Raw genomic sequence first — 57235 nt, 5'->3', positions numbered from 1 at the left:
CGTTCACGCCCGGCTTCGTCGCCGATCAGGCGCTGGCCACCGAGCTCGCCGAGCTCGGTATCATCCTGCTGATGTTCGGCGTCGGCCTGCATTTCTCGCTGAACGACCTGTTGTCGGTGCGCAAGATCGCGGTGCCCGGCGCGGTCGCGCAGATCGCGGTCGCGACACTGATGGGGCTCGGCCTGGCATTGCTGATGGGCTGGACCGTCGGCGCCGGCCTGGTGTTCGGACTGGCATTGTCAGTCGCAAGTACCGTCGTCTTGCTGCGCGCGCTGCAGGAGCGTCGCCTGATGGACACCGAACGCGGCAAGATCGCGGTCGGCTGGCTGATCGTCGAAGACCTCGCCATGGTGCTGGCGCTGGTGCTGTTCCCGGCGGTCGCGAGCTTCCAGGGCGGCGACGGCGCAGCGCTCGTCTCCGACCCGCTCGCCACCCGCTTCGGCCTCGGGTTGACCGGCGTGCTGGTGCTGACGCTGATCAAGATCGCCCTGTTCATCGCGCTGATGCTGGTGGTCGGACGCCGGCTGATCCCGTGGGTGCTGCATTATATCGCGCACACCGGCTCGCGCGAGCTGTTCCGCCTGACCGTGCTCGCGATCGCGCTCTGCATCGCGTTCGGCGCCACCAAGCTGTTCGGGGTGTCGCTGGCGCTCGGCGCCTTCTTCGCCGGGATGATGCTGCGGGAATCGCCGCTCAGCCAGCGCGCCGCCCAGGAAACGCTGCCGCTGCGCGACGCCTTCGCGGTGCTGTTCTTCGTCTCCGTCGGCATGCTGTTCGATCCGCTCAGCGTGGTGCGCGAGCCCTGGCCGTTCGTCGCAACACTGTTCGTCATCGTGGTCGGCAAGTCGCTCGCCGCGCTCATGATCGTCGTGCTGTTCCGCCACCCGATGGCGACCGCGCTGATGATCTCGGCGAGCCTTGCCCAGATCGGCGAATTCTCCTTCATCCTCGCCGAGCTCGGCGTCGCCCTCAACCTGCTGCCGAAAGCGGGCCGCGACCTGATCCTGGCCGGCGCAATCTTCTCGATCATGCTCAACCCGCTGGTGTTCGCGGTGGTCGACTGGCTGACGGCGCGGATCGAGAAGCCGGAGGCCACTTCGCCGACGGCCGCAACCGCCGAGCCGATCCCCGTCACGGACTTGCAGGATCATACCATCCTGGTCGGCTACGGCCGGGTCGGCAGCATCGTCGGCGATGCCCTGCATCAGCGCAACGCGCCGTTCCTCGCGGTCGAGCGTCCGACGACATGGTGGCAAGGCTCAAGCAGCGCGGCATCGAAGCCTGATGGGCAACGCCGCGCGCGCCAGCGTGTTGCGCGCGACCAATCCGTCGGGCGCGCGTTCGCTTGTGATCGCCATCCCCGAAGCGTTCGAGGCCGGACAGATCGTCGAGCAGGCGCGCGCCGCCAATGCAGATATCCAGATCATCGCGCGCGCGCATTCCGATGCCGAGGTCGATCATCTGAAGGGCCTCGGGGCCGACATCGTGATCATGGGCGAGCGCGAGATCGCCCGCGGCATGATCGAGGAGCTCGATCGGCGACACGCAGCCGTGGCCACGCAACATGCGCCGGCCGCCAGGGAAGATTCCGCAGCTTGAGGTGACGGCACGCACGGGCCGGCGCGGTATTCCCGCGCCTCTGCGATCACGCGATAGAAGGAGACAGGATATGGCGTTCAAGAGCCCGCACGTTTCGCTGGTGTCGTTCTCGATCGAGATCGGCAAGGACATAACGACCAGTGTGATGCAGATCGAGACCGATTTGCACCTGAATGCGCGCCATCCGAGCTACGACGCGGCCGCGGCGGAGCGGCTGGTGCGCGATGCGCAGACCTATCTCGCCGGCAATGCCGACCAGATCACGCAGATCCGGCTGGTCTCCACCCGCAGCGGCCAGACCTGAGGAAGTCATCCGCCGAGAAACGCGGGCGCCAGATCTTCCTGCACGATGATGTTGGCGGCTTCCGTCGTCAGCTCGCTGCCGACGAGGTCGAGATTCTTTGCAGCCTCGAACAGCATCGAGCGGACGTCGTCCGGCGTCAGCACGCCCTTTGCGATCAGCTTGCGCACCAGCGCCTGCAGAATGAGAACGTCTATCTCGCCGTGGGCCAGCGGCGTCGGCTTGTCCGTCATGATCGTCTCCCGGGTCTGACGTTCGACTCAGACGAGCTTGTTGTTTGAGCATGATCGTTTCGGAAAACCGCTTCGCACTTTTCCGGATCATGCTCTAGCGCGGCGGTGACGCGATATCCTTGTGCAATTGCTCGAATGCTCGGCGCAGGCCGTGCAGCTGATCGACCAGATGAAGGATGACGTCGATGCCCTCGTCGTTGACGCCGAAGTCGCCCTTCAAATCCCGGATCAGATGCGCGCGCGCCACGTCGGTGTCGGAGAAACTGAGTCGTGAGTCGTCTGCTCCGGAACCAGCCATTGCTGCTCGATCCAGAACTCCAGGGTCTGCACCTCGAGACCCGCATCGATGAGGAATTGCTGCTTGTTCATGACGCACCATCCTCGCGCGGATTGAAGCCCTTGCGATCCCAGCTCGATACGAACGCCTCGAGCGCGGGATCGGGCCCTTTGGGCAGGACCACCTTGAGCTTGACGAGTTCATCGCCGTGGCCGCCGCCGACCTTGGGCGCACCCTTGCCGCGCAACCGCATCGTCGTGCCGGTGTTCGAGCCCTTCGGAACCGTCATGGTAACCGCGCCGGTCGGCGTCGGAACATTGACCTTGCCGCCGAGCACGGCTTCCGAGAGCGAGATCGGCAATTCCAGCGCGATGTCGTCGCCATCACGGGTGAAGCGCGGATCGGGGCGAACGTCGACCTCGATCAGTGCGTCGCCGGGACCGCCCTTGCCGCTGCCGGGCATCCCCTTGCCTCGCAGACGAATGACCTGTCCGTCAATGAGTCCCGCCGGGATCGTCACGTCGAGCGTGCCGCCGTCGGGCAATGTCAGCCGCTTGCTGGCCCCGGTGATCGATTCCGCGAAATCGATCACAAGGCTGTAGTGCAGGTCGCGGCCGCGCCGGTTGGCGCGCGCCTGCTCGGTACGCCGGAGCAATTCTGCGAACGCGTCGTCCTGGTCCATATAGTCGGCATAGCCGGAGCTGTCCGCGTAAGGGTGTCCCTGATCCGCGGTGGCGAAATCCCGGTAGTAGCGATGCTGCGGCCGCTCGGCGCCGCTGGCGTCGATCTCGCCGGCGTCGAAGCGCTTGCGCTTCTCGGCATCGCCGAGCAGATCGTTCGCGGCGGCGACTTCCTTGAACTTGTCCTCGGCCGCCTTGTCGCCCGGATTGAGATCCGGGTGCAGCTTCTTGGCCAGCTTGCGATAGGCCTTCTGGATGTCGGCCGCAGACGCCGTCGGGGCAACGCCAAGGACCTCGTACGGATTTCTCACAACCTGCTCCGCAACACCGTGAGTGCACCTGCAATCATGAGGGCGCAAAAGCCGGCGATTTGCAAGTGCGCAGGCGCGCCGCCCGCGAACAGGCGCCGCGACATGGGCTCAGATCACGGGCGCTACGAGGTATGTCCGGGGTCCAGATATTTCGGCATGTTCTTTTCCTGCTGCGGCGTCATCTTGGCGGTGTCCGGCTTGCCCGGCACCCCCCTCGGCCCGAGCAGGGCCCGCTGCATGTCGTCCTCGCTCAAGCGAGGCTTGCCGTCGTCGAGCTGTCCGTCGCCACCGTGACTCTGTGCCATGACCGACCTCCAGTGATGAGCGATTGTGCGCGGGCAGAAAAGAGTGCGCGCTCCGCCGGTACGGGCCGGCGGAGCGCGAGATCATATCCTAATGTTGCTCCTGCCGCTTCTCCTCTGCGGGATGACCGGCAGGCGCAGCATGCGGCGGCGCCTGAACGTGCGGCGGGGCCTGGACGTGCGGCTCCGGCCGGGCCGCCTGCTGCGGATGCGCTTCGGGACGTGCTGCCGGCTCCGGCCGTGCCTCGGGCCTTGCTGCCTGCTCAGGCCGCGCGACCGGCTTCGCGGCTGGCTCGGGCCGCGGTTCTTCCTTCCGTACTTCCGGTGCGGCAGGCCGCGCCGCTTCCGTTGCAGGCCGCGGTTCGACCTTGGGCGCGGCGGCAGGTGCTGCGCGCTTGTCTTCGACCGCGGGCTTGTTCGCCTCGACGGGTGGATGCGCAGCAACGCCCTTCTCGGGGACCGGAAGCGCGTGCGAGCCGGCAGCCGCCGGTGCAGCAGGATGCGGCTCGACCTTCGTCTCAGGCGTGGGAGCTGCGTGCTTCTCCTCGACCGCAGGCTTGTTCTCCTGAGCGGTCGGATGCGCCGCGGGAACTTCCTTCCCCGGGACCGGGAGCGCATGAGAGGCAGCCGGTGCATTCGCAGTCGCAGGCGCGGGTGCCGCTGGGGTCCCTGGCCGCGCCGGCTCCCCGGCCGCCGGCTTTGCGGCGGTGGCAGGCACGGCCTCGCCGGCCGGACGCGCGCGGACCACGCCCGGTCCCTTCAACTCGCCGGGACGCGCGGTTGCGCCGACCGCCGGCACGCCATTGTTGGCGCGCTTGAACAGGCTCGGATCCTGGCTTGCGGTCTCGACCTGCTTGCGCTGCAACGGCGTCGCCGCGAAATGCTGCTCCTTGGCGACTGCGCGATCCGCAGCAGTCGGCCGCGCCTCGATGCCGCCGGTGCCGCCATTGTAGCTGACGTTGTTGACGGTGGTCTGGTTGATCGTGACGTTCTTCTCGTAGACGTTGTTGATCTGCGCGCCCTGCAGATTGTTCACGGTGCGATTGTAAAAGAAGTTGCCGTGATCCCAGCGGCCGCCTTCATAGCCTGAACCGCCGTAGCCGAAACCGTAATTGATGCCGCCGTAGAAGCCGACGCGATCGCCCCAATAGCCCTGATGGAAAATGAAGCCGCCACCGAATGCGCCCCAGTAGCCGGGAGTCCACAACAGCCCGACGCGCGGCGGCTGCACCCAGGTGCCCGGCACCCAGTAGTAATCGCCGCGATCATCGTCCCACGACCAATTGCCCGGCGACCACATGTAGCCCGGCCCAGGCACCGGCGGCTGATCGTACGTCGGCAACGGCGGCGGCGGAGAGTCGACAGCAGAGACCGGCGCACATGCGGCATCCTGCGCGATTGCCGGCACAGCGGAGACATAGAACAGCGCCGTTGCAATCGCTGCACACGACACGGTCGATAGAAGACGAGTGGTCATTGGGAGCCTCTTCGATGAGCACGTCTGTTGAACGTGAGAACCGGAACAAGAGTTCCGTGCATCGGCAATGCACCGACACACTTCATCGCTAGCGCCTTCACCTTACACCAGCCTGAAACGCAACGACGCAACCGGAAACGCGCTCGCGCCGTCATTCATCGGCGGTTCAGAGTGCACAGTGGTGCAGCATCCATGATTCAATGGAACATTGCGCGATGCACGTCTGCATCATCGCGTGCACTGTACGAGGTGCGAGATGATCGCTACCGAAATCGCGAACATGATTTCGGCTTTCATGCGATTGCAGCGCTCCGGACTTGCCGCATTGCCCGCCTCGCAGAGCACCGCGATCGGCACCATCGGCGCGATACACGTGCATCTTGCCGGCACATCCCGTAGCAGTACCTCCGGATGAGTGCCAACGGCCGCGCTCCGCGATTGACACTCCCCTGAAACGACCACACGATGCGGGCCACGGCAGCATCAGGCCCGCGGTTTTCCGCCGGTGCAAATGCACTGGGCTGCCGCATGATGGATGTCAGCGTTCCGCCATCTGTCGCCGGCGGCAATGCATGGCATACCTGATTTCGACGAGCCTTTGCCGCCCTGAGGTGCCACCATGAATATTGAAAAATATACCGATCGCGTCCGCGGCTTCATTCAGTCGGCACAATCGCTCGCGATGCGCGAGGGACACCAGCAGTTCTCGACGCTCCACATTCTCAAGGTGCTGCTCGACGACCCCGAAGGCCTCGCGGCGGGGCTGATCGACCGGGCCGGCGGCAACTCGCGCGCGATCCTCAAGGCGACCGAGGACGCGCTGGCGAAGGTGCCGAAGGTCAGCGGCGGCGGCTCCGGACAAATCTACCTGGCGCCGGAGACCGCGCGCGCCTTCGCCGCGGCGGAACAGGCCGCCGACAAGGCCGGCGACAGCTTCGTCTCGGTCGAACGCCTGCTGCAGGCGCTCGCCGCCGACAAGGACAGCGACGCCGGCAAATTGCTCGCCAAGGGCGGCGTCAATCCGCAGAATCTGAATGCAGCCATCAACGCGCTGCGCAAGGGCCGCACCGCTGATAGCGCGTCGGCGGAGAATGCCTATGATGCGCTGAAGAAATACGCCCGCGACCTCACCCAGGCGGCGCGCGACGGCAAGCTCGATCCGGTGATCGGCCGCGACGAGGAAATTCGCCGCACCATCCAGGTGCTGTCACGCCGGACCAAGAACAATCCCGTTCTGATCGGCGAACCCGGCGTCGGCAAGACCGCGATCGTCGAGGGGCTGGCGCTGCGCATCGTCAATGGCGACGTGCCGGAAAGCCTGCAGGACAAGGCGCTGCTCGGGCTCGATCTGGGCGCGCTGATTGCCGGGGCGAAGTATCGCGGCGAGTTCGAGGAACGGCTCAAGGCCGTGCTGCAGGAGGTGACATCCGCCGAAGGCGGCATCATCCTGTTCATCGACGAAATGCACACCCTGATCGGAGCCGGCAAGGGCGACGGCGCGATGGACGCCTCGAACCTGCTGAAGCCCGCGCTTGCCCGCGGTGAGCTGCATTGCATCGGCGCCACCACGCTCGACGAATATCGCAAGCATGTCGAGAAGGACCCGGCGCTGGCCCGGCGCTTCCAGCCGGTGTTCGTGTCCGAGCCGACGGTCGAGGACACCATTTCGATCCTGCGCGGCCTCAAGGACAAATACGAGCAGCATCACGGCGTGCGCATCGCGGATTCGGCGCTGGTCGCCGCCGCCACGCTGTCGAACCGCTACATCACCGACCGCTTCCTGCCCGACAAGGCGATCGACTTGATGGATGAGGCCGCAGCCCGGCTGAAGATGCAGGTCGATTCCAAGCCGGAAGAACTCGACTCGCTCGACCGCGAGATCATCCGGCTCAAGATCGAGCAGGAGGCGCTGAAGAAGGAGACCGATCTCGGCTCCAGGAGCCGACTGCAGACCCTCGAGAAGGATCTCGTGGACCTCGAGAAAAAATCGGCGGACATGACGTCGCGATGGCGCTCGGAGAAAAGCAAGCTCTCCGATGCACAGAAGATGAAGGGCGAGCTCGAGCAATTGCGCACCGAGCTCGCCAACGCGCAGCGCAAGGGCGAATTCCAGAAGGCAGGCGAGCTGGCCTATGGCCGTATTCCCGAGTTGGAGAAGAAGCTCGCGGCGGTCGAGGCCAGCGAGACCTCGTCCGCTAGCGAGACCGTGACCGCCGACAACATCGCGCAGGTGGTGTCGCGCTGGACGGGTGTCCCGGTCGACAAGATGCTGGAAGGCGAGAAGGACAAGCTGCTGCGCATGGAGGAGATGCTCGGCAAGCGCGTCGTCGGCCAGGCCGAGGCCGTGCGCGCCGTGTCGACCGCGGTGCGCCGCGCGCGCGCCGGACTGCAGGATCCGAACCGGCCGATCGGCTCGTTCATGTTCCTGGGCCCAACCGGCGTCGGCAAGACCGAGCTCGCAAAGGCGCTCGCCGAATATCTGTTCGACGACGAGACCGCGATGATCCGCCTCGACATGTCTGAATACATGGAGAAGCACTCGGTCTCGCGGCTGATCGGCGCCCCGCCCGGCTATGTCGGTTATGACGAGGGCGGCGCGCTGACCGAAGCGGTGCGGCGGCGGCCCTACCAGGTGGTGCTGTTCGACGAGATCGAGAAGGCGCACCCGGATGTCTTCAACGTGCTGCTGCAAGTGCTCGACGACGGCCGCCTCACCGACGGCCAGGGCCGCACCGTCGATTTCCGCAACACGCTGATCATCATGACCTCGAACATCGGCGCGGAGTATCTCGTCAACCAGCCGGAGGGGCAGAGCACGAGCGCGGTGCGCGAGCAGGTGATGAACATGGTGCGGGCGCATTTCCGCCCCGAATTCCTCAACCGCATCGACGAGATCATCCTGTTCCACCGGCTGCAGAAGAGCGACATGGGACGGATCGTCGAGATCCAGTTCGCGCGGCTGCGCAGGCTGCTCGAGGATCGCAAGATCGATCTCGAGCTCGACCCCAAGGCGCGCGACTGGCTGGCGGAGAAAGGCTGGGATCCGGCCTATGGCGCCCGCCCGCTGAAGCGGGTGATCCAGCGCAGCGTGCAGGATCCGCTCGCCGAGATGATTCTTTCCGGCGACGTACGCGACGGCTCGCAGGTGAAGCTCTCCGCCACCAAGGCCGGCCTCACCTTCAACGGCAAGAAACCGGAGAACGCGGCGGCAGACGAATTCGAGCCGGTGTGAGGCAAGCCCCGGACTGCCAACGACGCGCTGTCATCGCCGCGTCGTCTGCCGGCATCATATGCAAGCTGACCTCAACAAGGGAGAGCGCCATGACGCAGCAGAACATCAAGGACAACATGGAGGTCATCGGCGCCGACGGCGTGCATGTCGGCACTGTCGATCACGTCGAAGGCAACCGTATCAAGCTCAAGAAGAGCGAGAGCGACGGCTTCCACAAGGGCCATCACCACTATATCGAGCTCGGCTTCGTCGCCGGCGTCGAAGGCTCCAAGGTTCGGCTGTCGGCCAACGCCGCCATCGCGGTGACCCTCGAGGAGGAGAAGTCCGGCAAGCCTGTTGGTCCGTCCGCGGAGGCCTAGCAATCCGGGCTCTTGTAAAGGCTCCGATGGCATGCTCCTCTCTGGCTGTCTGGACGCCGATCTGGCGTCCGGCCTGCCTTTTGTCGTCGTGGAAGTGCCGTTAGTTAAGGAGACCTGCGTGCCATCAGCCGTTCCGCAACCCGTCGCTGCGAAGCTGACGCGCGCGGCCATCTTCCTTGCGGTCACTATCAAGCCCGATCCGGAATTCGATGCGGTGGTGCGCTCGCTCTGCGCCGATGTTGCCGCGCTGGTGCGCGCCGTGGGCTTCCGCGATCTCGAGGGACGGCTGTCCTGCGTCATGGGCATCGGCTCTGACGCCTGGGACCGGCTGTTCGGCGCGCCGAAGCCGCAGGGCCTGCATCCATTCCGCGAGATCAACGGCGTCCACCACGCGGTTGCGACACCGGGCGACCTGCTGTTTCACATCCGTGCCGTGCCGATGGACCTGTGCTTCGAGCTGGCGACCCAGATCATGTCACGGCTCGGCGATGCCGTTGCCACCTCGGACGAGGTGCATGGCTTCAAGTATTTCGACGAGCGCGACCTGCTCGGCTTTGTCGACGGCACCGAGAACCCGCAGGATCAGGCGGCGCTGGAGGCCACCATCATCGGTGACGAGGACGCGGCCTTCGCCGGCGGCAGCTATGTGATCGTACAAAAATACCTGCACGACATGAAGAAGTGGAACGAGCTGCCGGTCGAGATGCAGGAGAAGATCATCGGCCGCACCAAGCTGTCCGACATCGAGCTCGACGATGCGGTGAAGCCGAGCTACGCGCACAACGCGCTGACGACGATCGTCGAGAACGGCGAAGAGCTCGATATCGTCCGCGACAACATGCCGTTCGGCAGCGTCAGCAAGGGCGAGTTCGGCACCTATTTCATCGGCTATGCAAAATCCCCGCACCGGATCGAGCAGATGCTGGAGAACATGTTCGTCGGCAAGCCGCCGGGCAATTACGATCGCCTGCTCGACTTCAGCCGCGCGGTGACCGGCACGCTGTTCTTTGTCCCGTCGGCGACCTTCCTGGAGGATGTCACCGCCGAGGCGCCGGCGGCCGCTGAACCGTCCCTCGATGACGCTGGAGCCGACGAGGCGCCTGCACCAAGAATAACGCCGGCCGACGGCTCGCTCGGCATCGGCTCACTGAAAGGAGACGCTGGACATGAATAATCTCCATCGGGGACTGGCCCCCATCTCAGACGCGGCATGGGCCCAGATCGAAGAGGAAGCCTCGCGCACGTTGAAGCGCCATCTGGCGCGCGCCGTGTCGTCGACGTCGACGGTCCGAAGGGAACGGATTTCTCCGCGGTCGGCACCGGCCATCTCAAGAAGATTGCGACGCCCGGCGACGGGGTCGAGGCGACGCAGCGCGAGGTCCGCGCGCTGGTCGAGCTGCGCGTGCCGTTCGAGCTGTCGCGCCAGGCGATCGACGATGTCGAGCGCGGCGCGAATGATTCCGACTGGGATCCGCTCAAGCAAGCCGCGCGGAAGATCGCCTTCGCCGAGGATCGCGCGGTGTTCGATGGCTACGCCGCCGCCGGCATTCAGGGCATCCGCCAGGGCACCAGCAACCGGGTGCTGACGCTGCCGCCGAGCATCAAGAATTACCCTGCCGTGGTCGCGCAGGCGGTGAGCCAGTTGCGGCTCGCCGGCGTCAACGGCCCCTACACGCTGCTGCTCGGCACCGAGCCCTATACCGCGATCGGCGGCGCGACCGACGATGGATATCCAGTGCTGCAACACATCCAGCGCCTGATCGACGGCAAGATCATCTGGGCGCCTGCCATCCAGGGCGGCGTGCTGCTGACCACCCGCGGCGGCGATTTCCAGCTCTCGATCGGCCAGGACCTGTCGATCGGCTATCTCAGCCACTCTGCGACCTCGGTCCAGCTGTATTTCCAGGAGACCATCACGTTCCTGATGCTGACGAGCGAAGCGTCGGTCGTGCTGGCGCCGGAGGCGAAGAAACGCGCTTAGCCTTGCCGGCGTTCACTCTTCCGGGAAGCTTCGGCCGTTGCCGGAGCTCGCGTTGAACTGCAACGGAGAGGAGGCGCGCAATGGACTACGATCTCTACATCAACCCCAAGAAGGCGTCGGTTGGCCTCTATGTTCGCAAGGGCGCCGGCCTTCCCGACCTCGCCGATGCCAAGGACTGGGTGTTCGACGGCACCTTCGGTCAAGCCAATCTGCCGGCGCAACTCGTGAAGGAGATCGAGGCCAACGGCCACGCCTTTCGCAACATGGATTGAGCACAGCCGGCGGCGCTCCGTTCCGACGCGTTTTCTTCACGCGCAACGGCATCCACTTCGCTCGAGAACGCGCTATTTCTCGCCGGTCTTCACCGGGGCGGTCTCGGGCATCAGGCTCATCGCCGTGATGCCGACCGCGGCCGCGAGCAAGAGATACCAGGACGGCGCCAACGGATCGCCGGTCACGTGCAGCAACCACGTGACCACGAGCTGCGCGGTGCCGCCGAACGTCGCGATCGCGACCGCGTAAATCGTGGCGAACACGCCGCCGCGAATGTTCTGCGGCAACGCCTCGGTGAAGGCGGCATAGAATGCCGTGAACGGCAGCGATCCGATGAACGACAGGATGCCGAAGCCGAACAGCAGCGACCACGCGCCGGGATCCCGGACGATCCACAGGAACGCCGGATAGGTCAGCACCAGCACGACCAGTTGCGGCCAGACCATGACCGGCTTGCGTCCGAGCCGGTCGGCGAGCCAGCCGCCCAGCACCGCGCCGATGATCTGAAGCCCGTTACTGACAAGCGATACGGTGAACGCCAGCGACGGAGGCACATGCAGCGTGTTCTTGGCATAGGTCGTCATGTATTGCGTCACATAGGTCGAGATCGTGCCGCTGGCCAGGATCATCACCGCCAGCACGATCACGCGAAGATGCCGGCGCGCCAGCGCGACATGGCTCGAGCTTTCGACCTGACGGTCGACGTGTTCGCCATGCGAGACCGTTTCGGGCAACGTCCGGCGCATCCAGATGCCGAACGGCAGGCAAACCGCCCCGAGCAGGAACGCGACGCGCCAGCCATAGGCCTGCAGCATGTCGGGCGCCATCGTGCTGCTCAGGATGACGCCGACCAGCGCGCCGACCGTCGCCGCAATCTCCTGGCTCGCAGGCTGCCATGCCACCACTAGGCCGCGATTCCTCGGTGCCGCGATCTCGATGAGATAGGCTGTGGTCGGTCCGACCTCGCCGCCGAGCGCGAAGCCTTGCACCATCCGCGCCAGAATCACGATGATCGGAGCCACGACGCCGATGGCGGCATAGGACGGCGTCAGCGCGATGGTCAGGATCGCACCGCCCATCAGGGCGAAGCTCAGCAACATCGCCGGCCGCCGGCCGACGCGGTCGGAGAAGATGCCGAGCACGACGCCGCCAATGGGGCGCGTCAGGAAGCCGGCGCCGAAAGTCGCGAGCGACAGCATCAGGCTGCCATACTCGCTTTGCGCGGGAAAAAAGGTGTGACCGATCTCGGTCGCAAAGAAGCTGTAGGTGATGAAGTCGTAGAACTCCAGCATGTTGCCGATGGTCGCGGCAAGGGCTGCGCGCGTGACATCGAACTCTTCCTTGCTCGCAATGTCCGGCAACGCTCTCGGTTCCTTGTTCACCTGTGCGGAGGGAGTATTATTCCTCCGATCATGTTAGGCAAGGCAAGGCCTCGGCAGAGCATGGCGCGCAACGCGATCTGCATGCGACGCGAGCAGCAAGGACCTATCGGACCGGTGGAATGATCGCGCGGAGGATATCCGTGTTCCAGCGTTGCCGGGCGCCGTCGAACGCCGCGAAATCGTGATCGAACTGCCAATAGGCCCACGCCCAGCCGAAGCTCTCGGCGCGTCTCGCCATGAACGACAAGTACTTCGCCCGGCTCTCCGCCGGCGCACGCTCATAGACGCCGAACTCGCCGAGATAGATCGGGCGCTGCTCTCGCTGCGCCCAGGAGCGGATCTTGTCGAAATCGGCGGCGGCCCTGGCTTCGTCCTCCGCAGAGCCCCAGTTCAACGGACCGATCTTCGAGAAGGTCGCCGACCATGGCGCGCCTTGGTGGGTGAACTGCAGCGGCAGGTAATAGTGGAACGTGACGATCAGGTTCCTGTCATCGGCCGGCAACGCCAGCGCGTCGATCGGCAGTTCCTCGGTGTTCAGGACGGCGACCACGACACTGCGCCTCGGATTGGTGCCCCTGACGATGGCCAGGCATTCGCCAAGCAGCACATTCCACTCGGCCGACGTCATGTTCCCGCCGGGCTCGTTCAGGATCTCGAACACCAGCGCCGGATATTTGCCCGCGTAGCGCGAGGCGATCTGGCGCCAGAACGCCTTAAGCTTCGCGGTGCATTCCGGCACGTCGCGCTGGCACAGCTCGGTGTCGTGCTCGTCGAGGATCGGGATCAGCCTGTGCGCCAGCACCTGCTCGATCACGGCATCGAGGCGCCGCAACACGGCTTCATCCAGCATGTTGCCGGAATCCATGTGCCTGAAGCCGAAGAAATTGATCCGGACGTGCGCGAAGCCGGCCTTGCGGATGGCCGCGAGGTTTTCCGGACGAAAGGGCGCGTTCTGGTAACCTTCCCAGATGCCGTCATAGCCGAGAATATTGATGCCCCGCCCCAGCGCCGCGACGTCCGGCGACGCCGCCTGCCCGGCCGCCCCCGCCGGCGACATCAGCGCGGCGGACAGTGCGGCCGCCAGCAGCAGGTCGATGACGCCTTGCAGACGCAATCGAACCGCCCTCATGGCTGCTCCAATCCGCGCAGCTGCGCGCGCGACGATGGCAACGACCGGCAAACGGCGAAGAAGAAGGCGATCAACAGCACTGATGTGAACATCGTCGAGCGAAGGAACACCGTCTCGGTAAAGTTGGTCTGGCAATTCAGGAAGACGAACCCGATGATCAGCGCACAATGCAGACGGTCGATCGCGCGTCCTGCGATCAGGCAGAGCACCTTGTAGGAGAACAGAAACACGCTTGCCGTGAACAGGAAATAGCCCACGAACCCGGTCTCGACGAGAATGGCGATATAGCCGTTATGGTAGTTGTCGAGCACCCAGCCGCGGTTCTGGTTGAAATAGTCGTAGATCTCCGGCCTGGTCCAGAACCCGTTGATGCCAAATCCGACCAGCGGCGCATCGTCGAAATGGCTGATGGCATACTGCCAGATGAAGGTCCGCTCGGTGAAGTTGATCGTCGTGTCGAGGACATGGATCGCATCATAGCCGGTGGTGTAGAAGTACAGCATCAGCAATGCGGCCACGACGCACATCGCGCATGGCAGCATCGCGTAGACCTGCATGCACCTCACCGACCAAAGGGACGTCAGCAGCAGCGCACATGCGACCAGCGACAAGGCGCCGGCGCGCGCGACTCCGAAAGGACGACGCAGGTCGAAGCCAGCGCGAAGGTCACGAGAAACGGCAGCCATCCCTGTCCGGTTATCTTTCGATAACAGGCAAAGAACATCAGATAGGCTCCGGCGAAGCCCAGCGTCTGCTTGGATTCGAAGACGCCCTGCCATTGCCCATTGTGCATCCAGGTCTGGTCGACGCCGATGTCCGGCAGGACCACCGCACAGAACGCCGAGCCCGCGATCAGCACGAACAGGCCGCGGGTGGCCGATTTCACGATATCGTCGAGGTCGACGCGGGTGACCATACAGAACGCACCGAGCGTCGTGATCGCGAGCGCGGCGGCTTTCATCAGGGCGGAGACGCCCAGATCGGTCCAGAACACCGAAATCGTGGCGAACGCATAGAATGCGACGATCACCAGCGTGTCGAGATTGAAGGCGAGCCGCAGGCGGGGACGGATGAACAGGCTCGCATAGATCAGCACGCTCCACATCATGAGGGCTACGGCCTGCTGCATCAACGTCACCCCGGTTGGAAGCAGCGCGGGGTGGAACGTTCCCATCGACATGATCACGTTGATGGTGATCGACCAACTGACGACGGTTCGTGCGAAGTTCTCCGCTTCAATGCCCGGCACCTGCCAGACCGAGCTATCGACCGCTCGTCCGTCCATGTCAGTTGTACTCCGCTCATTGAAGAGCTCGCCGCTCCGGTGGATCGGAGCGGCACATTGCACTCGGTAGAAATTCAGTCTCCGGTCGACGAGGACCGGGTCCGGTTGAACAGAAGATAGAGAGCGTGCGGATTGGTGGTGAGATAGCGCCAGAACAGCCGGCGCGGCTCGAGCCAGAGACGCCAAGCCCATTCGAGGCCGACGATCTGCATCCATCTCGGCGCGCGCGGCCGCGACCCGGACAGGAAGTTGAACAAGCCGCCCGAGGTCTTGATGACGCCGACATTGCCAAGCCGCGACATGAATTCATCGACGAAGGCCTGCTCGTAGGGCACGCCGAGCGCGACCCAGAGAAAGTCCGGCGCCAGCGCGTTGATCTCGTCCACCTTGGCCCGCAGCGCATCGCCGCGCAGATAGCCGTGCGAATAGCCGACGATCTTGAGGGCCGGATAGGCCCGGCGGACATTGGCGATCGCCGCCTTGTTCTCGACTTCGTTGGCTCCGAGCAGATAGAAGGTCAGCCCGAGTTCTTCCGCCTTGCGCGCGACGTCGTGGAACAAGTCGGTGGTCGCGACGCGCTCGGGAAGCGGGTTCGGCGACCGGAGCTTCGACACCATGACCAGCGGCTGGCCGTCGGCATTGATCAGGTCGGCGGCACGAAACAGCCGATCGGTCATCGGCTCGGTGGAGCAGCGCGACAGCACTTCGCCGTTGGCGGATGTCAGATACAGCGGCCGGCTGACCCGCCGGTTGGGATACACCGCCTCGACCATGAACTCCGCAGTTTGCTCGCGATCGAGCACGGCGAGGCGCAGTCCGCCGACGGTGGCCCGGGCAACGCCGGCGGTCGCGGCCCTGCCGACCGGATTGGTGCGACGCTCCAGCATGCCGTTCGGCATCGATCCGGCCGGTACATCCGCCGGGGAAACCGATTGCTCATCGCCCGAAGTGTCGCAAATCCGGACAGGCGAAGCAGCGATGTCCGAATTGGGACGCCGAGACAGCTCGCGATCGGCGCGCGCAGGCGAAACTGCATCGGAAATGCGGGCGTTTTGGCTCTGACTCAACATCTCAGCAAGGGCTCCAGTGCTTTCATGCCCTTAACTGCAATATCCGGTCCAGACCACGCGCGATGTCTCGTCATAGTCTCGATGAACCCAGACCGTAAAGAGATGGTTAACGATATCAGCCGCACACGGCAGGGTGTCCTGCGCCGACCGCCGGATCGCTGGCCGCATCAGCCGTGGCGATGCTCGGCCAGCAACAACAGGCAAGGTTCGCTGCACGACATTAATACAAATTCTATTCTACCGGTGCGCGCTGTCATCGGCCTTTGCTATAAGGACATGATGCCGGCTCGATCGGCGCTTTGAGAACCCGTTTGTTTTTGGTTTCACATGAATAAGAATGATGACGCCTTCGATGTCAGCATCGACGACGCATTCGACTTCCTGTCAGAAGAATACGCGACATTGTTTGAAGGCTCGGACGCAACCGCCTTCCAGCATCCGCTATGGCTCGACAGCTTGTATCGCAAGCTCGCTCCCGCCGCGGCAGCGAAGCCGCTGGTCATCGTCGTCCGCTCGCGCGCAACCGGCGCGCTGGCCGCGGTGCTCCCGATGCTGCGCGTGCGACGCGGGCCGATGCGTACGATCGAATTCGCCGACCTTCGCGTGTCCGACTATCTGGCGCCGGTGTGCAGCATCAAGACGTTTGCCGAACTGCTCCAGGACGGACGTACCTGCCAGAAGCTTCGGCAGCTGCTCCGGCCATTCGACCTGCTGCGCATACCCAAGCTGCTCGATGCAAAGATGCCGATCGAGAATCTGTTCGGAGCCCCGCATCGCAGCCTGATGGATACCAATGCCTATGCGACGGTGCTCGCCGCGCCGTTCGAGCAATGGCAGCTCAACGCATTGGGCAAGTCCTACATGAAGGAGCTGGCCAAGAAATGGCGCCAGATCCACAAGAAGGGCACGCTCACCTTCTCATGCTGCGGCGACGCCGCTTCGATCGGCGAGGCCATGGACACGATGCGGAAGTTTCGCGGCCCGCGCTTCCATGCCCACGGTGACGGCGACCTGCTGCAGCGTCCGGAGTATTTCGATTTCTATTCGAGCGTGGCGCTTCGCGGCATGGGCTCCTTTACCCGGCTCTATGCCATGAAGATGGACGGCAACGTGATCGCGACCGCACTTGGGCTGGTCCACCGCGACAGCCTCCTCGTCGTCATGACGGCGTTCGATGTCGAGGGGTACAAGAGCCAGTCGATCGGCGCGCTGACATTCGAGAGCGTCGCCAAGGATTGCATCGAGCGCGGCGGCCGGGTGCTGGATTTCACCATCGGCGACGAACCCTACAAGATGCAGTTCGGCGGCCAGCCCACACCGATGTCGAGCGTGACGCAGGCCGGCAGCGCCGCCGGCTCGCTGGCATTGTTTGCCCTGAAGCAGGCGCCCTGGATCAAGCAGGCCGCCAAGCGCGTGACCGAGCTCAGACCGATCCGCACCTCGACCGGCACGCGCTAAAGCGCGATGGGTTCATGTTGAACCATCATCGCGCTTTGATCGCTTCAAATCGCTCTTTGATTGTTTGAACAGGAGCTCGCGCCAAGGCGCGTTTGCCGCGAGGGAAACCCCGCACATTCCGGATGACGCGATGGAGCCGCGGGGAAGCGGCTCTCGCCCTTACCGGAGCGCGCTGCGCACGCGCATCACCCATCCCGGATGAATCCGGTCCACCTGGTGCGTGATCATGCGGCGCAGGAAGTGCAGCTGCCGCTGCAGCGTCCAGCGCACATCGGTGTTCGCGGTCAAGGCCTCCCGGTAACGCGCCAGTTGCAGCGAATGGCGGTCGGCGGCGAGCTTGTCCTGATCGGAATAGAACTGCTCGATCTTCTCCGTTCCCATGCCGTCGGTCTCGAGCCAGCGCGGCACATATTCGGTGCAAAGCCGCTCGACATCCACCAGCAGGCGGCTCACGCCGGTGCCGGCCGCCGGACAGTTGGTCTGGAATGCGTCGCCGATCAGCACGATGCCCGGTTGCAGATGCCCCTCGGTCACCGACAGGTCCATGACCCAATTGTGCACCTGGCCGACGATCTCGAAATCACCGAGATAGCGTTCAAGTCCGGGCATCAGACGAAACAGCGTGCGTCTGGTGTCGCGGCGCAGCTCGCGCATGATCGGATCGGTCGGATCGCGGAACATGAACAGGTTCGCGCGCATGCCGCCCGACATCGGAAACAGGCTGAGATAGTCGACGCCGTCAGCGGCCTCCTTGCCGTAGCAGGTCAGCGCGTCGAAGCCGAACGGCGTGTTATCCGGCTTCGCGATGGTGAAGCCAAACGTGACCGAGTGCCGCGCGGCAATTACCTGCCGGCGCATTCCGAGATTGTAGCCGAGCGCGCCCGCCATGCCGGTCGCCAGGATGACCAGGCGCGAGACGACGCGCTTCCCGGAGGCCAGCGTCAGTTGCTGGCGATCTTCGCTGCAGCTGACATTGGTCACCTGGTCGAACAGCAAGCTCGACGGTTCAGGCATCAGGCCGCGCGCCATGTTGACGAGGTCCGCATAGGAAACCCCATAGGATCGCCCGACGCCGATATCGACCAGCCTGCCGCCCCTGATGTTGAGCACCCGGTCATAGGACGAGGAGACGGCCTCGACGTCGTCGAGGAAGCCGAGGCGGCGGAAGATATCGATCTGCCGTCCCGCGATCTTTTCGACGCGGAATTCATCCGGCGGGATCGAGCGCTTGTCGATCAGGACGACCCGATACCCGGCCCGGACGAGCACAGCACGCGCGAGCGAGCCTGCCAAACCGGCACCAACAATGGCAACGTCCGTTTCAATAATCTCAGCCTCGCAAGCTGCGATCGGCTGAGTCGTGCTTTCCTCGGCAATCATCTTTGTCCGCTCCGACGGCTAATTGACCACCGAACTGCAATATCCTTGCCTGTCCTGCCGCCACGCCCAGCGAAGGGGGACGAGTTCCGTTATTGAGGTTAACGAAACGGCCTGGATGGCGATTGACGGGTTCCCGGCACATGGCTTGCAGCAAAAGCGGCCATGAAACTGATCCCTCGGAGGCTCCGCAGCAGGCAGGCGGGACCATTGCCTGGCCGTGGAGCTTCGGCGGGCGCCGTTGACGCGCCAATACCACCTCATACCAGCACGGCTCACGCTGCCGGCGATGCGGTGGATCGCGACCCAACCTGCGCCGTTTGGAGACAGCGAGGACGGCGGCGTTCCAGAATGGAGCAGCGCGACATATTGGCCGGGCGCACAATTGTCTGGCGCGCGGGCAGCCGGAAGGAACGGAATCTTAGCAACAGAACATTAACACTCCTGGCTACACCGATTGCTACGGTCGGCGGCCTGACAGGATATTGAGACGTCTCTGGTGATTGCCTCTGTGCTCCAAATGTTTCGGCGCGACGTCACGCGCGGCGTTGCCGGGACCATCCTCCTCAAGGTCGGCAGCGGCGGGCTTGCGTTCGCCTTGTTCTCGCTGGCCGCGCGGGCGATGACGCCCGACGCGTTCGGCGACTTCGCGACCTTGCTCTCCATCGCCCAGATCGCTTCGGTCGTGGGCCTTGCCGGCCAGGAGCTGCTGCTGGTTCGCTTCCTCAATGAATATGAGGTGCGCGGTCAGACCGAGCTCACCAAGGGTGTGCTGCTGTCGAGCCTGAGGAATTCGGCGATCGGGATGCTGATCTCGATTGCCGCGATCGCCGCGGTGGCGACCCTTCGCGGCGAATGGTGGCTGCTGATCCTCTCGGTCTCGGCATTCGCCGCCGTCAATTCCGGACTGATGCTCGGCAGCCAGATCGCGCGATCCCTGGTCAGCATCCTGATGGGCGAAGGCAATCGCGAGTTCTTCTGGCGGGTTGCCGTTGTCCTGGGCCTGATCGCGGTGCTGTTCGGCCACCGGCAGCTCACCCCTGCCGAGCTGTTCACCGCGATGAGCGTCGCGATGGCGCTCGGGCTGATCGTGCAGATCGTCTCAATCGTGCGCGTGCTGCCGAACCTGCGCTCGGTCACCGCGCGCTTCGAGACCTCGCGCTGGAACCGGAGTGCGTTCCGCTTCTGGCTAGCCTCCATTCTCGAAGCGGCGAACCAGTATTTCGACGTCATCCTGGTCTACTGGATGCTGGACCCGGCCACTGCCGGAGTCTATTTCGCCGCCTCGCGCCTAGCGAACATCTTCGCCATGCTGTCGGCCGCGCTCTACACATTCGGCGCGCGCCGGCTGCCGTCGCTGTATTTCAGCAAAAACCACCGCGAGCTCGAACATACGCTGAAGCTGATGGCCGAGGTCACCGCGCTCTGCGTGCTGACCGGGCTCGTCATCGTCTGGGTCGGCGCCCCCCATCTTCTCGGCCTGTTCGGACCGCATTTCGCCGCGCAGCAGTGGGTGTTGATCGTGCTCGCGATCGGAACCGCGTTCCAGGCGGCCGGCGGGCCGTCGGCCGCGGTCCTGCAGCTGACCGGGCATGAGCGCGATTACGTTCCGGTGGTCGCCGCCAACGTGGCGTTGCGGCTGCTGGGATTTGTCGTGCTGATCCCCTGGCTCGGCGTGCTCGGCGCCGCGATCTCGGCGACCGCTTCCCTTGTCATCGCCACCATCGCGCTCAACGTGCTGTGCCGCCGCCGGACCGGCGTCGACCCGTCGGTTCTGGTGCTGTCACATCCATCGTCGTCGAAGAGCAGCGCCTACACCGTCCGCGTTGCGGACAGCAACGACTGAGCCTGAACTAGATCACCTTCAGCTTGCCAATCCCAGGGCTTCGCCCTGAGCGCCGCGAGCCGTGGCATTCACCGCCACGCGATTGACGACCAGCGCGGTCGGGACCGAGCCGAACTTCGACAGATCGGCCCGCGCCTTGCCAATCGCGGCCGGATCGCCGGTGCCTTCGCGAACCACAAGGATGACGAGGTCGGCATAGGCGGCCAGCGCCACCGCGGCCGGCTGCATGACAAGCGACGACGCATCGACGATGATCAGGCCGAAATCGGCGCGAATATCGTCCGGCGGATAAGGCGGCGCCTTGCTGCTGGCACCCAGCAGTTCGACGACTGACGGCAGATCGGCCTTGATGATCCCCGAGCCTTGCGGCGGTACGATCTCCGTGCGCCTTGCTTCCATCTCGATCAGGACGCTGAGCATTCCGTTCTTGACCGCGGACCGGTTGAGCGACCGCGCGACGGTGCTGCCGCCTGCACCGGCCTCAACCGACAGCAGTAGCGCTACCTTGCCGTGGTCACCCGGAAGCTGCTCGATGTTCTCGATCAGCAGCTGGAGATGCGGGCTGAGATCGGGCTCGGCCGTCGTCGAAATCGGGGTCTGCCAGACGCTCTTGACGGCATCCGGCGGCACCATGTCGGGAATGCGCGCCAGCACCGGCAATCCCGGCGGCAGCGCGGATTGCGACGCGGCCGGGGCCGGGGTCGGGGCCGATGCGGGCGCTTCGGCACGGCGCAGCGGCGGAATGCTCTTGATCGGGATCTGCTTCAGATTCAGTCCGGGAACGGCGACGATTGCGGTCGAGGTCAGCAGCGAGACGATCGCGAGCACGACGAGCAGCAACGGGAGCGGCGGAAGCGTCGAGCGGATCGGCGGCGTCGCCGGAGATGCGACCTTGGTCTGCGAGGCCTGCAGCAGGCGCTGCTCGTCGGTCGTCTTGTAGCGCGAGAGGAACTGCTCGTAGATGTTCTTGTTGGCGTCGGCGTCGCGCTGCAATTCCTGCAATTTGACGAGCGCCTGGCCGTCAACCAGGATCTGCGATTCAACCGCCTTCAACTGATCCTCGAGCGCCTTTTGTTGGTCGCGCTGCGCCTCGTAATCCGACTTCGCTGTGTCGATGTTCTTCTTGCGCTCGATGTCGATCTGCCGGTTGAGATCGCTGAGCTGGCTGAGCGCCATCACGAGGTCGGGATGACGATCGCCGAGCACCCCGCGCTTCTGCGCGATCTGGTCATTGAGCGCGGAGCGCTGGGCACGCAGCGTGCTCAACAGGTCCTGCTTGATCGGCCCGTCGACATTGGCCTTCAGGTCGCGCTGCAATTGCTCATAGCGCGCCTTGGCCTCCTCGGTGCGGGCGCGCGCGGCGGCCACCTGCTGCGTCAGGTCGGTGACGCGCAATTGCTGCGTGGTGGATTCCTTGCCGGCGTTGACGATCCGGTGCTCGAGCTTGAACTTGGCGACGGCATCTTCCGACGACCGCAGCCGGTCGTTCAACGTCTTGAGCCGGCTCTTCAGCCAGTCGGCGGCCTCGTCGGTCGCCACCGTGCGCGTCCCGCGCTGGCTGGCGACGAATGCCTCGGCGATCGAATTGGCATAGTACGCCGCGCGCTGCGGATTGTTGGACGTGAACTTGATGGCGATAACATAGGTTAGTCCGCGCCTTGAGATATCGAGCCGGTTGCGAAACCGGTCGAGCAGACGCGTGGTGTCGGTCTTGCCGCCGGAGATGTCACTGTCCTCAGCGACCTTGAGCTGATCGATCAGCGGCCCGAGAAATCCGTCGGATTTGGCGATCTCGACAGCGCTCTGCAATGCTGCGGCGTCTTGACCGATCCCCGGCAGGACGTCCTGGTCGGTGGTCACCCGCTGCTCGCGTGGGTCGACGACGACGAGCGCCGTCGCGGCGTAACGCGCCGGGATCAACATCAACAAGATGATACCGACCGCGAAGATGACCGCGGCGAGCATCAGGATGCGTTGACCCTTCTCGCGGAAAAAAGCCAGCACTCCCGGAATGCTTAGGACGCCTTTGGTGGTTTCCGCGGAGGATGGGCCGGCCGGCACGCCGGCAGTTTCCCACGACGCTGCGGGTTCCGTGACTTCGGAACGTCTCGGGCCTGCGCGGCTACCGAACTTCATGGGCTCTGACTCGAATTCAACTGACAGCACTGCTCAATGCGGCCCAACGTAAATATCTATGGTTAATCGCCGGTTACCCCCTCTCGGCGCGGCCGTAACCAATTAGTTAACGAGCCGGCTGTACTCTATCCGTGAGATAATGGCTCTCGATTGCTGACATATGTCTGATTGCTAAATGAGCAGTAACCTCAACACGCGCTCCTCGGTGTACGAACACGCTTCGCGTGATAAGTACGCGCGCAAAAATGGGGAGGACCAATCCTCTCCGTCGCCGGGTGAGGGATCCGTGCTCCAGTACACGCCAGGCACACAATTGCGCGAGGCATCGAACGCATCACGCGATCGACCGAACGAGAGCAAGCCGAAGCTGCGTGTCGTCCTGGTGCAGACCCAGGCCGAGAACGCTGGCGCGCAGGAGATCTCGCGGCTGCTCGGTGCCGGCCTCGCCGCGCGCGGCTACGACGTCGCCAACCTGTTCTTCTTCCGCAAATCGGATTCCTTCGACGAGCCGCCCAACACGTTCTATTGCGCGAAGACCCGGCCCGGAAATCCGCTGGCGCTGCTGCGCATGCTGTGGACGCTCGCCGGACATCTCAGGACCATCAATCCCGATGTCGTGCTGACCTTCCAGCACTTTGGCAACGTGATCGGCGCAGGCGTATCGCGGCTCGTCAGCCGCGCCCCGGTCATTGCCAACCAGGTGTCTTCGGCGCTGTCGATGAGCATGCCGGTGCGGGCCGCCGACATCATCATGGGCTCCACCGGTTTCTTCAAGTGCATCACGCTGAACTCGCGCGACATGGAGCGCGAATACGCGCGCTATCCCGCGCCGTACCGATCGCGCATGAAGCACGTCCCGCATGGCTTCGACGACAAGTCGCACAGCCTGCCGAAGGACGCCGCGCGGCAGCAGTTCAAGCTGCCGGCGGACCGCACCCTGCTCGGCTGTGCGGCGAGACTGCACCCGCACAAGCGGCTCGATGCGGCAATTCGCCTGCTGACGGCCGACCCGTCCTGGCACCTTGCCCTCGCCGGCCAGGGCGCGGATGAGGGGCGGCTCCGCGCCCTGGCGGACGAGCTGAAAGTATCGGACCGGCTGCACTTCATCGGCGAGATTCCACCGCGCCAGATGGCCGATTTTCTGGCTTGCCTCGACGTCTTCGTCTTCCCGACGCAGGCGGAAACCTTCGGTCTCGCTGCGGTCGAGGCCGCGAGCGCCGGCATTCCCAGCGTCGTCAACGATCTCCCGGTGCTGCGCGAGGTGCTGTCCTACCAGGGACAGCCCGCAGCGGTGTTCGTCGACGCTGCGAACGAAGCCGAATTCTCGGCCGCCGTGTCGCAGGTCCTGACCGATCGTTCGTTGAGCGACCAGCTGCGGCAAAGCGCCGTGGGCCTGAAGTCGCGCTATTCGTTGGATGCCATGATAGAGGAATACGTCCGCATTCTCGGCGACGCTGTGGGGGCGGACGCGTACTAGGAAGTTGGGCTGGCCATGATTATCGAGTTTCGCTGCGATCGCGAGCAGCCGCGGCTCTGGATGTGCCGTGAGTCTCTGCGCGTCAACGATCAGGATATTCCCGTTCAAATCTCATGGACCACGACGCCGGCACCGCGACCCGCCGGCCTCGACATGCTGTTCGAGCTCGAACGCATCATCCTGCGCAAGGGCAAGGCCGGCGGCGCCGACCGGGTGACGACGATTCCGGAGCGGCCGCGCGCGGGTAACCCCGACGTGATGGTCGACTTCACCAGCGCCGAACGGGATCCGAACTGCTCCGCGAAACTGTATCTCCGTCCACGGTTCAACGGGAGCGCGGGCGAAGGCGCCGCACTGGCGGCCATCCTCGCCGGCGATCTTCCGGTGATCGAAATCGTCAATGAGCTCGACGGCGCCGTGGTGGACCGCGGCCATCCCTCGGCGGAAATCGCAGCCGGCCTGAGCGGCGGGCTCGACACGGTGATGGCACGCACGCTGTCGATGCTGCCGCCGATCCTGTCAGGGGCTCCGCGGCTGGTGCCGCAATTGCCTGCTCCTGCAAACGGTGGCGCACCGCGAAATCCCGCACCTTTTGTCGTGCGCGGCGTGGCGACGTCGATCGCAAAGGAGATCTACCGCCTGTGCTGCTACGCGCCGCACTGGCATGTCGGTTGGCGCTTTGCCGACAATACGGATATCTGGCGCACCGGCGACCTCTCGGGACCTGCCTGGAACGTGCTCGCCGATCCCGGCAACCACTTCTATGCCGACCCCTTCCCGGTGAAATGGCAGGGCAGAACGTTCGTCTTCTTCGAAGATCTCGACCACCGGACCAACAAGGGCATCATCTCCGCGATCGAATTCGACGGCAACGGGCCGGTCGGCACCGTGATGCCCGTACTCGAAGAGCCCTGGCATCTCTCCTACCCGTTCCTGATCGAAAACGACGGCGAGCTCTGGATGATCCCGGAAAGCACCGCGCATCGGGACGTTCCGATCTACAAATGCATCCGCTTTCCGGACAAGTGGGAGCGGCACTCGACGCTGCTGTCCGGGCTCGAGCTTGCCGACGTGACGATCACGCAGCATAACGGCCTCCGCTACATGTTCGGGGCCTGGCGCGATGGCAGCGGCGGCTATTCCGACACGCTGGCGATCTACTACGCCGAGCAGTTGCTCGGTCCCTGGCGGCCGCATGCGGCCAACCCGATCCTGATGGATCGCGCTACCACGCGGCCGGCAGGCAATTTCGTGACCGTCAATGGCAAGCTGTGGCGGCCGGTGCAGGACTGCAGCAACGGATACGGCGCCGCGCTCGGACTTGCCGAAGTGCTCGAGCTGTCGCCGACGACGTACCGGCAGGAAGTTCGGCATCTGCTCAGGCCGGGGCCGCAGTGGGCCGGACGCAAGCTGCACACGCTCAACCGTTGCGGTCAGCTCGAGGTGATCGACGGCTCGCGGGTTCAGCCCAAGACCACGGCGTTCCTGGCAAGCCTGCGGTCGAGCGGCCAGTCCTCGCATTGGGACTGGCATAGCGCGCTGGCGAAGCCGATCGCGCGACGGCTTCACTAGCGTACGCGCGATCGCTCCTGCGGCTCAGTTCGTATCGGCGCTCAGCACGCCGCCGAACTGCTCCCATGAGTTTCCGGTCCAGCGCTGCAGCTGAAGCTGGGTGTAGGCCATGCTGTTGTCGGCGCCGGTGTTGATCGTGATGCCCGGCATCAGGGTCGGCAGCACCAGTCCCTTGATGTTGCGCGCCTGCTTCACGATGTTCTCGCGCGACAGGTCGTCGCCGCACTGCTTGAGCACCTGTTCCAGGATCTGACCTTGCTGGGTGCCGAACAGATAGTTGTTGTCGCCGATATCGGCGCCGGGAAGATATTTCTCGAAGTGGGCGCGATACCACTTCATGCCGGGATCGTCGGCCCACTTCTTGTCGTTCGGATCCTTGGTGATGGTTGCGACCACCACGCCGACCGCCTTGTCGGCTCCCGCGGGCACGATGGTGGCGGAGACCGAGCTCGACACGTAGTTGACGATGGTGAGCGGAGTCCAGCCGATCTCGCTCGCTTTCTTGATCGCCTGTGCGGCGAATTTCGGCGTGCCGGCGATCAGGAATGCCTGGGCGCCCGACGCCTTCAGCGTCACCACATGCGATTCGATGGTGGGCTCGGTGACCTCATAGGGAGACGTCACGACCTTCTTGTCGAAATCGGACTTCAAGGTCTCCTTGAAGGCGGTCACGAAGTCCCGGCCGAGGTCGTCATTCTGGTAAAGGATCGCGATCTTCGCATCGGGCGCCGTCTGCGCGATGTATCTGGCGTAGATCTTTCCTTCGGTGTTGTAGCTCGGCAGGCCCGTGGTGGTCAGCGGAAACTCGTTGAAGTTGGTGAACTTGGTCACGCCGCTGACGACGAAGAGATGCGGCACCTTCTTCGCGGTGACGTATTTGATGGTTGCGCCGATCCCGGGCGTGCCAAGCGGAGAGAACAGGAACGCCACCTCGTCGCTCTCGATCAGCTTCCGGGTCTGCTCCACCGCCTTGGGCGGCGTATAGGCATCGTCATAGGTGATGAGGTTGATCTTGCGGCCGTTGACGCCGCCGCGGTCATTGATGGAATGGACGTAGGCGATCAGGCCCTTGCCGGTGTTGCTGAGCGGCGATGCCGGACCGCTGAACGGGAATGTCGCCCCGATCTTGATCTCCGATTCCGAGATGCCAGGCGTCTCGGCGCGGACCGGAGCTGCAGCAAACGCGGCGAGCATTGCAATGGAAACCGCAAGCTTCCCTAGCGACATCGAATTCCCCCTTTTGGTCTTTATGAATTGATCGGCTCGTGCGACCGCCGCGCGGCGGCTACCAGGCTTCGCCGAACGGCCTGATCTCGACGTTGAACGACCACGCGCTGCGGTCCTGATGGGCGACGTGCCAGACCTCGTCTGCGATCGCCTTCGGCTTGATGAAGAAGTCGTCCGGCCGCTCCGGCCAGCGCTTCCGCGTCCATTCGAGGTCGATCACCGCATCGATCACCAGATAGGCGACGTGAACGCCTTGCGGCCCGAGATCGCGCGCCATCGCCTCGGCGAGAATCCGCTGCGCCGCCTTGGTCGGCGCGAACCCCGCGAAGCCGGCCTTGCCGCGCAGCGCCGAGGTGTTGCCGGTTGCGACGATGGCGCCCTTGCCTGCCCCGATCATCGCAGGTGCAAAGCGTCGTGCCAGATACAACAGGCTCATCGTGTTGACCTGGAAGTTACGATTGAGGATCTGCGGATCGATCTCGCGGAAGGTGCCGAATGCCCCGCCGACCGCATTGTGGATCACGACCCCTGGGCTGCCGAGATCGCGCTCCACGGCCGACGCCACCGTCTCGACCTGCGTCGGGTCGGAGACATCGCATCGATAGGCCTTTGCGCCCGGCAATTGCTTCTCGAGCGCGGCAAGACGCTCCTCGTTCCTGGCCAGCAGCGCGACGCGATAGCCGCCCTCGGCGAACCTCCGGGCGAGCGCTGAACCGGTGCCGGGGCCGACACCGGATATCAGGCAGACGGGTGCGGTCATGCGATCACTCCTCCGCGTGAGCGGCCAATGGCTTCCATGGTCATGCAGCGGCCTTCGACCGCAGCTTCTCGACGTAAGGCTTGAGGTCCGGCGCAAAATGCGCGTGCGCGACCAGCCGGGCAAAGTGAGCGAACATCAGCGGATACCCATCCGGCACCCCGGGATGCAGGATCCTGGTCAATCCCTGCTTGTCCAATTGCTCGCTCCGCCCGTACTCGTTCATGAACAGCGCGAGCTCGGCGGCAAAGCAGATGTCGGCAATCGAAATGCCGTCCCCGACCAGCGTTTCGCGCCGGGACGACAGCGCCTGCTCGATGCCGGACGCATAGATCGCGAACGCATCCCTGGCGCGGGCATGAATCGCCGCGTCGACCGTGCCGCCCGACAGCGCGAGCAGATAGATCTGCGAATCCCGCGCAAACACCAGGCTGACATCGAGAAAGCTGTCGATCCTCGATGCCTCATAGGCGTCACGCCCGTAGAGCGGGAACTTGGCTTCGCCGAGCCGCGCCACCGCCCGCATGATGCTGTTGGATTCGAAGATCCCGACCTTGCCGTCAGGTCCGAACGCCGCCGGCACGTTGCCGAACGGCTGCGCCGCCATGAAGGCATCGGTCTTGAACAGCTGCGCGCCGGTCAGGCCGACTTTCCCAGTCCGCGCCAGCGAGGCGAGCTCAGCACGCTCCTGCTCCGACAGTGGGTGGGCATCGTAGTCCCACAGCCAGTCCCGCAACTCCTTTCCCGAGGCGCCTCTGACCTCGACGTCGACGCCGCAGAACCGCGCCGCGATGGTCGACTTCCAGACCCGCGGGTTCGGCAGATAGGAGAAGATGCGCAAGGCGGCCATGGCGGCTGCTCCGGGTGATGTTGCCTCAGGCGGCCAGCTTCAGGATCTTGACGACGTCGCCGGGCTCGCGGATCGGCTGCGGGTTGGCGCGGGTGAAGATCGACAGCATGGCGTTCCGGCCGATCAGTTCGAAGCGGTCCTCACCTACACCGACATCGGCGAGCCGCCGCGGCAGGCCGAGTTCCGCGATGAACGCTGCAAACGCTTCGCTGGCGTCACGCCCAGGCGCGCCGAGCGCGGCGGCGATCGCTTGCTGGGCCGCCTCCGTCGCCGGGCGGTTGTAACGCAGCACGCTCGGCATCATGACAGCCGTGCAGAAGTAATGCGGGACGTCGCAGGTGCCGCCGAGCACGTGGCCGATGGCGTGGCTGGCGCCCATCGGCACCCGCGACTGCAATCCGAACGCCGACAGCCACGAGCCGAGCTGCAGCTCAGCCGCGCCGCCTCGTCGTCGGGATTGGCCTTGGTGCGCAGCAGGCCGTGATGCAGATAGCGCAGGCCCTGCTGGCACACCGCATCGACCAGCACGTTGGGCCGGCTGGAGCAGATCGCCTCGATGCCGTGATCCATCGCGCGCGTGCCGGAGCCGAGCCAGAGCTTCTCCGGGGTGTATCGCGTCATCGCCGGATCGAGGATGATGCTGCGCGGCATCATCATCGGGTGGTTGAAGATCTGCTTCAGCTTGCGGCTGGTGTCCGTGACCAGCGCGCCCGAATTGTATTCGCCGCCCGAGAGCGTGCTGGGGATCGCGATCATCCGGACCTTCGGATTGCGGAACGGTCCGAACCGGCGGTCCGGCGTCGTCTCGAACCCGTCGAGCCCCGCCGACTCGAAGATCTCGTGCTCGATGCACATCAGCACAATCTTCGCCGCATCGACCACCGAGCCGCCGCCGATCGCAACCACGAGATCCGCCCTGGCTTCGCTGGCGTGCCGTGCGATCTGCGTCACGACATCGCGCGTGGTGTGCTGCGGCACACCGTCGAAGGTCGCCGCATGGCGGTCGCCGAGACCCTTGCGGATCTTCTCGATCTCGTCGGTCGTGGTGTTCAGCGTCCGGCTGGCAATCAGGTAAACGCGTTTGGCGCCCAGCCGCTCGGCCTCCTCGCGCAAGGCTTCGGCTGCCGGCTTGCCGTAGATCACGGATTCCATGGTGGGATATTGATGGCTGCCGACGACGTGCATGCTTGTCACTCCCTCGATGTGTCCGTGCGTTATGCCGCTGGTCAGGCCGACAGTTTGGTGAAATCAGGCTGGCGCCGTTCGGCGAAGGCGGCAAAGGCCTCGCGGGCCTCCGGCGTGGTCAGGCGCTGCTTGAACAGCACGCCTTCCTCGGCGATCTGCGCCGCGATCCGCTGCTGCTCGCGCATCAGCGCCTTGGTCATGCTGAGCGAGCCGGCCGGCCGCCTGGTCAGCGCGATCGCCGCGTCATGGGCCTTCTTGCGCAGATCGGCCTGCGGCACCACGGCATTGGCGAGGCCCGATGCCAGCGCGCCCTGCGCATCCATCGGTTCGCCCAGCGCGAACATCGCATAGGCGCGCGCATGCCCGATCCGCAACGGCAGCAGCCAGCTCGACGCCGCCTCCGGCACCAGCGCGAGATTGACGAACGGCGTGATCATCCGCGCGGTCTCGGCGAGATAGACGAGGTCGCAATGCAGCAGCATGGTGGTACCGACACCGACCGCATTGCCCTGCACGGCCGCGACCAGCGGCTTGCCGACCTTGCTGATGGTCTCGATGAAGCGGTGCGCCGGGCTATCGACCGTGCTCTCGCCGCGCGCCTGGCTCGCGAAATCGGCAAGGTCATTGCCCGCGGTGAAGCTGTCGCCGTCGCCCTGGAACAGGATGACGCGGACGGATGGATCCGCCTCGGCCTGCTTCAGCGCACGCGACATCGCGTCATACATCGCGCCGGTCAGCGCATTCTTCTTCTCCGGCCGCTGCAGCGTCAGTGTCATCACGCCCGCGGCGATCTCAACCTTGACATGCTCGGTCATGGCACTCTCCTTCAGGCGACCGCGCGGGCCGGCTTGGTTTCGAACTTGCCGTCGAGGAAGCCGGTCAGGCGCTGCCGGATGATCTGCTCGGCCTCGGCCATGATGCGGTCGATCAATTCCTTGACGGTCGGGATGTCGTGGATCAGGCCGACCACCATGCCGCAGCTCCAGGCGCCGGCATCCATCTCGCCGTCGATCATCACCTTCGGATAGACGCCGGCGACCTGCTCGTGGATGTCCTCGATCTTGAGCCTGGCGCCCTTCTCGCGTTCGATCTCGAGCAGCTCATCGACGCCCTTGTTCTTCAGCACCCGCTCGGTGTTGCGCAGCGCGCGCATCACAAGGCGGGTGTCGAGCTCGTCGGCATCGAGCAGCGCCTGCTTCACGTTGGGATGAACCGGCGCTTCCTTGGTCGCGATGAAACGGGTGCCCATGTTCATGCCGGCGGCGCCCATCGACAGAGCGGCGACCAGGCTGCGCGCATCCGCCATGCCGCCCGAGCGACGAACGGAATCTTCAATTCGTCCGCCGCACGCGGCAGCAGGATCATGTTCGGGATATCATCCTCGCCGGGATGGCCGCCGCACTCGAAGCCGTCGACGCTGACCGCATCGCAGCCGATCTTCTCGGCCTTCAGCGAATGCCGCACCGAGGTGCATTTGTGGATCACCTTGATGCCGGCCGCCTTCAGCGCCGGCATGTACTGCTCCGGGCTGCGGCCCGCGGTCTCGACCGCCTTGACCCCGCCCTCGCGGATCGCTGCGATGTATTCGGGATAGGGCGGCGCGGTGAAACTCGGCAGGAAGGTGAGATTGACGCCGATCGGCTTGTCGGTCATGTCGCGGCAGCGCGCGATCTCCTTGGCCAGCAACTCCGGCGTCCGCTGGGTCAGGCCGGTGATGATGCCGAGGCCACCGGCGTTGGACACCGCGGCCGCCATCTCGGCGAAGCCGACATAATGCATGCCGCCCTGGATGATCGGATGCTGGATGCCAAACAGTTCAGTGATTGCTGTCTTCACAAGTCTCTCCCGCGTTTCCGATCAGTGGATAATTTCGAACAAACCGGCCGCGCCCATGCCGCCGCCGATGCACATGGTCACCACGCCGTATTTGGCCTTGCGCCGCCGCCCCTCGATCAGGAGATGCCCGGTGAGTCGCGCGCCGGTCATGCCGTAGGGATGGCCGATCGCGATCGAGCCGCCGTTGACGTTCAGCTTGTCAGGATCGATGCCGAGCTTGTCGCGGCAATAGATCACCTGCACCGCGTAGGCCTCGTTAAGCTCCCAGAGATCGATGTCGTCGATCCTGAGGTTGTGCCGCTTCAACAGCCGCGGGATCGCGGCGACCGGGCCGACGCCCATCTCGTCCGGCTCGACGCCGGCGGCGACGAAGCCGCGGAAGATGCCGAGCGGCTTGATGCCCTTCTGCGCGGCGACCTTGTCGCTCATGATCACGCAGGCCGAGGCGCCGTCCGAGAGCTGGCTGGCGTTGCCGGCGCTGATGGTCTTGCCCTCGAACACCGGCTTGATCTTGGCTAGGCCGTCCGCCGTGGTGTCCGGCCGCGGGCCTCATCCTTCGCCAAGGTCACCTGCTGGAAGCTGACCTCCTTGGTGTCCTTGTTGACCACGGCCATCTTGGTCGTGAACGGCACGATCTCGTCGTTGAAGCGGCCGCCCTGCAGCGCGGCGCCGACGCGGCGCTGGCATTCGAGGCTGTACTCGTCCTGCTGATCGCGGCCGATCCCATAGCGCTCAGCGACGACCTCGGCGGTCTCCAGCATCGACATGTACATCTCGGGCTTCATCGCCATCAGCTCGTCGTCGACGGCGTGAAACCGGTTCATGTGCTCGTTCTGCACCAGGCTGATCGACTCGATGCCGCCGCCGATCGCGATCTCGACGCCATCAAGCATGACCGAACGCGCGGCGACCGCGATCGCCTGCAGGCCGGAGGCGCATTGCCGGTCGATCGTGGTGCCGGCAACGGTAACCGGAAGCCCGGCGCGGATCGCGCCCTTGCGCGCGACGTTCATCACCATGGTGCCCTGCTGCATCGCGCAGCCCATCACCACGTCCTCGACCTCGCCGGGCGCGATGCCGGCGCGCTTCACGGCTTCCGCCATCACGTGGCCGGCCAGGGTCGGGCCGTCGGTGTTGTTGAGCGCGCCGCGATAGGCCTTGCCGACGCCGGTGCGCGCGGTGGAAACAATGACTGCATCTTGTGACATGCTTAACCTCTTTGACTTCAGGCGACCGCGTCGAGCTGCGCGTAGCGCAGCACGTGATAGGCGGGATCGCCGAACTGGATGTTGATGGAGGAAATCCGCTTGAAATAATGGCCGACGTTCAGCTCGTCGGTCATGCCCATGCCGCCATGCAGTTGCACCGCCTGATCGGCCACGAACTTGCCGGCATAGCCGATCTTGGATTTGGCGCCCGAAGCCAGCCGCGAGAGGCTGGCCTCATCGTCGTTGAGACTGAGGCTGAGATGCTGCATCAGGGACAGCGCCTCCTGATGCGCGATGAACATGTCGACCATCCGGTGCTGCAGCACCTGGAAGCTACCGATCGTGACGCCGAACTGCTTCCGCGTCTTGGAGTAATCCAGTGTCGCGTCGTTCAGCTCGCCGATCGCGCCGACCGCCTCGGCACAGAGCGCGCCGATGGCGCGATTGCGGCAGGCTTCCAGCGCGGCGACACCTTCACCTTCCCGGCCCAACAACTCCCCGCGCACGCCGCGCAGGCTGATCTCCGCCGCCCGGCGGCCATCGATCGTCTTGAAGCTTTGCAGGTCGAGGTTCGCGGCGCGACGATCGACCACGAACAGGCTGACGCCGCCGCGGTCGTGGCGATGGCCCGAGGTGCGCGCGGAGACGATGAGATAGTCCGCCCACGGCGCGGCGATGACCGCGGTCTTCTCCCCGCTCAGCAGGTAATCGTCACCGTCCCGGTGCGCGGTGGTCGTGACGGTCGCCAGATCGAAGCGCGAAGTCTTCTCGGTCCAGGCCAGCGCCCAGAGCTTCGATCCCACGATGATGTCGGCGATGTAGGCCTGCTTCTGCGCGTCGGAACCCGCCCGCTCGATCAGGCTGCCGGCCACCACGACCGTCTCGACGAACGGCTCGACCACGAGATGCCGGCCGAACTCGTGCATAATGATCATGGTCGACAGCGGCCCGCCGCCGAAGCCGCCGACAGCTTCCGAGAACGGCGCGGCGAGCAGGCCGAGTTCGGCGAATTCATCCCATTGCCTGCGGCCAAGCCCCTCTTCGCTCGCGACGATCTTGCGGCGGGCGTCGAAATCATACTGGTCGCGCAGCAGCCGCTGCACGCTGGACCGCAACAATTCCTGCTCTTCCGTGAACTGGATATCCATCCGATCCTCTCGTGGCGCGATTGCTAAAGTCCGAGCACCGCCTTGGCGATGATGTTGCGCTGGATCTCGTTCGATCCGCCGTAGATCGAGAGCTTGCGCGAGTTGAGATATTTCTCAGAGGCCGTGTGGCCATAGTCCGGGCCCGGCATGAAGTGGTTGGCGCTGACCGGATGCTCGCGGATCGCCAGCCCGTAATTGCCGATCGCCCGATGCGTCAGCTCGGTGATGTTCTGAAAGATCTCGGTGCCGCGGATCTTGAACAGCGAGGCCGCCGGCCCCGGATCGATGCCGCGGGCCATCTGGGCGACGACTCGTAGCTCGGTCGCCTCCAATGCCAGCACGTCGAGCTCGACGCGGGCAATGTCCCTGATGAACTCCAGATGCGCCGGATCGTCTTCCGGGATCTCGGCCTTCACGATCTTCTTCAGCCGATCGATGTAGCGCGTCGAGCGGCCGATGCCGGCCATGCTGGTGCGCTCATTGCCGAGCAGGAATTTGGCGTAGGTCCAGCCCTTGTTTTCCTCGCCGATCAGGTTCTCGGCGGGGACGCGGACGTTTTCCAGGAAGACGTCATTGACCTCGTGCGAGCCATCAATCGTGATGATCGGGCGCACGGTGACACCCGGCGATTTCATGTCGATCAGCAGGAACGAGATGCCGGATTGCGGCTTCGCAGCGAGATCGGTCCGGACCAGGCAGAAGATCCAGTCGGCGTGCTGCGCCAGCGTGGTCCAGGTCTTGTGGCCGTTGACGATGTAGTGGTCGCCGTCGCGCACCGCCTTGGTGCGAACGGTGGCGAGATCGGAGCCCGAGCCCGGCTCCGAATAGCCTGGCACCACCAGTCCTCGCCTGACAGGATGCGCGGCAAGAACTTCGCCTTCTGCGCGGCGTTGCCGAAGGTGTAGATGACCGGACCGACCATGGTGACGCTGAATGCCAGCGGCGGCATGGTGCCGGCGCGCGTCGTCTCCTGCTCGAAGATGAAGCGGCGGGTGATCGACCAGCCGGGCCCGCCATATTCCTTCGGCCAGAGCGGCGCGATCCAGCCCTTGTCGTGCAGGATGCGATGCCACAACAGCATCTGCTCCTTGGAAAGATCGGTCTCCGGATTGGCGACACGCATCTCCGCCGGATAATTGTCCTTGATGAAGGCGCGAACCTCGTCGCGAAACACCGCATCGTCAGGGGATAGCGCGAGCTCCATCGGACCCGCTCCCTACCACTTCTCGCCGAAGGGCCGGATTTCCAGCTCGAAGGTCCAGGCGCTCTTCGGCTGCTGATAGAGCTGCCAGTACGACGCGGCGACCGATGCCGGCGGCATCAGGAGATCGGGATTGTCGAGCGCGTTCGGGCCGAGCGCCTCGATGCGGCGCTGCCGCACCCATTCGGTGTCGACGCCGGAATCGATGATCAGGTGCGCGACATGGATGTTCTTCGGTCCGAGCTCACGCGCCATCGCCTGCGCCACGGCGCGCAGGCCGAACTTGGCGCTGGCAAAGGCGGCATAGCCGCTGCCGCCGCGCAGCGACGCGGTGGCGCCGGTGAAGAAGATGTTGCCCTCACCGCGCGCCGTCATCAACCGCGCTGCCTCGCGCCCGGCCAGGAAGCCGGAGTAGCAGGCCATTTCCCAGACCTTGCGGAACACGCGCTCGGTGGTCTCCAGAATCGGGAAATTGACGTTGGCGCCGATGTTGAAGATGCAGACCTCCAGCGGCGCATGCTTGTCGGCGTCATTGAGGAAGGCAGTGATCTCCTCCTCCTTGCGCGCGTCGAGCGAGCGCGCGTGGATCTCGCCGCCGGCGGCCTCGATCTCCTTGACCAGCGGCGCGAGCTTGTCGCCGTTGCGGCGGCCGGCGAAGATCGTGAAGCCTTCGGATGCAAACTTCTTGGCGATCTCGCCGCCGATGAAATCACCGGCACCAATGACGGCAACCGTCTTGTTTCTCTTCTGCATGGTGGACTCCGGTCTTGTTAGAGTGAACTGTCTTGCGCTGGCGTCAGCCTCAGCTGCGCAGCGACTCCGCCAGCTTGTGCTTCAGGAGCTTGCCCGTCGATGTCGCGGGCAGCGCATCCATCAGGATAATCTCCGACGGGCGCTTGTACGAGGTGAGTTGCGGGGCAACATGGGCCATCAGGTCCTGCACCGTGGCCGTCGAGCCCTTGATCAGCTGCACGAAGGCGACGACCTCCTCATTGCCCTCGACCGGCCGGCCGACCACGGCGCACTGCACAACTGCGTCATGCGTGCTCAGCACCGCCTCGATCTCGGCCGGATAGACGTTGAATCCGGAACGGATGATCATCTCCTTGGTGCGCCCGACGATGTAGAGGACGCCATCCTGGAAGCGGGCCAGATCGCCGGTATTGAACCAGCCGTCGGGGTCGATCGCCTTGGCGGTCAGATCGGGGGCGCGGTAATAGCCGCGCATCACGTTTGGGCCGCGGACGTGGAGCTCGCCGACCTCACCGTCTGCGACCGGCTTGAGATCGCGGTCGACCAGCTTTGCTTCGAGGCCCGGCATGACCGCGCCGACGGCGTGGTCCGCCCGCGGATTGTCCGGCCGGACGCCGGAGATGCCGGGCGAGCATTCGGTGATGCCGTAACCGTTGAGCAACGGCAGGCCGAGCTCCTGCTCGACCCTGGTCTTGAGGTCGAGGTCGAGCGGCGCGCCGGCCACCGAGATCACGCGCAACCGGCCGCGATCGAGCCTCTGTAGGCCGGCATTGCGCCGGTACTCGAGCAGGCGCTGGTAGGTCGCGGGCACGCCGTTCAGGATCGTGATGCCTTCCTCGGCCATCGCCTTGACCAGTGCCGCCGGATCGTACTTGGCGACCAGGCGCACGGTCGCGCCGACCATCAAGGTCATCGTCAGCAACGAGATGCCGACGATATGCGAGATCGGCAGCACGCAATACTGCACATCGTCGGCCGTCATCTTGCGGAACGCCGCGGTGCCGCGGGCGCTGAACAGGAGATTGCGGTGGGTCAGCATCACGCCCTTCGGCGCGCCCGTCGTGCCTGATGTGTAGATGAGGACGGCGACCTGGTTTGCACCGTCGACCTCGACCGGCTCGGCCACCGTTGCCAGGTTCAGAGTGGTGACCGCGATGCCGCGGAGCGGTCCGACATCCTGAATGGCAGCCTCATAGCGCGCGGCATGCGCGGCCGCCTCCTGCGAAACGTCGGCGGTCAGCAGCACGCGGCGCGCGCCGCTGTGATCCCTGATCTGGTCGAGCTCACGCGGCGACAGCCGGGGATTGACCACGATCGACCAGACATCGAGCCGGCTCGCCGCCAGCAGCAGGCAGGCGAGCGGTATCGAGTTCTCGCTCACGATCATCATGCGGTCGCCGGCGCGGATGCCGAGCGCCTGCAATGCGGCGGCGACACGATCGACCGCCTGATCGAGCTCGCGATAGGTCAATCGCATCTTGTCGTCGATCAGCGCCGGATGATGCGGCGTCGCCACGACGTGGTGATTGATCACCTCGTGGATGCGGTTCGGCAGGCCTTCCACACTTCCTTCAACGATCTGGATCGACGCCTGCACTGAAACCTCCCTGTCGCAGCCGTTTTGGCTGGATTTGTTGTGTTGGGGAATTTACCGCTCAGGCGGTCTTGCGCTGCCTCGCTGCCAACTGCGCGACGATCTCGTCCTCGACCTCGCGCAGGCGGTCCTTGCCGAAGAAGATCTCGTCGCCGACAAAGAAGGTCGGCGACCCGAACGAGCCGCGCGCCACGGCATTGCTGGTGTTGTCGATCAGCTTCTTCTTCACCTCATCCTGCTGGGCGCGGGCGATGATGCGATCGATGTCGATGCCCGAGGACAGGAACGCCTCGCGGAACACCTGCGGATCGTCCATCTTCTTGGGTTCGGACCACATGTGGTGATAGGCGGCGCGGAAGTAGGGCTCGAACAGCCCCTCGAAATCGGCTGCGACGACGCCGCGCATCAGCATCAGCGTGTTGACCGGAAAGAACGGGTTCGACGTGAAGGTCGTGATGCTGTGGCGGCGCAGGAAGCGCTCGGTCTCGAGCGCGTTGTATTCCGGCTTGTTCTTGATCCCGCGCAGCGACTCGCCCGGCGACATGTTGCCGGTCGCCTTGTAGACGCCGCCGAGCAGCACCGGGACGTAGTCGAACTTCACGCTGGTGCGCTGCTCGATGCCGGGCAGCGCGAGCTCGGCGAGATAGGCGTTGGGGCTTCCGAAATCAAAGTGGAATTCGACCTTGAGCGGAGCAGCCATGGAACGCCCTTCCCTTCGAGTGGCAGCAATCGCCTGTCGCTGCCGGTTGATCGTGGCCCGGACCATAAGTTCTATTTTAGAACTGTCAATATGATATTTGTCATCCAATGCGGGTATCGGGGCTACATCAGAGGCATCCTATTGAAATGGCATTAGTTCTGTTTTAGAATTTTAGGTGCGATGCCGTCGCAGACCGCTGGAGACGCTGATGAAATGGGATGCCCTCGAGGAGGAGCCGTGCTCGCTGGCCCGTACGGTCGCCGTGATCGGCGACCGCTGGAGCCTGTTGATCCTGCGCGAATGTTTCCTGCGCATCCGCAGGTTCGATGACTTCCAGGCCTCGCTCGGGATCACCCGGCATCTGCTCGCCGATCGGCTGAAGAAGCTGGTGCGCTTCGGCGTGCTGCGCAAGATTCCCTATCAGGAAGCGCCGAAGCGCTACGAATACATCCTGACGCAAAAGGGGCTCGATCTCTATCCGATCATCATGTCGATCGTGCACTGGGGCAACATCCACATGGTCGACGCGCGCGGCCGGCCGCTGCTGCACGAACACAAGAGCTGCGGGAAGATGTTCGATCCCGTCATGGTTTGCTCGGAATGCGGCGAGCCGCTGAGCGCCAAGCACGTCCATGTGCATCCGGGCCCCGGCGCGCGGCGATCGTCGCCGCTGCACGCCAGCGCGCGGGAGCGCACGAAGAGAAACGCCGAGCAGGGCTAGACTGTTCCCGCAGAACCGGCGCCTCGCACGGCCGGCTCATCTCATCGCGATGGCTCAGCCATCAATGCGACGTTGCCGCCAAGCAGGCAGCCGACCGGGCGGCCGCCGGCAAAACCGATCCGAACGCGAATCTCCGACAGGCGCCCCATCGCCCTGCCCTGGAGGATTCGAATCTCCTCGTCGTTCGGGGTCACCAGACCGCTATCGAGCAGACCAAAAGCCAGCGCGGCAGCCGCGATCCCGGTTGCAGCATCTTCCCGATAGCCGGACGAGCGCGGGAATTGGCGCGCCTCGAACAGGCGGGCCTCGCGGTCGATCACGGTGAACGGATAGAGTCCGGTCGATCCGATCCGGCCGCACACCGCCTCGACGTGCTCGACCGCCGGATTGAGCGCATTCAACGCTTCGGGAGACCGCATCGGGATCAAGGTCTTGATCCGCGAAGTGACCGCATTGCACGGCGTTGCTCCGCCGATCGCATCCGGCCCCACCGCAAGGGCCCGTAGCACGTCATCGCGCTGGCTCGCGGTCAATGGAACCGTCTTTCCCGCCGGCTGGGTGATCTCGACACTGGGCTCGCCCTGACGATTGCGGCTGATGAAGCCGGTGACGGGACCGCTGCGCGTCGAGATCCGGATCGTATCGCCGGGCAGCTTTCCATGGCGGGCCAGCAGCCAGAGCGCACCGATGGTGGCGTGGCCGCACATTTCCATTTCGTGGTTCGGAACGAAGAAGCGGAACGTCGCGTCAAAATCGTCGCTCTCGGCCGGCAACACGAAGCCGGACTCGTGACCATGGTGTCGCGCGACATCCTGCATCTCGGACGCACTCATGCCGCTGGCATCGACCACGATCGGACAGGGATTGCCGCCCTGCCCATCCGCCGTGAACACGCTCACCAGTTCCACCGTCGTCATGGTGTCGTCCCCAATCACCCTGCCCTGAGCCGCACGGCCGCTACTTGACCAGCGCCGCGCCCGGTCTCCGGATGCTGCAGCCAGCCGAGCAGCGCTGCGTGGAAGCGCGCCGGCGCCTGGATCTGCGGTGAATGGCCGAGGTCGGGGAATTCGATCAGCTGGATATGCGGGATCCGCTTGGCGGCCTCCTTGCCGAGCACCGGATAATTGCCGAGCGTCTTGCGGATTTCCGGCGGCGCGGTGTCCTTGGCGATCGCGGTGGTGTCCTTGTCGCCGACGAACAGCAGTGTCGGCGGCTTGATCTGCTCGAATTCGTAGAACACCGGCTGGGTTGCGATCATGTCGTAGAGCCGCGCCGAGCTCGACGCCACGGCGGCACGGTCCTCCCCGCGATACATGCCGGCCAGCATCTGCACCCACACCTCGTAGGACGGATCCCAGGTGCCGGCGTAGTAGGTGGCGCGCTCATAGGCGCGGATGCCGTCGGCGGTGACGCGGGTCTCGCGCTGCATCCAGCCGTCGAGGCTGAGCCACGGCACGCCCTTGGCCTTCCAGTCTTCGAGCCCGATCGGATCGACCAGCACCAGGCGATCGGTGGCGTCGGGATACATCAGCGCGTAGCGCATCGCGAGCATGCCGCCGGTCGAATGGCCGACCATGATTGAGCGATCGATCCCGAGAGAAGCCAGCAGCGCGCGGCTGTTGCCGGCGAGCTGCTGGAAGGTGAACTGATAGCCCTCCGGCTTACTGGACTTGCAGAATCCGATCTGATCCATCGCGATCACGCGATAGCCGGCGCCGCTGAGCGCCTTGATGGTGCCGTCCCAGGTCGCGGCGCAGAAATTCTTGCCGTGCAGCAGCACCGCGGTCTGGCCGTTCGGCGTCGCCGGCTTGACGTCGAGATAGGCCATGTCGAGCTCCTGCCCCTGCGAGCTGAAGCGATAATGCTGCACCGGATAGGGATATTCGAAACCCTGCAACTCCGGCCCATAGGCCGGTTCAGCGGCCGATTGCGCCGATGCATTGGACGAACCGAGCGCGACGGTGGCGGCGACGGCAAGAAACAGGGCTTTCAGGTGCATCTCGGCGGGTCCACAAATCAGGGGGCGGATGTGTGATGCCGTAGCCGAACGCATCGGCGCCATCCAGCGCCGACGGATGATTTGTTCGTGATCTCCCTGTGAAACTAGGCCGGATCGAACGCCCGGACCGGCGGCAGATTGCCGTTGAAGCGTTCGACCTGAACCGTCGTCAGCTGCCCGGTGCAGCCCTGCGCGAAGGATGACGTGCCGATGTCGCGCGTCAGCACGTTCGGATTGCCGTGGACGCACAGCGGCGCCTCGTCCTCGGGGTCCATCGGGTCGTACCAGGCGCCGGTCGGCAGCTGCACCACGCCGGGCGCGATGCCGTCGGTGACATGCACCGCGGCCAGACATGCTCCGCGCGAATTGAAGATGCGGATGATGTCGCCATCAGTGATGCCGCGCGCCGCAGCATCGCGCGGGTTCATGCGTGCGACCTCGCGGCCGCGATGCTTGGCGTCAAGCGAATGGCCGCCGAAATCGAGCTGGCTGTGCAGCCGCGTCACCGGCTGGTTGGCGACCAGGAAGCACGGCGAATCCGGTGTCGGCGTGTCAGTCTTCGCGAGCCAGACCGGATGGCCCGGACAATCGGCATCGCCGTGACCTGCGATCTTCTGCGAGAAGATCTCGATGCGGCCGCTCGGCGTCGGCAACGGACGCGCGACCGGGTCCTCGCGGAAACGGCGCAGCGAGCCGCCATCGTCGAGATGCTGCGGCACCACCAGGCTGCCGCGCGCCCAGAACTCCTCGAAATCAGGCGCCTCGAGCCCGCGCGCGGCGAGCACCTTGCGGGTCGGTTCATAGAGATGTTGCAGCCACTCGCGCGACGTGCGGCCTTCGGTGAAGGGCTCGCGGGCCCCGAGCCGCTCGGCGAGATCGGCGAAGATGTCGTAGTCGTCGCGTGCGAGGCCGAACGGCTCGGCGATGCGGTGCATCGCGACCATCAGGGGATCGTTGGTGGAATAGCCGATGTCCTCGCGCTCCAGCGTCATGGTCGCGGGCAGCACGATGTCGGCGTGGCGCGCGGTCGCGGTCCAGGCCAGCTCGTGCACCACCAACGTGTCGAGCCGCGCAAACGCCTTGCGCAGGCGGTTGAGGTCCTGGTGATGGTGGAACGGATTGCCGCCGGCCCAATAGACCAGGCGGATATCCGGATAGGTCCGCGTCTCGCCATTGTAGCGATAGGTGGTGCCGGGATTGAGCAGCATGTCGGCGATGCGCGCCACCGGAATGAAGTCGGCGACGCCGTTCTTGCCCTGGCCGAGCGTCGGCCCGGGCACGTCGTTGACGCGGCGGCCGTAATAGCCGATCGCGCCGAGCGAATAGGCGTAGCCGCCGCCGGGCAGGCCGATCTGGCCGAGCACCGCCGCCAGCACCATGCCCATCCACACCGGCTGCTCGCCATGCTCGGCGCGCTGCAATGAATGCGAGACGGTGATCAGCGCGCGCCGCCCGGCGAGCCGCCGCGCCAGCGCCTTGATGGTGCCGGCATCGATGCCGCAGATCGACGCGGCCCATTCGGCGCTCTTCGCCACGCCATCGCTCTCGCCGGTAAGATAGCGCAAAAACACCGGCCAGCCCTCGGTGTAGCGATCGAGGAAGGCCTGGTCGTGCAGGCCTTCGCCCACCAGGGTGTGGACGATGCCGAGCATCAGCGCGGTGTCGGTGCCGGGCACAGCCGTCAGCCATTCGGCGCCGGCTTCGACCGGGAGATCGTCGCGCAGCGGGCTGACCAGCACGAACTCGCAGCCGCGGCGGTGCGCCGCCTGCATCGCGCCGCGCTCGACATGCTTGCTGATCGAGCCGCCGGCGACCATCGAGTTCTTCAGCGCCATGCCGCCGAACGCCAGCACGATGTCGGTTTCGGCCGCGATCTGCTCCCAGGTGACGTTGCGCTTGGTGATGTCCTCGTAGCCGGTGAGGATCTGCGGCAGCAGCACCGAGGACGCGCCGGAGGAATAGGTGTTCACCGAACGGACATAGCCGCCGAGCGCGATGTTGAGGAAGCGATGCACCTGGCTCTGCGCGTGATGGAAGCGACCCGCGCTCGACCAGCCATAGGAGCCGCCGAACACCGCGCCGGGGCCGACCGTGTCGCGAATGCGCGAAAGCTCGCCGCCGAGCAGATCGAGCGCCTGCTCCCAGCTGACCGAGACGAACTCGTCGCGGCCGCGGCGATCGTCGGGCCCCGGGCCGCGCTCCAGCCAGCCGCGGCGGATCGCCGGCTGGCCGATGCGCGCCTGGTGGCGCAGCGCGCCGGGGAAGTTGTCGATGATGCCGTTCGGATCGGGATCGCCGCCATAGGGCCGGACTTCGAGACCGTCCTGGCCGAGCCGCGCCGAGAACACGCCCCAATGCGAGGTGTGCGGCTTGAAACCATCGGACAGATCGAGGCCGGGATCGGGGTAGCCAATGGTCTCGCTCATTCGGTGGCGTCCTCAGATGCGGGTCTCGAGCCCTGTCGCAAAGATGTCGCCAGTATAACGATCCGCACCCCGATGTCTTCGGATTGAGGGTTGCGGGACGCGCAGGCGGCCACGCGCAGGGATCCGCGAGCGCAGATGTCGCACCGCGCCGTGCCGGCCTCATCGCTGATGACGGTGGCGGAACTCGCCGCAAAAGATGCGCGTGGCGAAAAGCGCGAAAACAACCCCATGCAAAGCAGCAGGCCCGCCGCCGGCGCTCGCCCGGGCGGCTTGACACGTCGGGCAAATCAGGGGCATATTTCCAATATTCCGAAATCGCGCAAGCGCCCCACAGGCGCCCCCTCGCCCGCAAATGCGGGCTCGCCGGCTGCGATCGCGGCCGGACATCCTTAACCCACATCGACATCGCCACCGCCGCCCGCAGCGGACGATCGCCTGCGCGCGGCCTGCGCATTCCAGGGAATATCGACATGACCACTGCCCCCGATCTCACCGTGCCGACGCCGGCCGCCGCCCCCGGCGAGCCGCAAGCCGCCATACTCCCGCGCATCAAGCTCTCGCGGCGCGGCTACGCGATCGACCACCCTGACCGGAAGCTCGGCGAGCGGCTGATGGCGAACGCGCTCGGGGTCGCCGATCGCGACGCGATGGACGGCATCCTCAGGCAATTGGTCAGGGCCAGCGTGAGCGGCGGCAAGCCCAGCGAGGTCAACCTCGCTTTCATGCTCTCGATGGTGAAGAGCATTCGCCCGCGCGATGCCGTCGAGGCCATGCTGGTGGCGCAGATGGTTTCGGTGCATGTGATGGCGATGCGCTGCGCCCAGCACCTCGCGCATGCCGACGACCTCGCCCAGCACGACAGCGCGGCGCGCGCCCTCGGCCGGCTCGCCCGCACCTTTCCCGCCCAGATCGAGGCGCTGAACCGCTACCGCAGCCATGGCGAGCCCGCCATCACCGTGCAGAATGTGAAGGTGGAGGACGGCGGCAACGCCATCGTCGGCAACGTCACCCAGCATGCGAGCGTGATCGTCTCCGACCAGACCCCGGCATCCGCGACGCGGACGCCGAAGGCCGCGAGCGCCAGGCGAGCGCATGAGCCAGCCGATGCCAGACAGGACGCCCAGGCATGAGCGATCCCATCAGCACGACGGGCCCGATGCAGGCGAGCCCGCGCTGCGGCGCCAAGACCCGCACCGGCGACGCGTGCCGCGCGCCGGCGGTGCGCGGCAAGAGGCGCTGCCGTATGCACGGCGGCGCAAAGGGATCCGGCGCGCCGAAGGCAAACCGGAACGCGCGCAAGCACGGCCTGTTCACCAGGGATGCGATCGCGGAGCGGACGGAGATGCGGGCGTTGTTGGGGGAAGCAAGGAAGCTTATCGAGGGGATGAAGTCACACCGCTTTGCTCGGACAAGTCACGATTGACGGCACACTGTGTATGCAATTGAAAGGTCATTCGAACGTGATCGGCCCCGCACGTGTTGAACCGAAGCCGCGATTGAGATGAATCGTCGCGACGACAAGTATTCGAGTGCGCTGTCACCGCAATTCCCTCAGCGCAACGACGGGCAAGTCTTGGCGCACCACCCAGAACATCATGGCCGGCTCATGGGCTTAGAGCTTTTCGGGCCTTCTTCGGCGCCGGCTTCTTGGCGGCCTTGCCCCGTTTCGTAGCGGGCGGCTTCCGAGGCGGGCCGCTTCGGGCTCGGTTATTCACGACGCCATCGATATCCTCAATTTGTGCGTTCAGCTTCTCGATAGCGGTCATCAAGCGCTTTGCGGCACCCTTGTTCGGCTTCACCCCGTGTTGGCCGTATAGGTTGACTTCTTCCTGAACGGCATGGCGCAACCCGGCCTTCCCAGAGCTAAGAACGTCCAGCGCGCGGAGCGTGCTTAAGCTAAGGCCCAACTCCCCATGAAGTCGCGTTCGCTCGATGCGAACGAGCGTACGAGCGATTTCCCATTCCCGGTCGTTGAAATCATTGAGCGCCTGCTGGATCCGTTTGTGGGATAATTCCTCGCCGTCGACCACCTGTCGTAGCAAGCTAAGGATGCCGCGAGGCGTAAAGTAGAGCGATCGGATCGCGACAACTACGTCCTTCTGCAGACGGCGATCGTATTCTTCGGCTTTGGGCAGTATCGCTTTTAAGGCTTTGAAGGCTTCAACGACGAGATTGATAGCGATTGCACCAACCTTAAGGGTTTCCGGGTCCATCTCTGCCCTCGTGGGTAAAGCACCGGTCTTTCAGCACCGGAATGAGCACAACGGGGACCGCGAACGGCGATGTTTCGTCTTTCGCGACTGATATCCACACGAGAGCGCTATCGATCTCCAACTCGGTCAGGACGACGGCGGGCACGAGCGAGCCCCTGCGAACGTGTCGCCTTTCATCGAAATCGGAATGTATCCACTCGTCTAGATAGCGCTACGTAGTTTTTCAGCTTTAAATGAGCAAGAAATAGTGAATTTGACATTGTCAGATTTTTTGTTTATATTTTTGACATGGAGGATCGCCATGAGTGATGGTCCCTACAAAAGTCTGAATATGACGCCCGCCTGGAAGAGGTTTGCGGAGTGGGCACACAAAGCAGCTTTTGAGCCGAATGAAGTCGCTGGACGTGTTGTCCCGGCTTTGGAGGAGACGTGGCGCGACGAAGGCTGCGGCGAAATCGTCCGAGCTATCCGATCGATTGTGGGCGATGCCCGGCAAATCGACATGTTTGGGCAAGACAAGTCAGTCGAATTGGAGGCCGCACGAAGGGATCTCTCCGCCGGACATCCCATGCGGCGCCTGATCGTCGATCACGTTATGCAATCGATGGCGAGCGGAAAGCGCGGCATCGACGCCATTTGTGATGGTGTCGAAAGCGCCTTGCGCAACCGCGCGGCGCGGGGGCCCCGCCAGGTAGAAGAGCATTATCTGCGCAAGCAGAGCCCCGAAGCTATGGCGACCCGTATCAGAAACCGCATGGAAGACGCTGTCGCGAGCGCTCCGATTGCGGCGCTTGCACGCCGCTTGTGCGGCTTAGACGCAACCATTCAACCCCAGTCCGTTAAGCAGCAAGGGCTTGAAGACGGAGTAAGCCTACCGTGAGCAACGAACTGCCCGCAGTCCGAGTTGATGTGCATGAAGCCGGCGGAGGCCCGCGCCAAGGCCGGGTCTCCTGCGAGATCGATACTAATCTTGTTTTTAAGACGCATAATCTTGCAGCGTACTTTTTTGCGCAATGGGAACCGGTCGTCTTCGACCTCATGTTGTTGGCCGCATCCGTCGAATTTTGTGATCGCATACAGCGCCGCCCAGCCCAGCGTTGGGGTCGCGCTTTTGAACTGCGGCTGCCCGTCCACAATCTCCGTATCTGGGAACAGAAAAGTGTGTCTGACACCTTGCATGAAGCACTCGAGCTTCTGACGGGCGATCAGTGGAAAATTACGTTCACGAAGCGCAAGAAGCCAATTTCTGAACCGGTGCAGAAGCTATTCCATCTGGATACAGGAGCAGAGGCGGTCATTCCGTTTAGCGACGGACTCGATTCCCGTGCGGTCGGCGCGTTGATGGCAGAGGAATACGGCAATAGGCTGGTCCGTGTCCGCCTCGGATCAAAAAGGAAAGACCAGCCGAAAGATTCGTCCGGCCGCAAGCAACCTTTCATGACGCTGCCGTATCAGGTGAAGTCCTCCGGATCTCGCTTCGCTGAATCAAGCGCCCGGTCACGCGGGTTCAAATTTGCTGTACTAAGCGGATCGGCTGCATATTTTGCTAAAGCGGGCAAGGTCATCGTTCCGGAGAGCGGACAAGGTGCGCTTGGTCCGGCGCTTGTCCCCGTGGGTCAGGCGTATGAAGACTACCGCAACCATCCCCGTTTCATGAAGCAAATGACGGCATTCTTCAAGGCGCTTCTCTGTGCCGATATAGAATTCGCATTCCCGCGACTGTGGTCCACCAAAGGTGAAACGCTCAAGGCGTACATGGCATTGAACAACAGCAAGAATGATGAGTGGTGGAAGACCAAATCGTGCTGGCAGGACAACCGCCATGTGTCGGTCGATCATCATCGGCGCCAGTGTGGTATTTGTGCGGCCTGCATGCTGCGCCGACTAAGCGTTCATGCCGCCGATCTTGCTGAACCCGCAGAGACTTATGTCTGGGAAGACCTCTCTGCCCCCACTTTCGATGCGGGCGCGGCCGAAGGATACAACAAGAAGCCGCATGCTCAGAAGCAATATGCCATCGCTGGCACACTACATCTCGATCATCTCGCACACTTGAAACAATCTCGCGCGGCGGAACGCTCTCTCAGTCTTGCGGTCTTTCAATTGGCGCGTTCTCTAGGCGAACCGGAAGCGGCCATCGCTCCAAAGCTGGATCGGCTACTTTCCCAACATAAAGAAGAATGGAACAGCTACATGAACTCCTTGGGATCGCAGTCATTTGTTGCGCGATGGGCGAACAATGACCAGTCTGCTTGATACGATGCCGCCAACGGAGGTCGGTGAACGGCTCCGCGAAGCGCGCGACCGCGTGAAGCTCAAGCAAGCCGACGCGGCGGAATCGGTTGGACTTTCGCGGACCACCTTGGTTGCAATCGAGCAGGGGCAGCGGCGGGTGCGAATTGATGAGCTGCGCAAGCTCGCGCACCTCTACCGGATGTCGATCAACGAATTGATGCGTCAGGAGGCGGTTCACGCCGACCTTACTCCGAAATTCCGCAAACTGTTCCAGCAAGACGATGGGGCGGTCGAACTTGCAGTAAAGCAATTGGAGAACCTCGCCCGAGCCGAAGCGGAGTTGGAGCAACTTCTCGGCGTTCAGCCGCTGCGCAACTATCCGCCGGAACGACCGATTCTTCCCGGTGACGTTCGGGCGCAAGCGGAGCAGGATGCCCTTGAACTGCGGCAGCGGCTCGGGCTGGGTTTGAGCCCCATCTCCGACATTGTAACCCTGCTAGAACTTGAACTCGGCGTGCGCGTCTACATCCGACGCATCGATGGCGGAATCTCCGGCATATTTGCATACGATGAGGCGCTCGGTGCTTGCATTCTTCTGAATGGCAATCATCCCCGCGATCGCCGCGCGCAAACGGCTGCGCACGAACTTGGCCATCTGGTTTCCACGCGGCGGGAGCCGGAGGTGTTGGAAGAGGGAGTGACGGAGAACTCCCGCGAAGAGCGTTACGCCAACACCTTCGGCAGAGCATTCATGACCCCTGCTCGCGCGGTCATGCAGAAATTCAAGGAGATTACTGTCGGATCGGAAAAACTGACCCGGCGGCATGTCATCGTTCTCGCCCATTTTTTTGGCGTCTCACGTGAAGCGATAGTCAGACGACTGGAGGAGCTTAAGCTGGCGAAGGCCGGCACGTGGGACTGGTTTCAAGTGAATGGAGGCATCAGTGATCAGCAGGTCGTTCAAGTATTGGGCGACCTGACGGGTCCCGACGTCCACAAAGCAGATGCGGATAGGCCAACCACGCTTCGGCTTGCCCTTCTCGCGGGGGAAGCCTGGCGCCGTGGAATGCTAAGCGAGGGCCAACTCGCCCGCATGCTTCACTTGGACCGCATCGAACTGCGGCGTTTGTTCGATGGCCTAGAATTGGAAGGGAGCGATGCCGATGGGGCTCTCATGCCTGATTGACCCCACGGCACCGGTTGTTATCGATGCGAGTACGGTAATCAATCTGAATGCCACTGCCTACGGGGCGCGCATTCTGAAAGCGATTCCGAACCCCTTCGTTATTACCGACGTCGTACAGGGGGAAATCCTCGAAGACCGTCGGAGCGGCCGTCATGATGGGCGGCTTGTTGCCGAACTCGTTACGTCGAGACTGATCTCGATAGCGAAACTCGACGATCTTACCGAGTCTCATTTCGAGGACCTTGTGGTTGGTCAAGGTAATGCGACCCTCGACGACGGCGAAGCCGCGACGATTGCTTACGGTGTTGAGAAAGGAGCGATCACGTTAATCGATGAGCGCAAGGCAACACGGCTGTGTCGCGAGCGATATCCGCGGCTGACCATTGGGAGCACTCTTGACATGCTCGTCCATAGCGCTGTGCTCGCGGAATTGGGACGTGACGGCGCCGCTGACGCAGTCTTCAATGCTCTCCACTTAGCCAGGATGCGAGTACCGCCCACGGCGCTCGATTGGGTTGTAACTTTGATCGGGCCTGAGCGCGCTGCGATATGCGAATGCCTTCCGCGCGCGTATCGAGCAACGGATAGAATCGAGGGCCGGTAGAGCTTGGGGCTTGTCGTCCGGAGTCGTTAGCGACTTGGACACCACTCAGAGCAAGTAGCCGCATGAGCGCAGCGACATGCGGGGACGGACCATTCCCCGGATGTCGCTGCGCACATCCGGGCTACGATTGCTGCGGCTGGTCGAGGGATCACGACGCGGAGGATGCGGGACAAGTATGATGCTAGTAGTGGTATCAGGCATCAATTGAGTGCATTGTCAGCGTCATTCAGCTTCACTTTCAGTTTTTGTAGGGGGCGAGCTATGCGATGGGTGGTCGGTACCGTGCTTCTATTATTCGCTGCAACGCAGGCGCATGCCCTCGAAGGCACTCTGCAGGAGTCGCTCAGTTGCCCCGCCAGAAACTGCACGACGGTTTGCTACGCTGCGAGCGGCACGCCCAAGACCACCGTCACCTTGTACTCGAGACTGGACGTTTACCAACAGTCGGCTTCATCGCCGAACAAGACCTGGCTGCAAAGTGACGGCAAGCCGCACGTCATCATGTTGGGGGACACCGACACCTGCGCCTTCGACGGAGATGCGCTGCCGATTTCCGCGCCACCGATCCCGTCGGTCAACCTCGATCCACCGCCCCCGCCTCCCGGCGGCAGCACCATTTGCATCTGCAATCCGGGACATCCCTGCCAACCCTTCGGCTGTACGCCTGGGCATTGATATCCGATCCGACGCCGCGTTTCAGGCTTCAGCTTCGCCGTCAGCATCTCGCTGGAGCGTGATGAGATTAGGTCGAATAGCGACGGCGCTACGCTACCTCGGCGCGTTCTTACGGGGAGAGGGTTGGGGTGAGGGGCCGTTTGCGCGCATTCTGTGATAGTTGCGTTCGCGGAGACTCCCCTCACCCGGAACGCATCTCACGATGCGTTCCGACCTCTCCCCGCACGCGGGGCGAGGTGAAGCGGAGCCCGTTGCTCGATTCAAAGCAAAGACATCACGCTCTAGGGGCCCCGGCGAACGGCGTGACACAGCGCCTTGACGCCTGACCGGTCGAATAATAAATGACGGTTGTCATATATCGAACCGGCTCGAAACCCAGTAGTTCGAGTCCTGCCTACGCCGGCAAGCACGACAGGAGCACCATGCGTCGAATTGTCGTAACGGGCCTGGGGACAGTGTCCCCGCTGGGCTGTGGCACCGAACTGGTCTGGTCGCGGCTGCTTAAGGGGCAGTCCGGGCTGCGGGCATTGCCGGAGTGGGCGATGAGCCTGCCGGCGCGCGTCGCGGGCCAGGTGCCTGACAAGACCTCTGATGCCGAGGGCGGGTTCGATCCTGATCTGGCGGCGCCGCGCAAGGACCAGAAGAAGATGGACCGGTTCATCCTGTTCGCGCTGCTGGCGGCGGCGGAAGCTGTGGCGCAGGCCGGCTGGATGCCGGCCGAGGCGCGCGCGCAGGAGCGCACCGCGACCGTGATCGCGACCGGGATCGGCGGGTTTCCCGCGATCGCGGACGCGGTGCGCACGGTGGAGAAGAGCGGCACGCGCCGCCTGTCGCCGTTCACCGTGCCCGCCTTCCTGGCCAATCTCGCGGCCGGGCATATCAGCATCCGCTATGGCACCAAGGGCGCGATCGGCGCGCCGGTGACCGCGTGCGCGGCGAGCGTTCAGGCGATCGGCGATGCGGCGCGGCTGATCCGGTGCAATGAGGCTGACGTCGCGATCTGCGGCGGCGCGGAGGCCTGCATCGATCCGGTGAGCCTCGGCGGCTTTGCGGCGGCGCGGGCGCTGTCGACGTCATTCAACGAGACGCCCGCCCACGCGTCGCGGCCGTTCGATCGCGACCGCGACGGGTTCGTGATGGGCGAAGGCGCTGGTATCCTCGTGATCGAGGAGCTCGAGCACGCCGTGCGGCGCGGCGCGACACCGATCGCCGAGATCATCGGCTACGGCACGACGGCGGACGCTATCACATCACCGCAGGTCCCGAGGACGGCGACGGCGCCCGCCGCGCGATGGAGATCGCGCTGGCGCAGGCCGGCTTGCGCGCGAGCGAGATCCAGCATCTCAACGCGCATTCGACATCGACGCCGGTCGGCGATCTCTCAGAACTCGAAGCGATCAAGCGCGTGTTCGGGCGCGACGGCGCCATTGCCGTCAGCGCGACCAAGTCGGCGACGGGGCACCTGCTGGGCGCTGCCGGCGGCGTCGAGGCGATCTTCACGATCCTGGCGCTGCGCGACCAGGTCGCGCCGCCGACGCTCAATTTGGACAACGCCGATCCGGCCGCTGGGGGTATCGACCTCGTCGCGAACGCTGCACGGCGGATGCCGATCGAGCACGCGATCTCGAACGGCTTTGGATTCGGCGGCGTCAACGCCAGCCTGGTGTTTCGGCGCTGGGCTTGAAACGTCATCGCGCTTCAGCGCTTGTTTGAGCATGATCTTTTCGGAAAACCGCTGCGCACTTTTCCGGATCATGTCTTTGTCTGAGCATGATCTCTTCGGAAGACCGCTTCGCACTTTTCCGGATCATGTCTTTAATCTGAGCATGATCTATTCGGAAAACCGCTTCGCACTTTTCCGGATCATGCTCTAGTTCAAGCGAGCAATCTCGAAGTTCAGCAGCGAGGCAAACGCCACCCACAAGGCGTAGGGTGCGAAGAGAATGGCGCTGAGCCGGTCTGCGTTCCAGGTCGCGATCTGGAAGGCGACGATTGCAGACAGCAGGGCGACGATGACGGCAAGCGCAACGCCGGGCTGATGCAGGCCGAAGAATATCGGCGACCATGCGAAGTTCAGGACCATTTGCGCCAACCAGAGGCGCCAGCTGAAAGCAGAGCCCTGCTCCCGAACATGCCAGCCTGCAACGGCGATCAACAGATAGACGATCGACCAGACCGGAGCGAACACCCAATTGGGCGGGTTGAACGCAGGCTTGCTCAAGGCTGCGTACCAGGCGTCGGGCCTGTTCAGATAACCGATCGCAAATCCGGCTCCCAGCACCAGGACCACGAACAGGAGCAGTCGAGCATACTTCATCATCGATCCATTGCGCTGCCGCCGCCGCGACGCTGACAGCGCGTAAGCCTTTTTGGCAGTTTCAATGAAATGAAACGATGCGTCGAATGGCCTGGATCACCTGTTCCGGATCTTATCCGGAACCGGTGATCCTGCGGGGACAGGCGGACCTCCGCCCGACGTCATCCCTTCGCGACGCTCGCATCGATCAGGAGCTTCGCGACCGTCACCGCCGACTGCGCCGGGCCGTCTTCGGACTGCTGGCCGGTGACATAGATGCCTTCGATCAGCAGCAGCAGCGCATCGCCGAGCACCGCGGGGTGGCGCGCGCCCATGCCGCCTGCGAGCTCGCGCAGGCGCTTGCGGAACAGTCTCTTGTGCGCTTCGGCGACCTGCCGCGCGGGATTGTCCCGCGACGGATACTCCACGGTGGCGTTGGTCAGGCCGCAGCCGCGATAGCCCGCGGCCACGGCGTTGGCAGACAGCACGCGGATATAGGCCAGCACGTGTTCGCGCGCATCGCTGTATGACTTGCCGCCGGGCTTCTCGAACTTCTCCCAGAAGCTCGCTTCGTAGTCGCGCATATAGGCGGCGGCGAGTTCGTCCTTGGAGGCGAAGCTGCGATAGAGGCTCGGCTTGGTGACGCCGGCGCGCTCGACCACCTCGTCGACGCCGACGGCGCGGATGCCCTCGCGGTAGAACAGCTCGCCGGCGGAGGCGCGGATGCGGTCCGCAGCGCGGGCCGGACGCTCGGCGGATGGTTCGACGGCTTTCTTCATGACGGCTCCTTCGGACCTTCCCTCAATCCCCCTTGACAATGTTACTGACCGGTACGTATACACGCCCAATCGCAACACGTACCGGTAAGTAACATGCCCAGCACTGCCCTTCAAGAAGCCCCGGTCCGCCGGCGCCCGTTCGGCCAGAATTACGCCTTCGTCGTGGTCGCCGTGATCTTCCTTGCGCTGCTCGCCTCCGCCGGCCTGCGCGCGACGCCGGGCGTCTTGATGCTGCCGCTGCAATCGGCGTTCGGCTGGGACGTCGGCGTGATCTCGTCATCCGCCGCGGTCGGCATCTTCCTCTATGGCCTCGCCGGCCCGTTCGCAGCGGCGGTGATGCAGCGCTTCGGCATCCGCCGCACGGTGCTCGGCGCGCTCGTGCTGATGTCGGTCTCGACCGGCATGAGCTACTTCATGACCGCGCCGTGGCAATTGTTCATGAGCTGGGGGCTGTTGTCCGGCATCGGCTCGGGCGCGGTCGCCAACGTGCTCGGCGCCACCATCGTCAATCGCTGGTTCACCACCAATCGCGGCCTCGTCATGGGGCTTTTGACCGCGTCGACCGCGACCGGCACGCTGATCTTCATGCCGGGCCTCGCGGCACTGGTGGCATGGGGCGGCTGGAAGCCTGTGGTGCTGACGGTCGCCGCGTGCTGCGCGGCGCTGATCCCGCTGGTGTATTTCCTGGTGCCGGAGCGGCCCGCCGCGATCGGCCTGCGCTCGTTCGGCAGCGCGCATGACGATCAACCGGCACCGCCGGCTGCCGGCAATCCGTTCGTCGCCGCGATCAGCAACCTCGTGCGCGCCGCGAAGACGCGGGCGTCTGGTTCCTGTTCGCGACCTTCTTCATCTGCGGCTTCACCACCAACGGCCTGGTCGGCACCCATCTGATCGCGTTCTGCGGCGATCACGGGATCGTCGAGGTGCAGGCGGCGAGCCTGCTCGCGCTAATGGGGTTCTTCGACCTGTTCGGCACCACGCTGTCGGGCTGGCTCACCGACCGGTTCGATCCGCGCAAGCTGCTGTTCTTCTATTACGGGCTGCGCGGCCTGTCGCTGATCTACCTGCCCTATTCGGACTTCTCGCTGGTCAGCCTGTCGGTGTTCGCGGTGTTCTATGGTCTCGACTGGATCGCCACCGTACCGCCGACCGTGCGCATCGCCAACGAGGCGTTCGGCGACAAGAACGCGCCCCTGGTGTTCGGCTGGGTGGTCGCCGGCCATCAGCTCGGCGCCGCCTGCGCCGCGTTCTTCGCCGGCTTCGTACGCTCGGCGCAGGGCGACTACCTGCAGGCCTTCATGATCGCGGGCCTGACCGGCATCATCGCCGCCGTGCTGTCGCTCTTGATCACGCGGCGGCCGGCACAGCCGGTGCTCGCCGCGGCGTGAAACCGTGCGGGACCTCAGTGCGAAGGCATGTCGGGGTGAAAATGGCGCTCCCTAGGGGAATCGAACCCCTGTTTCAGCCTTGAGAGGGCCGCGTCCTAACCGCTAGACGAAGGGAGCGTTGAGGGACAGGCAATAGCCTTGAAATCCCCCCGCCGCAAGGTGCCTTGTGCATTGCGGCGGGGATTTTGTCATCCATGCTTACCATGCCGTGCCCATGGTTTCGGCAGGCAAGCAGCCCGGGAACGCCCCTGCGCCCCGCGGGCCCCCAGCGTCGCATCCGCACGGATACAGCGATTGCGGTCGCCGATTGCATGACGGCCACCTCCGGCTGTCATGTCTCGATCGTGCGCGGCCCTGCTTTCGCCAAATGGAAATGCAAAACACCTGGCTGTGAAGTCACTCGCCGCCTTGCTCTGCTAACATCTCATCCCTTTCACCACGCTGCGCCGGGCAAGGCGCTCGAGAAGCAAGAGGAGTGCTTGGAACAAAGCGCAGAACCTTGGCGCACGGCAATTTGGCTCACCAACATCTTCACAAACATCTTGGCAAAACAAACATCAGCGCGGCCGCAGGCGATGGAAGACGTTCCGCACCTCGCGCCGCAACCGGTCAATAGCTTAGGCAGAGCGAGGACAGACCATGATCAAACTAAAAATCAACGGCCAGGAACAGAATTGGGACGGCGACCCGGATCTTTCGCTGCTCTGGTATCTGCGTGACGAAGCCGGCCTCACCGGCACCAAGTTCGGCTGCGGCCAGGCGCTGTGCGGCGCCTGCACCGTGATCATCGACAAGGAGGCGGTGCGCGCCTGCATCACCTCGGTCTCCGACGCGGCCGGCCGCGAGGTCACCACCATCGAGGGGCTGCATCCGACCGGCGACCATCCGGTGCAGAAGGCGTGGCGCCAGGTCAATGTTCCGCAATGCGGCTACTGCCAGGCCGGCCAGATCATGCAGGCCGCGGCACTCTTGAACCAGAACCCGAAGCCGAACCACGACCAGATCCGCGAAGCCATGTCGGGCAATATCTGCCGCTGCGGCTGCTACCAGCGGATCGAGAATGCCGTGCATCTCGCATCGACGGGGGTGTGACATGAATATCCGCACCAATCCGAACAGACTTCGCGGCTTCGAGAAGCACGCGAAGGTCGAGAACCTGTCGCGCCGCAGCATCCTCAAGGGGCTCGGCATCGCCGGTTCCTTCGTGCTCGCAGCGCCCGTGATGACGCGCCAGGCGTTCGCCTATGAGACCGGCGCCGGCAAGATGCCGCACGGCGTCGTGGTCGATCCGCGCGTGTTCGTCGCGATCGCGCCCGACGGCGTCGTCACCATCCTGGCGCACCGCTCCGAGATGGGCACCGGCGTCCGCACCAGCCTGCCCTTGATCGTCGCCGAGGAGATGGAGGCCGACTGGTCGCGCGTCCATGTCCAGCAGGCGCATGGCGACGAGGTCAAGTTCGGCAACCAGGACACCGACGGCTCGCGCTCAACGCGGCACTATCTGATCCCGATGCGCCAGATCGGCGCCGCCGCGCGCACGATGCTGGAAGCCGCCGCCGCCAAGAAATGGGGCGTGCCGGTCACTGAGGTGAAAGCGCAGAACCACGAGGTCGTGCATTCCGCGAGCGGACGCAAGGCCAGCTTCGGCGAACTCGCCGCCGACGCCGCCAAGGAGGCGGTGCCCGACATCAAGACCCTCAAGCTGAAGGATCCGAAGGACTTCCGCTATCTCGGCAAGGGCCAGGTCTCGATCGTCGACCTGCACGACATCACCACCGGCAAGGCGCATTACGGCGCCGACACCCGCCTGCCCGGCATGAAATACGCCGTCATCGCCCGTCCGCCGGTGACCGGCGGCAAGGTGAAGTCGTTCGACGACGCTGCGGCGATGAAGGTGCCGGGCGTCGAGAAGGTGATGGAGGTCAAGGGCTGGCCCTGGCCGTCCAAGTTCCAGCCGCTCGGCGGCGTCGCCGTGATCGCGCGCAACACGGGCGCTGCGATCAAGGGCCGCGACCAGCTCAAGATCGTCTGGGATGACGGCGCCAACGCCAAGTACGACTCGGTCACCTATCGTGCCTCGCTCGAGGAGGCCGCGCGCAAGCCGGGCCTCGTGGTGCGCAAGGAAGGCGATGTCGATGCGGCGCTGAAGAGCGCCGACAAGGTCATCACCGGCGAATATTACCTGCCGCATCTCGCCCATGTCAGCATGGAGCCGCCGGTCGCGGTCGCCAATGTGACGGGCGACAAGGCCGAGATCTGGGCGCCGGTGCAGAGCCCCGGCGGCACCCGCGAGGATGTCGCCAAGACGCTCGGGATCCCCGAGGACAATGTCACCGTCAACGTGACGCTGCTCGGCGGCGGCTTCGGCCGCAAGTCGAAATGCGACTTCGCGCTGGAGGCGGCCTTGCTGTCGAAGGAACTCGCGCGCCGGTCAAGGTGCAGTGGACCCGTGAGGACGACGTCCATCACGACTTCCTGCACACGGTCTCGGTGGAGC

Annotated in this window: 48 protein-coding genes, 1 tRNA gene and 8 pseudogenes (1 of these 57 cut by a window edge); 24 read left to right on the top strand and 33 right to left on the bottom strand. The window is 64.4% G+C overall.

Annotated elements, in window-relative coordinates:
- Both ybaL and ALC15_RS16340 read left to right on the top strand, forming a co-directional pair.
- Positions 1–1599: pseudogene (gene ybaL, locus ALC15_RS16345) on the top strand (YbaL family putative K(+) efflux transporter) (it extends 133 nt beyond the left edge of the window).
- A gap of 70 nt (positions 1600–1669) precedes the next feature.
- On the top strand, positions 1670–1903 hold the full coding sequence (locus ALC15_RS16340) for a hypothetical protein (RefSeq protein WP_050628123.1): 234 nt from the start codon (positions 1670–1672) through the stop codon (positions 1901–1903).
- A 5-nt stretch (positions 1904–1908) separates the two neighbouring features.
- Here ALC15_RS16340 and ALC15_RS16335 read toward each other — a convergent pair whose 3' ends face one another.
- The 6 genes from ALC15_RS16335 to ALC15_RS16315 all read right to left on the bottom strand — a co-directional run bounded on the left by ALC15_RS16335 (position 1909) and on the right by ALC15_RS16315 (position 5180).
- A complete protein-coding gene (locus tag ALC15_RS16335; RefSeq protein WP_016843345.1) occupies positions 1909–2133 on the bottom strand; it encodes a hypothetical protein in 225 nt (74 codons plus the stop codon).
- Positions 2134–2227: 94 nt separating this feature from the next.
- Positions 2228–2380: a chaperone modulator CbpM gene (locus ALC15_RS46245; protein ID WP_244486112.1), complete on the bottom strand. Its 153-nt coding sequence runs from the start codon at positions 2378–2380 to the stop codon at positions 2228–2230.
- Entirely contained in the window at positions 2362–2502 is a 141-nt protein-coding gene (locus ALC15_RS46240) for a hypothetical protein (protein WP_244486111.1), read from the bottom strand. Before ALC15_RS46240 ends, ALC15_RS46245 begins: the two co-directional genes overlap by 19 nt.
- Positions 2499–3401 carry a DnaJ C-terminal domain-containing protein gene (locus ALC15_RS16325; RefSeq protein ID WP_050628122.1) on the bottom strand — a complete coding sequence of 301 codons (903 nt, stop codon included), beginning with the start codon at positions 3399–3401 and terminating at the stop codon, positions 2499–2501. Before ALC15_RS16325 ends, ALC15_RS46240 begins: the two co-directional genes overlap by 4 nt.
- 122 nt (positions 3402–3523) lie before the next feature.
- The gene (locus ALC15_RS16320) at positions 3524–3706 is read right to left on the bottom strand and encodes a hypothetical protein (protein WP_021081492.1); all 183 of its coding nucleotides are present in this window, start codon (positions 3704–3706) and stop codon (positions 3524–3526) included.
- An 88-nt stretch (positions 3707–3794) separates the two neighbouring features.
- A complete protein-coding gene (locus tag ALC15_RS16315; RefSeq protein WP_094193919.1) occupies positions 3795–5180 on the bottom strand; it encodes a YXWGXW repeat-containing protein in 1386 nt (461 codons plus the stop codon).
- A 619-nt stretch (positions 5181–5799) separates the two neighbouring features.
- Here ALC15_RS16315 and clpB point away from each other — a divergent pair.
- From clpB to ALC15_RS16290, 5 genes and pseudogenes are all read left to right on the top strand, one after another.
- Positions 5800–8412: an ATP-dependent chaperone ClpB gene (gene clpB / locus ALC15_RS16310; RefSeq protein ID WP_050628120.1), complete on the top strand. Its 2613-nt coding sequence runs from the start codon at positions 5800–5802 to the stop codon at positions 8410–8412.
- An 89-nt stretch (positions 8413–8501) separates the two neighbouring features.
- Positions 8502–8771, top strand: coding sequence for a DUF2171 domain-containing protein (locus ALC15_RS16305; RefSeq protein WP_050628119.1), 270 nt, complete (start codon positions 8502–8504; stop codon positions 8769–8771).
- Positions 8772–8889: 118 nt separating this feature from the next.
- Positions 8890–9945, top strand: a complete 1056-nt coding sequence (locus ALC15_RS16300; RefSeq protein ID WP_050628118.1) for a Dyp-type peroxidase — start codon at positions 8890–8892, stop codon at positions 9943–9945.
- A pseudogene (locus ALC15_RS16295) lies at positions 9938–10752 on the top strand (family 1 encapsulin nanocompartment shell protein). The gene ALC15_RS16300 and the pseudogene ALC15_RS16295 overlap by 8 nt, the downstream one beginning before the upstream one ends.
- Positions 10753–10832: 80 nt before the next feature.
- Positions 10833–11024, top strand: a complete 192-nt coding sequence (locus ALC15_RS16290; RefSeq protein ID WP_050628117.1) for a hypothetical protein — start codon at positions 10833–10835, stop codon at positions 11022–11024.
- Between the two features lie 72 nt (positions 11025–11096).
- On the opposite strand, the gene ALC15_RS16285 is transcribed toward ALC15_RS16290, so the two are convergent.
- The 5 genes from ALC15_RS16285 to ALC15_RS16270 form a co-directional block, all read right to left on the bottom strand.
- Positions 11097–12386, bottom strand: coding sequence for an MFS transporter (locus tag ALC15_RS16285; RefSeq protein WP_094193925.1), 1290 nt, complete (start codon positions 12384–12386; stop codon positions 11097–11099).
- Between the two features lie 124 nt (positions 12387–12510).
- On the bottom strand, positions 12511–13536 hold the full coding sequence (locus tag ALC15_RS16280; RefSeq protein WP_050628115.1) for a glycoside hydrolase family 5 protein: 1026 nt from the start codon (positions 13534–13536) through the stop codon (positions 12511–12513).
- Positions 13533–14222 carry an O-antigen ligase family protein gene (locus tag ALC15_RS47910; RefSeq protein ID WP_430649171.1) on the bottom strand — a complete coding sequence of 230 codons (690 nt, stop codon included), beginning with the start codon at positions 14220–14222 and terminating at the stop codon, positions 13533–13535. Before ALC15_RS47910 ends, ALC15_RS16280 begins: the two co-directional genes overlap by 4 nt.
- Positions 14117–14821, bottom strand: a complete 705-nt coding sequence (locus ALC15_RS47905) for a hypothetical protein (RefSeq protein WP_430649170.1) — start codon at positions 14819–14821, stop codon at positions 14117–14119. Before ALC15_RS47905 ends, ALC15_RS47910 begins: the two co-directional genes overlap by 106 nt.
- 74 nt (positions 14822–14895) lie before the next feature.
- Complete coding sequence (locus ALC15_RS16270; RefSeq protein WP_050628197.1) at positions 14896–15708, bottom strand: WecB/TagA/CpsF family glycosyltransferase; 813 nt, start codon at positions 15706–15708, stop codon at positions 14896–14898.
- A 510-nt stretch (positions 15709–16218) separates the two neighbouring features.
- Here ALC15_RS16270 and ALC15_RS16265 point away from each other — a divergent pair.
- Positions 16219–17349: a GNAT family N-acetyltransferase gene (locus ALC15_RS16265; RefSeq protein ID WP_050628114.1), complete on the top strand. Its 1131-nt coding sequence runs from the start codon at positions 16219–16221 to the stop codon at positions 17347–17349.
- Positions 17350–17508: 159 nt separating this feature from the next.
- Here ALC15_RS16265 and ALC15_RS16260 read toward each other — a convergent pair whose 3' ends face one another.
- Positions 17509–18729, bottom strand: coding sequence for an FAD-dependent oxidoreductase (locus tag ALC15_RS16260; protein ID WP_050628113.1), 1221 nt, complete (start codon positions 18727–18729; stop codon positions 17509–17511).
- A 517-nt stretch (positions 18730–19246) separates the two neighbouring features.
- Between ALC15_RS16260 and ALC15_RS16255 the strand changes: the two genes are divergently transcribed.
- Positions 19247–20572: a lipopolysaccharide biosynthesis protein gene (locus ALC15_RS16255; RefSeq protein ID WP_430649172.1), complete on the top strand. Its 1326-nt coding sequence runs from the start codon at positions 19247–19249 to the stop codon at positions 20570–20572.
- Positions 20573–20590: 18 nt separating this feature from the next.
- On the opposite strand, the gene ALC15_RS16250 is transcribed toward ALC15_RS16255, so the two are convergent.
- Complete coding sequence (locus ALC15_RS16250) at positions 20591–22708, bottom strand: exopolysaccharide transport family protein (protein ID WP_050628111.1); 2118 nt, start codon at positions 22706–22708, stop codon at positions 20591–20593.
- Between the two features lie 175 nt (positions 22709–22883).
- Between ALC15_RS16250 and ALC15_RS16245 the strand changes: the two genes are divergently transcribed.
- The gene (locus ALC15_RS16245; RefSeq protein ID WP_430649169.1) at positions 22884–24185 is read left to right on the top strand and encodes a glycosyltransferase family 4 protein; all 1302 of its coding nucleotides are present in this window, start codon (positions 22884–22886) and stop codon (positions 24183–24185) included.
- A gap of 15 nt (positions 24186–24200) precedes the next feature.
- The gene (locus ALC15_RS16240) at positions 24201–25757 is read left to right on the top strand and encodes a glucosamine inositolphosphorylceramide transferase family protein (RefSeq protein ID WP_050628109.1); all 1557 of its coding nucleotides are present in this window, start codon (positions 24201–24203) and stop codon (positions 25755–25757) included.
- Positions 25758–25781: 24 nt separating this feature from the next.
- Here ALC15_RS16240 and ALC15_RS16235 read toward each other — a convergent pair whose 3' ends face one another.
- The 13 genes and pseudogenes from ALC15_RS16235 to ALC15_RS16180 form a co-directional block, all read right to left on the bottom strand.
- On the bottom strand, positions 25782–26984 hold the full coding sequence (locus ALC15_RS16235; protein WP_050628108.1) for an ABC transporter substrate-binding protein: 1203 nt from the start codon (positions 26982–26984) through the stop codon (positions 25782–25784).
- A gap of 58 nt (positions 26985–27042) precedes the next feature.
- On the bottom strand, positions 27043–27744 hold the full coding sequence (locus tag ALC15_RS16230) for an SDR family NAD(P)-dependent oxidoreductase (protein ID WP_050628107.1): 702 nt from the start codon (positions 27742–27744) through the stop codon (positions 27043–27045).
- Positions 27745–27784: 40 nt separating this feature from the next.
- Complete coding sequence (locus tag ALC15_RS16225; RefSeq protein WP_050628106.1) at positions 27785–28591, bottom strand: glutathione S-transferase family protein; 807 nt, start codon at positions 28589–28591, stop codon at positions 27785–27787.
- Positions 28592–28616: 25 nt separating this feature from the next.
- Positions 28617–28970: a hypothetical protein gene (locus ALC15_RS47900; RefSeq protein WP_488240846.1), complete on the bottom strand. Its 354-nt coding sequence runs from the start codon at positions 28968–28970 to the stop codon at positions 28617–28619.
- Complete coding sequence (locus tag ALC15_RS16220) at positions 28892–29776, bottom strand: iron-containing alcohol dehydrogenase (protein ID WP_430649167.1); 885 nt, start codon at positions 29774–29776, stop codon at positions 28892–28894. Before ALC15_RS16220 ends, ALC15_RS47900 begins: the two co-directional genes overlap by 79 nt.
- A gap of 41 nt (positions 29777–29817) precedes the next feature.
- The gene (locus ALC15_RS16215) at positions 29818–30591 is read right to left on the bottom strand and encodes an enoyl-CoA hydratase-related protein (protein ID WP_050628105.1); all 774 of its coding nucleotides are present in this window, start codon (positions 30589–30591) and stop codon (positions 29818–29820) included.
- An 11-nt stretch (positions 30592–30602) separates the two neighbouring features.
- Positions 30603–31612: pseudogene (locus tag ALC15_RS16210) on the bottom strand (NAD(P)H-dependent flavin oxidoreductase).
- Positions 31613–31633: 21 nt separating this feature from the next.
- Positions 31634–32820: pseudogene (locus ALC15_RS16205) on the bottom strand (acetyl-CoA C-acyltransferase).
- 17 nt (positions 32821–32837) lie between these two features.
- Positions 32838–33968 carry an acyl-CoA dehydrogenase family protein gene (locus tag ALC15_RS16200; protein WP_050628104.1) on the bottom strand — a complete coding sequence of 377 codons (1131 nt, stop codon included), beginning with the start codon at positions 33966–33968 and terminating at the stop codon, positions 32838–32840.
- Between the two features lie 23 nt (positions 33969–33991).
- Positions 33992–35172 (bottom strand): annotated as a pseudogene (locus ALC15_RS16195) (acyl-CoA dehydrogenase family protein).
- Between the two features lie 12 nt (positions 35173–35184).
- Complete coding sequence (locus ALC15_RS16190) at positions 35185–35922, bottom strand: SDR family oxidoreductase (RefSeq protein ID WP_050628103.1); 738 nt, start codon at positions 35920–35922, stop codon at positions 35185–35187.
- Between the two features lie 49 nt (positions 35923–35971).
- A complete protein-coding gene (locus ALC15_RS16185) occupies positions 35972–37519 on the bottom strand; it encodes a class I adenylate-forming enzyme family protein (protein ID WP_050628102.1) in 1548 nt (515 codons plus the stop codon).
- Between the two features lie 58 nt (positions 37520–37577).
- On the bottom strand, positions 37578–38216 hold the full coding sequence (locus ALC15_RS16180; protein ID WP_050628101.1) for a 2-hydroxychromene-2-carboxylate isomerase: 639 nt from the start codon (positions 38214–38216) through the stop codon (positions 37578–37580).
- Positions 38217–38424: 208 nt separating this feature from the next.
- Here ALC15_RS16180 and ALC15_RS16175 point away from each other — a divergent pair, with 208 nt between their 5' ends.
- Positions 38425–38937 (top strand): winged helix-turn-helix transcriptional regulator, encoded by a 513-nt coding sequence (locus ALC15_RS16175; protein WP_050628100.1) that lies wholly within the window; start codon positions 38425–38427, stop codon positions 38935–38937.
- A gap of 41 nt (positions 38938–38978) precedes the next feature.
- Here ALC15_RS16175 and ALC15_RS16170 read toward each other — a convergent pair whose 3' ends face one another.
- The 3 genes from ALC15_RS16170 to ALC15_RS16160 form a co-directional block, all read right to left on the bottom strand.
- Positions 38979–39854 (bottom strand): PhzF family phenazine biosynthesis protein, encoded by an 876-nt coding sequence (locus tag ALC15_RS16170; protein ID WP_050628099.1) that lies wholly within the window; start codon positions 39852–39854, stop codon positions 38979–38981.
- Between the two features lie 14 nt (positions 39855–39868).
- Complete coding sequence (locus ALC15_RS16165; RefSeq protein WP_050628098.1) at positions 39869–40936, bottom strand: alpha/beta fold hydrolase; 1068 nt, start codon at positions 40934–40936, stop codon at positions 39869–39871.
- Between the two features lie 104 nt (positions 40937–41040).
- Positions 41041–43362 carry a molybdopterin guanine dinucleotide-containing S/N-oxide reductase gene (locus tag ALC15_RS16160; protein WP_050628097.1) on the bottom strand — a complete coding sequence of 774 codons (2322 nt, stop codon included), beginning with the start codon at positions 43360–43362 and terminating at the stop codon, positions 41041–41043.
- A 135-nt stretch (positions 43363–43497) separates the two neighbouring features.
- Here ALC15_RS16160 and ALC15_RS43340 point away from each other — a divergent pair, with 135 nt between their 5' ends.
- The 3 genes from ALC15_RS43340 (at position 43498) to ALC15_RS16150 (ending at position 44785) form a co-directional block, all read left to right on the top strand.
- Complete coding sequence (locus tag ALC15_RS43340) at positions 43498–43755, top strand: hypothetical protein (protein WP_128089525.1); 258 nt, start codon at positions 43498–43500, stop codon at positions 43753–43755.
- Positions 43756–43832: 77 nt separating this feature from the next.
- The gene (locus ALC15_RS16155; protein WP_050628096.1) at positions 43833–44492 is read left to right on the top strand and encodes a hypothetical protein; all 660 of its coding nucleotides are present in this window, start codon (positions 43833–43835) and stop codon (positions 44490–44492) included.
- Positions 44489–44785: an HGGxSTG domain-containing protein gene (locus ALC15_RS16150; protein ID WP_050628095.1), complete on the top strand. Its 297-nt coding sequence runs from the start codon at positions 44489–44491 to the stop codon at positions 44783–44785. Before ALC15_RS16155 ends, ALC15_RS16150 begins: the two co-directional genes overlap by 4 nt.
- Before the next feature lie 181 nt (positions 44786–44966).
- Here the strand turns inward: ALC15_RS16150 and ALC15_RS16145 are convergent, their stop codons facing one another.
- Positions 44967–45575 carry a hypothetical protein gene (locus ALC15_RS16145; protein ID WP_050628094.1) on the bottom strand — a complete coding sequence of 203 codons (609 nt, stop codon included), beginning with the start codon at positions 45573–45575 and terminating at the stop codon, positions 44967–44969.
- 301 nt (positions 45576–45876) lie between these two features.
- Here ALC15_RS16145 and ALC15_RS16140 point away from each other — a divergent pair, with 301 nt between their 5' ends.
- The 6 genes and pseudogenes from ALC15_RS16140 to fabF all read left to right on the top strand — a co-directional run bounded on the left by ALC15_RS16140 (position 45877) and on the right by fabF (position 51959).
- Positions 45877–46455 (top strand): hypothetical protein, encoded by a 579-nt coding sequence (locus ALC15_RS16140; RefSeq protein WP_128089524.1) that lies wholly within the window; start codon positions 45877–45879, stop codon positions 46453–46455.
- Positions 46452–47831, top strand: coding sequence for a 7-cyano-7-deazaguanine synthase (locus ALC15_RS16135; protein WP_050628092.1), 1380 nt, complete (start codon positions 46452–46454; stop codon positions 47829–47831). Before ALC15_RS16140 ends, ALC15_RS16135 begins: the two co-directional genes overlap by 4 nt.
- A complete protein-coding gene (locus ALC15_RS16130; RefSeq protein WP_050628091.1) occupies positions 47815–48996 on the top strand; it encodes an XRE family transcriptional regulator in 1182 nt (393 codons plus the stop codon). Before ALC15_RS16135 ends, ALC15_RS16130 begins: the two co-directional genes overlap by 17 nt.
- The gene (locus tag ALC15_RS16125; protein WP_050628090.1) at positions 48968–49600 is read left to right on the top strand and encodes a PIN domain-containing protein; all 633 of its coding nucleotides are present in this window, start codon (positions 48968–48970) and stop codon (positions 49598–49600) included. Before ALC15_RS16130 ends, ALC15_RS16125 begins: the two co-directional genes overlap by 29 nt.
- 261 nt (positions 49601–49861) lie before the next feature.
- Positions 49862–50275: a hypothetical protein gene (locus tag ALC15_RS43335; RefSeq protein WP_128089523.1), complete on the top strand. Its 414-nt coding sequence runs from the start codon at positions 49862–49864 to the stop codon at positions 50273–50275.
- Between the two features lie 422 nt (positions 50276–50697).
- Positions 50698–51959, top strand: a pseudogene (fabF, locus tag ALC15_RS16115) (beta-ketoacyl-ACP synthase II).
- Positions 51960–52145: 186 nt separating this feature from the next.
- Here the strand turns inward: fabF and ALC15_RS16110 are convergent.
- Both ALC15_RS16110 and ALC15_RS16105 read right to left on the bottom strand, forming a co-directional pair.
- Positions 52146–52565, bottom strand: a complete 420-nt coding sequence (locus ALC15_RS16110) for a TspO/MBR family protein (protein ID WP_347336291.1) — start codon at positions 52563–52565, stop codon at positions 52146–52148.
- Between the two features lie 188 nt (positions 52566–52753).
- Positions 52754–53350, bottom strand: a complete 597-nt coding sequence (locus ALC15_RS16105; RefSeq protein ID WP_050628087.1) for a TetR/AcrR family transcriptional regulator — start codon at positions 53348–53350, stop codon at positions 52754–52756.
- 93 nt (positions 53351–53443) lie between these two features.
- Here ALC15_RS16105 and ALC15_RS16100 point away from each other — a divergent pair.
- Positions 53444–54738 (top strand): annotated as a pseudogene (locus tag ALC15_RS16100) (MFS transporter).
- Between the two features lie 42 nt (positions 54739–54780).
- Here ALC15_RS16100 and ALC15_RS16095 read toward each other — a convergent pair.
- Positions 54781–54855, bottom strand: a tRNA-Glu gene (locus tag ALC15_RS16095).
- A 522-nt stretch (positions 54856–55377) separates the two neighbouring features.
- Here ALC15_RS16095 and ALC15_RS16090 point away from each other — a divergent pair.
- On the top strand, positions 55378–55830 hold the full coding sequence (locus tag ALC15_RS16090) for a (2Fe-2S)-binding protein (RefSeq protein WP_050628086.1): 453 nt from the start codon (positions 55378–55380) through the stop codon (positions 55828–55830).
- 1 nt (position 55831) lies between these two features.
- A pseudogene (locus ALC15_RS16085) lies at positions 55832–57235 on the top strand (xanthine dehydrogenase family protein molybdopterin-binding subunit); the annotation flags it as partial.

The sequence above is a fragment of the Bradyrhizobium viridifuturi genome, from assembly GCF_001238275.1.
GTDB lineage: Bacteria > Pseudomonadota > Alphaproteobacteria > Rhizobiales > Xanthobacteraceae > Bradyrhizobium > Bradyrhizobium viridifuturi.
Note: the sequence above shows the minus strand (reverse complement) of the source record. Positions and strands in the feature narration are given on the sequence as shown.

What these genes read in the sequence shown, in the direction of transcription:
- ALC15_RS16215 (WP_050628105.1), bottom strand. Translation starts at nt 30,591, where the DNA reads ATGACCGAGCATGTCAAGGTTGAGATCGCCGCGGGCGTGATGACACTG.
- ALC15_RS16160 (WP_050628097.1), bottom strand. Translation starts at nt 43,362, where the DNA reads ATGAGCGAGACCATTGGCTACCCCGATCCCGGCCTCGATCTGTCCGAT.
- ALC15_RS16225 (WP_050628106.1), bottom strand. Translation starts at nt 28,591, where the DNA reads ATGGCCGCCTTGCGCATCTTCTCCTATCTGCCGAACCCGCGGGTCTGG.
- ALC15_RS16155 (WP_050628096.1), top strand. Translation starts at nt 43,833, where the DNA reads ATGACCACTGCCCCCGATCTCACCGTGCCGACGCCGGCCGCCGCCCCC.
- clpB (WP_050628120.1), top strand. Translation starts at nt 5,800, where the DNA reads ATGAATATTGAAAAATATACCGATCGCGTCCGCGGCTTCATTCAGTCG.
- ALC15_RS16220 (WP_430649167.1), bottom strand. Translation starts at nt 29,776, where the DNA reads ATGCACGTCGTCGGCAGCCATCAATATCCCACCATGGAATCCGTGATC.
- ALC15_RS16290 (WP_050628117.1), top strand. Translation starts at nt 10,833, where the DNA reads ATGGACTACGATCTCTACATCAACCCCAAGAAGGCGTCGGTTGGCCTC.
- ALC15_RS16125 (WP_050628090.1), top strand. Translation starts at nt 48,968, where the DNA reads ATGCCGATGGGGCTCTCATGCCTGATTGACCCCACGGCACCGGTTGTT.
- ALC15_RS16165 (WP_050628098.1), bottom strand. Translation starts at nt 40,936, where the DNA reads ATGCACCTGAAAGCCCTGTTTCTTGCCGTCGCCGCCACCGTCGCGCTC.
- ALC15_RS16105 (WP_050628087.1), bottom strand. Translation starts at nt 53,350, where the DNA reads ATGAAGAAAGCCGTCGAACCATCCGCCGAGCGTCCGGCCCGCGCTGCG.
- ALC15_RS16340 (WP_050628123.1), top strand. Translation starts at nt 1,670, where the DNA reads ATGGCGTTCAAGAGCCCGCACGTTTCGCTGGTGTCGTTCTCGATCGAG.
- ALC15_RS16255 (WP_430649172.1), top strand. Translation starts at nt 19,247, where the DNA reads ATGTTTCGGCGCGACGTCACGCGCGGCGTTGCCGGGACCATCCTCCTC.
- ALC15_RS16270 (WP_050628197.1), bottom strand. Translation starts at nt 15,708, where the DNA reads ATGCTGGAGCGTCGCACCAATCCGGTCGGCAGGGCCGCGACCGCCGGC.
- ALC15_RS16250 (WP_050628111.1), bottom strand. Translation starts at nt 22,708, where the DNA reads ATGAAGTTCGGTAGCCGCGCAGGCCCGAGACGTTCCGAAGTCACGGAA.
- ALC15_RS16230 (WP_050628107.1), bottom strand. Translation starts at nt 27,744, where the DNA reads ATGACCGCACCCGTCTGCCTGATATCCGGTGTCGGCCCCGGCACCGGT.
- ALC15_RS16235 (WP_050628108.1), bottom strand. Translation starts at nt 26,984, where the DNA reads ATGTCGCTAGGGAAGCTTGCGGTTTCCATTGCAATGCTCGCCGCGTTT.
- ALC15_RS16130 (WP_050628091.1), top strand. Translation starts at nt 47,815, where the DNA reads ATGACCAGTCTGCTTGATACGATGCCGCCAACGGAGGTCGGTGAACGG.
- ALC15_RS16175 (WP_050628100.1), top strand. Translation starts at nt 38,425, where the DNA reads ATGAAATGGGATGCCCTCGAGGAGGAGCCGTGCTCGCTGGCCCGTACG.
- ALC15_RS16315 (WP_094193919.1), bottom strand. Translation starts at nt 5,180, where the DNA reads ATGACCACTCGTCTTCTATCGACCGTGTCGTGTGCAGCGATTGCAACG.
- ALC15_RS47910 (WP_430649171.1), bottom strand. Translation starts at nt 14,222, where the DNA reads ATGGCTGCCGTTTCTCGTGACCTTCGCGCTGGCTTCGACCTGCGTCGT.
- ALC15_RS16150 (WP_050628095.1), top strand. Translation starts at nt 44,489, where the DNA reads ATGAGCGATCCCATCAGCACGACGGGCCCGATGCAGGCGAGCCCGCGC.
- ALC15_RS16260 (WP_050628113.1), bottom strand. Translation starts at nt 18,729, where the DNA reads ATGATTGCCGAGGAAAGCACGACTCAGCCGATCGCAGCTTGCGAGGCT.
- ALC15_RS16190 (WP_050628103.1), bottom strand. Translation starts at nt 35,922, where the DNA reads ATGCAGAAGAGAAACAAGACGGTTGCCGTCATTGGTGCCGGTGATTTC.
- ALC15_RS16245 (WP_430649169.1), top strand. Translation starts at nt 22,884, where the DNA reads ATGAGCAGTAACCTCAACACGCGCTCCTCGGTGTACGAACACGCTTCG.
- ALC15_RS16320 (WP_021081492.1), bottom strand. Translation starts at nt 3,706, where the DNA reads ATGGCACAGAGTCACGGTGGCGACGGACAGCTCGACGACGGCAAGCCT.
- ALC15_RS16280 (WP_050628115.1), bottom strand. Translation starts at nt 13,536, where the DNA reads ATGAGGGCGGTTCGATTGCGTCTGCAAGGCGTCATCGACCTGCTGCTG.
- ALC15_RS16305 (WP_050628119.1), top strand. Translation starts at nt 8,502, where the DNA reads ATGACGCAGCAGAACATCAAGGACAACATGGAGGTCATCGGCGCCGAC.
- ALC15_RS43335 (WP_128089523.1), top strand. Translation starts at nt 49,862, where the DNA reads ATGCGATGGGTGGTCGGTACCGTGCTTCTATTATTCGCTGCAACGCAG.
- ALC15_RS16145 (WP_050628094.1), bottom strand. Translation starts at nt 45,575, where the DNA reads ATGGACCCGGAAACCCTTAAGGTTGGTGCAATCGCTATCAATCTCGTC.
- ALC15_RS16200 (WP_050628104.1), bottom strand. Translation starts at nt 33,968, where the DNA reads ATGGATATCCAGTTCACGGAAGAGCAGGAATTGTTGCGGTCCAGCGTG.
- ALC15_RS16170 (WP_050628099.1), bottom strand. Translation starts at nt 39,854, where the DNA reads ATGACGACGGTGGAACTGGTGAGCGTGTTCACGGCGGATGGGCAGGGC.
- ALC15_RS16090 (WP_050628086.1), top strand. Translation starts at nt 55,378, where the DNA reads ATGATCAAACTAAAAATCAACGGCCAGGAACAGAATTGGGACGGCGAC.
- ALC15_RS43340 (WP_128089525.1), top strand. Translation starts at nt 43,498, where the DNA reads ATGTCGCACCGCGCCGTGCCGGCCTCATCGCTGATGACGGTGGCGGAA.
- ALC15_RS46240 (WP_244486111.1), bottom strand. Translation starts at nt 2,502, where the DNA reads ATGAACAAGCAGCAATTCCTCATCGATGCGGGTCTCGAGGTGCAGACC.
- ALC15_RS16240 (WP_050628109.1), top strand. Translation starts at nt 24,201, where the DNA reads ATGATTATCGAGTTTCGCTGCGATCGCGAGCAGCCGCGGCTCTGGATG.
- ALC15_RS16265 (WP_050628114.1), top strand. Translation starts at nt 16,219, where the DNA reads ATGAATAAGAATGATGACGCCTTCGATGTCAGCATCGACGACGCATTC.
- ALC15_RS16180 (WP_050628101.1), bottom strand. Translation starts at nt 38,216, where the DNA reads ATGGCTGCTCCGCTCAAGGTCGAATTCCACTTTGATTTCGGAAGCCCC.
- ALC15_RS16140 (WP_128089524.1), top strand. Translation starts at nt 45,877, where the DNA reads ATGAGTGATGGTCCCTACAAAAGTCTGAATATGACGCCCGCCTGGAAG.
- ALC15_RS47905 (WP_430649170.1), bottom strand. Translation starts at nt 14,821, where the DNA reads ATGGACGGACGAGCGGTCGATAGCTCGGTCTGGCAGGTGCCGGGCATT.
- ALC15_RS16335 (WP_016843345.1), bottom strand. Translation starts at nt 2,133, where the DNA reads ATGACGGACAAGCCGACGCCGCTGGCCCACGGCGAGATAGACGTTCTC.
- ALC15_RS47900 (WP_488240846.1), bottom strand. Translation starts at nt 28,970, where the DNA reads ATGGGCGCCAGCCACGCCATCGGCCACGTGCTCGGCGGCACCTGCGAC.